Source organism: Actinophytocola sp. (assembly GCF_035762905.1).
GTDB lineage: Bacteria > Actinomycetota > Actinomycetes > Mycobacteriales > Pseudonocardiaceae > DASYTH01.
Genome location: NZ_DASUCC010000008.1, coordinates 1 through 56,977, shown reverse-complemented (window position 1 = coordinate 56,977; position 56,977 = coordinate 1). Strand labels below are relative to the sequence as shown.

General features: G+C 70.9%; 53 protein-coding genes, 1 tRNA gene and 1 pseudogene (1 of these 55 cut by a window edge). 12 read left to right on the top strand and 43 right to left on the bottom strand.

Annotated elements, in window-relative coordinates; all coding sequences use genetic code 11:
- The 4 genes in view from VFV67_RS00775 to VFV67_RS00760 are tightly spaced (at most 8 nt apart) and all read left to right on the top strand, a layout consistent with a single transcriptional unit that may run on beyond the window.
- Positions 1-268: the 3' portion of a YbaB/EbfC family nucleoid-associated protein gene (locus VFV67_RS00775; RefSeq protein WP_326466384.1), read on the top strand. Its footprint begins 164 nt before the window's first position; 268 of the gene's 432 nt are visible here — the last part of the coding sequence; its start codon lies beyond the left edge, outside the window; its stop codon occupies positions 266-268.
- On the top strand, positions 265-1,587 hold the full coding sequence (locus tag VFV67_RS00770) for a hypothetical protein (protein WP_326466382.1): 1,323 nt from the start codon (positions 265-267) through the stop codon (positions 1,585-1,587). The genes VFV67_RS00775 and VFV67_RS00770 overlap by 4 nt, the downstream gene beginning before the upstream one ends.
- Positions 1,584-2,276: a hypothetical protein gene (locus VFV67_RS00765; protein WP_326466380.1), complete on the top strand. Its 693-nt coding sequence runs from the start codon at positions 1,584-1,586 to the stop codon at positions 2,274-2,276. The genes VFV67_RS00770 and VFV67_RS00765 overlap by 4 nt, the downstream gene beginning before the upstream one ends.
- A gap of 8 nt (positions 2,277-2,284) precedes the next feature.
- Positions 2,285-2,836 carry a GNAT family N-acetyltransferase gene (locus VFV67_RS00760; protein WP_326466379.1) on the top strand — a complete coding sequence of 184 codons (552 nt, stop codon included), beginning with the start codon at positions 2,285-2,287 and terminating at the stop codon, positions 2,834-2,836.
- Positions 2,837-2,851: 15 nt separating this feature from the next.
- Here the strand turns inward: VFV67_RS00760 and VFV67_RS00755 are convergent, their stop codons facing one another.
- The 13 genes from VFV67_RS00755 to VFV67_RS00695 all read right to left on the bottom strand — a co-directional run bounded on the left by VFV67_RS00755 (position 2,852) and on the right by VFV67_RS00695 (position 16,429).
- The gene (locus tag VFV67_RS00755; protein WP_326466377.1) at positions 2,852-3,430 is read right to left on the bottom strand and encodes a dihydrofolate reductase family protein; all 579 of its coding nucleotides are present in this window, start codon (positions 3,428-3,430) and stop codon (positions 2,852-2,854) included.
- Between the two features lie 189 nt (positions 3,431-3,619).
- On the bottom strand, positions 3,620-4,612 hold the full coding sequence (selD, locus tag VFV67_RS00750) for a selenide, water dikinase SelD (protein WP_326466376.1): 993 nt from the start codon (positions 4,610-4,612) through the stop codon (positions 3,620-3,622).
- Positions 4,609-6,375, bottom strand: a complete 1,767-nt coding sequence (selB, locus tag VFV67_RS00745; protein ID WP_326466375.1) for a selenocysteine-specific translation elongation factor — start codon at positions 6,373-6,375, stop codon at positions 4,609-4,611. Before selB ends, selD begins: the two co-directional genes overlap by 4 nt.
- Position 6,376: 1 nt before the next feature.
- Positions 6,377-7,693: an L-seryl-tRNA(Sec) selenium transferase gene (selA, locus tag VFV67_RS00740; RefSeq protein WP_326466374.1), complete on the bottom strand. Its 1,317-nt coding sequence runs from the start codon at positions 7,691-7,693 to the stop codon at positions 6,377-6,379.
- A 25-nt stretch (positions 7,694-7,718) separates the two neighbouring features.
- A tRNA-Sec gene (locus tag VFV67_RS00735) sits at positions 7,719-7,813 on the bottom strand.
- Between the two features lie 32 nt (positions 7,814-7,845).
- Entirely contained in the window at positions 7,846-8,976 is a 1,131-nt protein-coding gene (locus VFV67_RS00730; RefSeq protein WP_326466373.1) for an Mrp/NBP35 family ATP-binding protein, read from the bottom strand.
- A gap of 3 nt (positions 8,977-8,979) precedes the next feature.
- On the bottom strand, positions 8,980-9,927 hold the full coding sequence (gene nrfD / locus VFV67_RS00725) for an NrfD/PsrC family molybdoenzyme membrane anchor subunit (RefSeq protein ID WP_326466372.1): 948 nt from the start codon (positions 9,925-9,927) through the stop codon (positions 8,980-8,982).
- A complete protein-coding gene (locus VFV67_RS00720) occupies positions 9,924-10,871 on the bottom strand; it encodes a 4Fe-4S dicluster domain-containing protein (RefSeq protein WP_326466371.1) in 948 nt (315 codons plus the stop codon). The genes nrfD and VFV67_RS00720 overlap by 4 nt, the downstream gene beginning before the upstream one ends.
- Before the next feature lie 2 nt (positions 10,872-10,873).
- Positions 10,874-11,701, bottom strand: coding sequence for a formate dehydrogenase accessory protein FdhE (fdhE, locus tag VFV67_RS00715; protein ID WP_326466370.1), 828 nt, complete (start codon positions 11,699-11,701; stop codon positions 10,874-10,876).
- Positions 11,701-14,127, bottom strand: coding sequence for a formate dehydrogenase-N subunit alpha (gene fdnG, locus VFV67_RS00710; RefSeq protein ID WP_326466369.1), 2,427 nt, complete (start codon positions 14,125-14,127; stop codon positions 11,701-11,703). Before fdnG ends, fdhE begins: the two co-directional genes overlap by 1 nt.
- A gap of 12 nt (positions 14,128-14,139) precedes the next feature.
- Positions 14,140-14,721, bottom strand: coding sequence for a twin-arginine translocation signal domain-containing protein (locus VFV67_RS00705; RefSeq protein ID WP_326466368.1), 582 nt, complete (start codon positions 14,719-14,721; stop codon positions 14,140-14,142).
- A 63-nt stretch (positions 14,722-14,784) separates the two neighbouring features.
- Complete coding sequence (locus VFV67_RS00700) at positions 14,785-15,228, bottom strand: hypothetical protein (protein WP_326466367.1); 444 nt, start codon at positions 15,226-15,228, stop codon at positions 14,785-14,787.
- Positions 15,229-15,289: 61 nt separating this feature from the next.
- Entirely contained in the window at positions 15,290-16,429 is a 1,140-nt protein-coding gene (locus VFV67_RS00695; protein ID WP_326466366.1) for a hypothetical protein, read from the bottom strand.
- Positions 16,430-16,552: 123 nt separating this feature from the next.
- Between VFV67_RS00695 and VFV67_RS00690 the strand changes: the two genes are divergently transcribed.
- Positions 16,553-19,390: a helix-turn-helix transcriptional regulator gene (locus VFV67_RS00690; RefSeq protein ID WP_326466365.1), complete on the top strand. Its 2,838-nt coding sequence runs from the start codon at positions 16,553-16,555 to the stop codon at positions 19,388-19,390.
- 254 nt (positions 19,391-19,644) lie between these two features.
- Positions 19,645-20,922 (top strand): cytochrome P450, encoded by a 1,278-nt coding sequence (locus tag VFV67_RS00685; protein ID WP_326466364.1) that lies wholly within the window; start codon positions 19,645-19,647, stop codon positions 20,920-20,922.
- A gap of 6 nt (positions 20,923-20,928) precedes the next feature.
- Here the strand turns inward: VFV67_RS00685 and VFV67_RS00680 are convergent, their stop codons facing one another.
- From VFV67_RS00680 to VFV67_RS00640, 9 genes are all read right to left on the bottom strand, one after another.
- Positions 20,929-21,375 carry a 3'-5' exonuclease gene (locus VFV67_RS00680; protein WP_326466363.1) on the bottom strand — a complete coding sequence of 149 codons (447 nt, stop codon included), beginning with the start codon at positions 21,373-21,375 and terminating at the stop codon, positions 20,929-20,931.
- An 18-nt stretch (positions 21,376-21,393) separates the two neighbouring features.
- Entirely contained in the window at positions 21,394-21,798 is a 405-nt protein-coding gene (locus VFV67_RS00675; protein WP_326466362.1) for a VOC family protein, read from the bottom strand.
- A 6-nt stretch (positions 21,799-21,804) separates the two neighbouring features.
- Positions 21,805-23,271, bottom strand: coding sequence for an MFS transporter (locus tag VFV67_RS00670; RefSeq protein ID WP_326466361.1), 1,467 nt, complete (start codon positions 23,269-23,271; stop codon positions 21,805-21,807).
- Positions 23,272-23,335: 64 nt separating this feature from the next.
- Entirely contained in the window at positions 23,336-24,352 is a 1,017-nt protein-coding gene (locus tag VFV67_RS00665) for a hypothetical protein (RefSeq protein WP_326466360.1), read from the bottom strand.
- A complete protein-coding gene (locus VFV67_RS00660; RefSeq protein ID WP_326466359.1) occupies positions 24,345-24,926 on the bottom strand; it encodes an RNA polymerase sigma factor in 582 nt (193 codons plus the stop codon). The genes VFV67_RS00665 and VFV67_RS00660 overlap by 8 nt, the downstream gene beginning before the upstream one ends.
- A gap of 47 nt (positions 24,927-24,973) precedes the next feature.
- A complete protein-coding gene (locus VFV67_RS00655) occupies positions 24,974-25,624 on the bottom strand; it encodes a TMEM175 family protein (RefSeq protein WP_326466358.1) in 651 nt (216 codons plus the stop codon).
- A 34-nt stretch (positions 25,625-25,658) separates the two neighbouring features.
- Positions 25,659-26,609, bottom strand: coding sequence for an alpha/beta hydrolase (locus tag VFV67_RS00650; RefSeq protein WP_326466357.1), 951 nt, complete (start codon positions 26,607-26,609; stop codon positions 25,659-25,661).
- A gap of 74 nt (positions 26,610-26,683) precedes the next feature.
- Positions 26,684-27,997 (bottom strand): SGNH/GDSL hydrolase family protein, encoded by a 1,314-nt coding sequence (locus VFV67_RS00645; protein ID WP_326466356.1) that lies wholly within the window; start codon positions 27,995-27,997, stop codon positions 26,684-26,686.
- A gap of 192 nt (positions 27,998-28,189) precedes the next feature.
- Entirely contained in the window at positions 28,190-28,612 is a 423-nt protein-coding gene (locus VFV67_RS00640) for an acyl-CoA thioesterase (protein ID WP_326466355.1), read from the bottom strand.
- 107 nt (positions 28,613-28,719) lie between these two features.
- Between VFV67_RS00640 and VFV67_RS00635 the strand changes: the two genes are divergently transcribed.
- The 4 genes from VFV67_RS00635 to VFV67_RS00620 all read left to right on the top strand — a co-directional run bounded on the left by VFV67_RS00635 (position 28,720) and on the right by VFV67_RS00620 (position 34,417).
- Positions 28,720-30,255 carry an AMP-binding protein gene (locus VFV67_RS00635; RefSeq protein ID WP_326466354.1) on the top strand — a complete coding sequence of 512 codons (1,536 nt, stop codon included), beginning with the start codon at positions 28,720-28,722 and terminating at the stop codon, positions 30,253-30,255.
- Positions 30,252-31,511 (top strand): MFS transporter, encoded by a 1,260-nt coding sequence (locus VFV67_RS00630; RefSeq protein ID WP_326466353.1) that lies wholly within the window; start codon positions 30,252-30,254, stop codon positions 31,509-31,511. Before VFV67_RS00635 ends, VFV67_RS00630 begins: the two co-directional genes overlap by 4 nt.
- A 102-nt stretch (positions 31,512-31,613) precedes the next feature.
- The gene (locus VFV67_RS00625; RefSeq protein ID WP_326466352.1) at positions 31,614-33,191 is read left to right on the top strand and encodes an AMP-binding protein; all 1,578 of its coding nucleotides are present in this window, start codon (positions 31,614-31,616) and stop codon (positions 33,189-33,191) included.
- Complete coding sequence (locus VFV67_RS00620) at positions 33,146-34,417, top strand: MFS transporter (protein WP_326466351.1); 1,272 nt, start codon at positions 33,146-33,148, stop codon at positions 34,415-34,417. The genes VFV67_RS00625 and VFV67_RS00620 overlap by 46 nt, the downstream gene beginning before the upstream one ends.
- Positions 34,418-34,566: 149 nt before the next feature.
- On the opposite strand, the gene VFV67_RS00615 is transcribed toward VFV67_RS00620, so the two are convergent.
- Both VFV67_RS00615 and VFV67_RS00610 read right to left on the bottom strand, forming a co-directional pair.
- Positions 34,567-35,202, bottom strand: a complete 636-nt coding sequence (locus tag VFV67_RS00615; protein ID WP_326466350.1) for a TIGR03086 family metal-binding protein — start codon at positions 35,200-35,202, stop codon at positions 34,567-34,569.
- 4 nt (positions 35,203-35,206) lie between these two features.
- On the bottom strand, positions 35,207-36,553 hold the full coding sequence (locus VFV67_RS00610; RefSeq protein ID WP_326466349.1) for a condensation domain-containing protein: 1,347 nt from the start codon (positions 36,551-36,553) through the stop codon (positions 35,207-35,209).
- A 388-nt stretch (positions 36,554-36,941) separates the two neighbouring features.
- Here VFV67_RS00610 and VFV67_RS00605 point away from each other — a divergent pair, with 388 nt between their 5' ends.
- Positions 36,942-38,186 (top strand): MFS transporter, encoded by a 1,245-nt coding sequence (locus VFV67_RS00605; RefSeq protein WP_326466348.1) that lies wholly within the window; start codon positions 36,942-36,944, stop codon positions 38,184-38,186.
- Between the two features lie 19 nt (positions 38,187-38,205).
- On the opposite strand, the gene VFV67_RS00600 is transcribed toward VFV67_RS00605, so the two are convergent.
- The 18 genes from VFV67_RS00600 to VFV67_RS00515 form a co-directional block, all read right to left on the bottom strand.
- Positions 38,206-39,054: a hypothetical protein gene (locus VFV67_RS00600; RefSeq protein ID WP_326466347.1), complete on the bottom strand. Its 849-nt coding sequence runs from the start codon at positions 39,052-39,054 to the stop codon at positions 38,206-38,208.
- A 4-nt stretch (positions 39,055-39,058) separates the two neighbouring features.
- Positions 39,059-39,319: a phosphopantetheine-binding protein gene (locus tag VFV67_RS00595; protein ID WP_326466346.1), complete on the bottom strand. Its 261-nt coding sequence runs from the start codon at positions 39,317-39,319 to the stop codon at positions 39,059-39,061.
- A 19-nt stretch (positions 39,320-39,338) separates the two neighbouring features.
- Complete coding sequence (locus VFV67_RS00590) at positions 39,339-40,274, bottom strand: 3-oxoacyl-[acyl-carrier-protein] synthase III C-terminal domain-containing protein (protein WP_326466345.1); 936 nt, start codon at positions 40,272-40,274, stop codon at positions 39,339-39,341.
- Complete coding sequence (locus VFV67_RS00585; RefSeq protein ID WP_326466344.1) at positions 40,271-41,500, bottom strand: cytochrome P450; 1,230 nt, start codon at positions 41,498-41,500, stop codon at positions 40,271-40,273. Before VFV67_RS00585 ends, VFV67_RS00590 begins: the two co-directional genes overlap by 4 nt.
- A complete protein-coding gene (locus tag VFV67_RS00580) occupies positions 41,500-42,468 on the bottom strand; it encodes an alpha-ketoacid dehydrogenase subunit beta (protein ID WP_326466343.1) in 969 nt (322 codons plus the stop codon). Before VFV67_RS00580 ends, VFV67_RS00585 begins: the two co-directional genes overlap by 1 nt.
- On the bottom strand, positions 42,468-43,460 hold the full coding sequence (locus VFV67_RS00575) for a thiamine pyrophosphate-dependent dehydrogenase E1 component subunit alpha (RefSeq protein ID WP_326466342.1): 993 nt from the start codon (positions 43,458-43,460) through the stop codon (positions 42,468-42,470). Before VFV67_RS00575 ends, VFV67_RS00580 begins: the two co-directional genes overlap by 1 nt.
- Positions 43,457-44,464 carry a methyltransferase gene (locus VFV67_RS00570; protein WP_326466341.1) on the bottom strand — a complete coding sequence of 336 codons (1,008 nt, stop codon included), beginning with the start codon at positions 44,462-44,464 and terminating at the stop codon, positions 43,457-43,459. The genes VFV67_RS00575 and VFV67_RS00570 overlap by 4 nt, the downstream gene beginning before the upstream one ends.
- Positions 44,461-45,249 (bottom strand): DUF3050 domain-containing protein, encoded by a 789-nt coding sequence (locus VFV67_RS00565; protein ID WP_326466340.1) that lies wholly within the window; start codon positions 45,247-45,249, stop codon positions 44,461-44,463. Before VFV67_RS00565 ends, VFV67_RS00570 begins: the two co-directional genes overlap by 4 nt.
- 35 nt (positions 45,250-45,284) lie before the next feature.
- A complete protein-coding gene (locus tag VFV67_RS00560; protein ID WP_326466339.1) occupies positions 45,285-46,193 on the bottom strand; it encodes a phytanoyl-CoA dioxygenase family protein in 909 nt (302 codons plus the stop codon).
- Between the two features lie 16 nt (positions 46,194-46,209).
- Positions 46,210-47,274: a 4-hydroxyphenylpyruvate dioxygenase gene (hppD, locus tag VFV67_RS00555; RefSeq protein WP_326466338.1), complete on the bottom strand. Its 1,065-nt coding sequence runs from the start codon at positions 47,272-47,274 to the stop codon at positions 46,210-46,212.
- A 15-nt stretch (positions 47,275-47,289) separates the two neighbouring features.
- On the bottom strand, positions 47,290-48,537 hold the full coding sequence (locus VFV67_RS00550; protein ID WP_326466337.1) for a beta-ketoacyl-[acyl-carrier-protein] synthase family protein: 1,248 nt from the start codon (positions 48,535-48,537) through the stop codon (positions 47,290-47,292).
- A complete protein-coding gene (locus VFV67_RS00545; protein WP_326466336.1) occupies positions 48,537-50,150 on the bottom strand; it encodes a class I adenylate-forming enzyme family protein in 1,614 nt (537 codons plus the stop codon). Before VFV67_RS00545 ends, VFV67_RS00550 begins: the two co-directional genes overlap by 1 nt.
- A gap of 3 nt (positions 50,151-50,153) precedes the next feature.
- The gene (locus VFV67_RS00540; RefSeq protein WP_326466335.1) at positions 50,154-50,675 is read right to left on the bottom strand and encodes a beta-ketoacyl synthase chain length factor; all 522 of its coding nucleotides are present in this window, start codon (positions 50,673-50,675) and stop codon (positions 50,154-50,156) included.
- The gene (locus tag VFV67_RS00535; protein WP_326466334.1) at positions 50,672-51,760 is read right to left on the bottom strand and encodes a beta-ketoacyl-[acyl-carrier-protein] synthase family protein; all 1,089 of its coding nucleotides are present in this window, start codon (positions 51,758-51,760) and stop codon (positions 50,672-50,674) included. The genes VFV67_RS00540 and VFV67_RS00535 overlap by 4 nt, the downstream gene beginning before the upstream one ends.
- Before the next feature lie 32 nt (positions 51,761-51,792).
- Positions 51,793-52,026 (bottom strand): hypothetical protein, encoded by a 234-nt coding sequence (locus VFV67_RS00530; RefSeq protein ID WP_326466333.1) that lies wholly within the window; start codon positions 52,024-52,026, stop codon positions 51,793-51,795.
- Entirely contained in the window at positions 52,023-52,298 is a 276-nt protein-coding gene (locus VFV67_RS00525; protein WP_326466332.1) for an acyl carrier protein, read from the bottom strand. The genes VFV67_RS00530 and VFV67_RS00525 overlap by 4 nt, the downstream gene beginning before the upstream one ends.
- Before the next feature lie 29 nt (positions 52,299-52,327).
- The gene (locus VFV67_RS00520) at positions 52,328-53,590 is read right to left on the bottom strand and encodes a class I adenylate-forming enzyme family protein (protein ID WP_326466331.1); all 1,263 of its coding nucleotides are present in this window, start codon (positions 53,588-53,590) and stop codon (positions 52,328-52,330) included.
- Positions 53,591-53,936: 346 nt separating this feature from the next.
- The gene (locus VFV67_RS00515; RefSeq protein ID WP_326466330.1) at positions 53,937-55,232 is read right to left on the bottom strand and encodes a PLP-dependent aminotransferase family protein; all 1,296 of its coding nucleotides are present in this window, start codon (positions 55,230-55,232) and stop codon (positions 53,937-53,939) included.
- A gap of 194 nt (positions 55,233-55,426) precedes the next feature.
- On the opposite strand from VFV67_RS00515, the gene VFV67_RS00510 reads away from it, so the two are divergent.
- Positions 55,427-56,689, top strand: coding sequence for a M14 family metallocarboxypeptidase (locus tag VFV67_RS00510; protein ID WP_326466329.1), 1,263 nt, complete (start codon positions 55,427-55,429; stop codon positions 56,687-56,689).
- Positions 56,690-56,764: 75 nt separating this feature from the next.
- On the opposite strand, the pseudogene VFV67_RS00505 reads toward VFV67_RS00510, so the two are convergent.
- Positions 56,765-56,977 (bottom strand): annotated as a pseudogene (locus VFV67_RS00505) (enediyne biosynthesis protein); the annotation flags it as partial.

Genomic DNA, 56,977 nt, shown 5'->3' with positions numbered 1-56,977 from the left:
GCTCGACCTGGACGAGCGCGCCGTCGCGCAGAGCGCCCGGATGCTGCAGACCGCCATCGTGGACACCATCCACCGGGCCAGCGCGGACGCCGCGGCCCAACTCGAGGCCGCGATCCGGCCGGTCGTCGGCGACCGGCTCGACGAGGCCATGCAGGCCGTCCGGTCCGAAGTGCCGGAGGTGACCGGGCTGCCGCGCGGCCCGGCAGTTCCGGACGACGACGAGGATCTGAGCCAGACCGGCGTGTACCGCAAGGGCGGAAACCGATGACCGGGTTCACCGCCAACTCGCAGGCGCTGCTGGCCAAGGCCGGCTACGACGAGGACCGGGCCGGCGTGCTCGACGGCCTGCGGCAGCAGGTCGGAAGGGCGCGCGCCACCGAGGACTGCTTCGGTCTGATCGGCATGCAGGCCGGGTTCTTCACCGGCTACGACGACATGGTCGGCAAGGTCGACGAGAACGTCGGCAAGGCCGCCGAGTACCTGCGCAGTGCCGCTGACCGGCTGACCGCGAGCGCCGAGGACTACGCGGCCGTCGACCAGGGTTGGGCCCGGATCTACAGCGAGGTGCCGCAGGCCCTGCCGGGCTCGACGTTCGGCTCGGTGAGCCCGGGCCAGGCGGCGGCACCCGAGATCGACGCGGTGGACACCGCGCAGGACGCCGCCGAGGCGGTCGGCGACTTCCAGGACGCCTCCTCGCTGCCGGAGATCTTCGTCGCCGGGGTCGGCGTCAGGCGTGAGGTGGACGACCTGCTCGCACATCCCATGCAGGGGTTCTGGGACAACGGGTTGGGCTTCCTCGTCGAATGGTGCATGTACCCGTTCCGGCCGCTGTTCGAACAGGTGACCGGCGACCCCGACCAGATGCGCGCCACCGGCGACGGCTGGCAGCGGATGGGTGAGTTCGTCAAGCAGCTCGCCGACTCCGACGCCCGGGAGCAGGAGGCGCTGCTCGGCTACTGGGAGGGCGAGGCGGCCCAGGCGCAGGACGCGCAGAAGAAGGAGTTCCAGGAAGGTCTCCGCGCGCTCGGCGACTGCTGCGCGCAGCTCAAGGAGCACCTGTACCAGGTCGCCGACTTCTTCGAGGGTCTGTGGGACATCCTCGTCGACATCGTGCGGGAGTTCGTCGAGGGCCTGATCGTCACCTGGCTCGCGGCCCTCGCGGTGAGCGCGCTGTCCTTCGGTTCCTCGGTCGCCGCCGCCTGGGCGACCTCGGCCGCCCGGCTGAGCGTCACGCTGTCCCGCATCCTGATGCAGATCAGCAGGGCGTTGCAGTGGCTGGTCCGGGCGTTGAACTACCTGCGCAGGCTGCACGAGGCGGTCACCAGGCTGGTCGACGGCCTCGGCCCGCTCACCAAGATGGCGCTGCGGGTCACCGGGGGCACCCGGATGCTGAGCTACCTTCGCCCGGACAAGCTGTTCGTCCGTGCGGCCACCGGATTGACCGGGACCACCCCGGGCATGACCGCCTTCGACAGCGGCACCGAGTTGGCCACCGACGTGGCAGTGCAGGAAGCTGGCGAGGAAGCGGCCGGGGAGAACCGGCGCGAGCAGGCCAACCAGGACGCGATGGACGTGGGATTCCGGTGACACCGAACGAGGGCGCGATGGTGGCCGAGCTGGCCGGCCGGCACTGGTTGCGGGGCGACCAGATCCAGACCATGGCCGCCGCGGCGCATCTCGATGTGGACCGGTACAAGGTGGCCGGGCTGGACGAGAACGGCCACCCGCGTCCGGAGTCGATGGGCGAACGGGCGGCCGACGCCGTCGGTTGGATGATCGTCGAGGACGGCCCGGCGGGGTACGTGGCCGTGCGCGGTGGGCACCCCCGGTGCGCCGCCGTCGGTCTGTACCAGGCGGCCCGGTTCGACCACGCCTGGGTGGTGATCACCTCGCACCGGGTTGCGGTCCTGCGGCTGCGCGACCTGCAGAACACCGAGGAGGGCGCGGTCGAGGAGATCCTCGAGCAGGCAAGGCAGGAACGCTCCCTCGGCGGAGCGCTGCGCGGGCTCGGCAAGATCGTGAAGACGTCGGCGACCGAGTTCGTCAAGAGTGCCCGGCGCCCGCCGCTGACCGAACGGCCGCAGGACGCCGTGCTGGACTGTCCGTTCGACGTGCCCCGCCAGGTCCTGCACTCGATCGTGCGGTGGAAACAACCCATGGTTCCGGAGTTCAACGGCGGACCGCGCTTCGTCCAGGTGCAGTTCACCGACGACTCCTGGGCGCGGCTGAAAACCGATCAGGCCGGCCTGACCGCGCTCACCGGCGCCCAGCAGTGACCGCGACCATGAGTTTGCGGTTCCGGACGGCCGAACCGGATGACGCGGACGCGGTCGCCGGGCTGCATGCCGACAGTTGGCGGCGGCACTACCGCGGCGCGTACACGGATGCCTTCCTCGACGAGGAGGCACCCGGGTATCTGGCTCGGACGTGGGCGCAGCGTCTGGCGGCGCCGTCGCCGCGGACCTACACCGTCCTCGCCGAGCAGGGCGGCCAGCTCGTCGGGCTGGCCCACACGATGCTCGACCAGGACCCCCGCTGGGGCGCCCTGATCGACAACCTCCATGTGCGGTATCTGCTGAAGCGACAGGGAATCGGGACCCGGCTGCTGGCCATGACCGCACGAGCCGTCGAGCACCGGTCGTCGTCCGGCCTGTACTTGTGGGTTCTGGCGCAGAACTCCGCGGCGCAGGCGTTCTACTCGGCGCGGGGCGGGATCCGCGTGGAGCGCGATGCCGTTCCGGCTCCCGGCGGCGACCCGCACCGGCTCAACGGGAAGCCCGAATGCCTGCGGTACGCGTGGCCCGATGCGTCCACCCTGTCCGGCCGCGCCGAGTAGTCGCATGGGCTGGGCTCAGCGATGCAGGGTGGGCCGGTAGATAAGTTCCTGGGTGTGGCCGTCGAGCGTGCGGCTCTCGATCAGTTCGAGGTCGAAGTCGGCCGCACCGTGGAAGATCGGGTCCGCTCCGGTCCGGCCGGTGATCACCGGGAAGATCGTCACCTGAACCCGATCGACCAGACCGGCGGCCATCAGCGCCCGGTTCATCGACAGGCTGCCGTGCGAGCGCAACGGCACCGCGGACTCCTCCTTGAGCCGGGCGACGACGTCGACGGCGTCGCCGCGCACGAGGGTCGCGTCCGGCCAGTCCAGGGGCCCGTCCAGGGTCGTCGACACCACCGTTGCCGGCAGGTTCCGCATCCGGGTGACCCATGGGTCACGGACCTCGGACTCCTCGGTGCTCGAGGCCAGCAGCTGCGCGAACGCCCGATACGTGTTGGCCCCGAAGACCATCCGCTGCTCCTGGCTGTGCAAGGCGAGGCGGTGCCCGAGCAACTCCGGGCCTTGCTTTCCCCAGTAGCCGCCCCAGTCGCCGCTGCTGCCGCCGAAGCCGTCGAGACTGGTAAAGACGTCGAAGGTGTAAGTCGCGGTCATGATGCTCTCCTCGAGTGCGGCTGATCGGTACGCAGCCGGCCGTTGCCGGTCTCCCACCCTGGCTACGAACGGGCCCGACGCAATTCGACACCACCGCGATAATCGGCACGGGGTGGCTGCGATCCCCACAGTCGTCGATCTTCCGGCCGGAGGCCGGCGCCGCAGGCGCCGGCCTCAGGCCGGGAGCGGCTATCGGATCGTGAGCACGTGTTCGCCGGGTGGGACCAGTTCGCCGATGACGGGGTGGCCGGGGAGTTCGCCGGCCACCAGCAGGCCACCGGAGGTCTGGGCGTCGGCGAGGAGGAGGGCTTCGTCCGAGGAGACCGCCGAGAGGTCGGCCTGTGGGGCGACCCAGTCGAGGTTGCGGCGGGTGCCGCCGCTGACGTAGCCGTCGCGCAGGGCGGCGCGGGCGGGTTCGAGGTAGGGGACGGCAGCGGCGTCGATCACCGCGCTGACGCCGCTGGCGCGGGCGAGTTTGTAGAGGTGGCCGAGGAGGCCGAAGCCGGTGACGTCGGTGGCGCACTCGAGACCGGCGGCCAGGGCGGCGGCCGAGGACGAGGCGTTGAGCCGGGTCATGGTGGCGACCGCTTCCGGAAAGACTTCGCCGGTGGCCTTGTGCCGGGTGTTGAGGACGCCGATGCCGAGCGGCTTGGTCAGGGTGAGGGGTTGGCCGGGGCGGCCGGCGTCGTTGCGCAGCAAGCGATCCGGGTCGGCGGTGCCGGTCACCGCGAGGCCGTACTTGGGTTCCGGGTCGTCGATGCTGTGGCCGCCGGCCAGGTGACAGGCCGCCTCCGCAGCCACCGTGAGGCCGCCGCGGAGGACCTCGGCGGCCAGTTCGGGCGGCAGCACGTCGCGGGGCCAGCCGAGGAGGTTGACGGCGACGACCGGGGTACCGCCCATGGCGTAGACGTCGGACAGCGCGTTGGCGGCGGCGATGCGGCCCCAGTCATAGGGATCGTCGACGACCGGGGTGAAGAAGTCGGTGGTCAGCACCAGGGCCAGGCCGCCGGCCACCCGGACCACGGCGGCGTCGTCGCCGTGGTCCAGGCCGACCAGGAGCTCACCGGTACCGACCGGGGTGACGGCCAGACCGCGGACCATGGTCTCCAACTCGCCGGGCGGGATCTTGCAGGCGCAGCCGCCGCCGTGGGCGTACTGGGTCAACCGGACGGTCGCGGTCATCGACGCTCTCCTCGCATTCGTCTGCGGTCGTCGGGAAGGCGCAGGGTCACGCCGTTGCGGTCGAGTAACTCGAGCAGCGGAACGGCGACCCGGCGGGTGGTGTCCAGGGCCACCCGGGCCTCGCTGACGGTGAACGGCTGGGGCAGCCCGGCGAGCACGGTGGCCGCGTCGCGCAGGCTGCCCGGGAGCAGCACCACCCCTTCGGCGATGCGGACCAGGGCACCGGCCCGGACGGCGGCGCCCAGCTCGCGGGAGCCGAGACCGAGCCGGGCGAGGCGTTCGCCGGACGGCGCGGCGAACGGGTTGTCGGCCAGCTCCGCGCGGATCTTCTCCACGGCGCGCACGATCGGCTCGGGGAGCGCGGCCTGCTGATCGGCCCGCACCACCCGACCGGCGCGCTCGGTCAGCGGCGGCGCCACCAGGGCGTGCACCAGGGCGCGGTCGGGCAACCGGAGCGCCTGACGGACCACGTCGACCGGCGGGCCCGGCTCGAGCGGGTGCTCCTCGCGCCACGCGGCCACGAACCGGGGCAGCTCGGCGCGCAGCGAGATCAACAGGGCATCCTCGATCAGCCAGTCGCCGGCAACCGGGCGGACCGTCACCGCGACACCCATCCGTTCCAGGTCGGCCCGGCGCGCGATGCCGCGACGGCGCAGCTCCGAGCGCTCGTCCGGGCGACCGTCCAGCCCGGCGAGCACCCGCGCGCGGGCGACGGCGGCCCGGCGCCGGATCAGCCGGGGCGGCGCGACGTCCAGGACCACGGCGCCGCCGCTGATGTGGTGCGCCCCGGGGTTGCGCAGCAGACCACGGTCGCCGATGCGCAGCGGCAACGGGTGGGCCAGGGTGAGCCGGGCGGTGTCCACGCCGATCGGGCGCACCAGCGCGGACACCGCGGCCGAGCCGATGTGCAGCATCACCTCGCGCGGCAGCGCGGCCACCGGATCGCCGTGCACCCGCACATCGATCACGTCGCTGTGCCGGAACCGGTGCGGGGTCAGCAAAGCATCGCCGCGACGCAGCTCGTGCCGTTCCACCGCACGCAGGTTCACCGCGACCCGGGCCACCCCGGACACCCCGGACACCGCCTCCCCGAGCGACTGCAGCGCGCGGATCCGGGTGGTGCGCCCGAGCGTCGGGATCTCCAGCTCGTCGCCGACCCGCAGCCGCCCGGCGGCCAGCGTGCCGGTCACCACCGTGCCGCTCCCCCGGATCGTGAACGACCGGTCGATCCACAACCGGACCGGCGCGGTCGGATCCGGCGGGCGCAGCCGGCCGAGCATCCGGTCGATCGCCGCGCGCAGCTCGTCCATGCCCGCCCCGGTGACCGCGCTGACCGCCACGGACTCCACGGTGCCCACCGAGGTTCGCCCGATCTCGGCCAGCGCCTGACTGCGCGCCGGCTCCGGGTCGGCCAGGTCGCTGCGCGCGATCACGCACAGCCCGTGCCGGACGTCCAGGGCGTGCAGCGCGGCCAGATGCTCGGCGGACTGCGGCATCCAGCCCTCGTCGGCGGCCACCACGAACATCGCCGCCGGCACCGGACCGATCCCGGCGAGCATGTTCGGCACGAACCGCTCGTGCCCCGGCACGTCCACGAACGCCACCGTGACCCCGGGCCGCAGCTCGGTCCAGGCGAAGCCGAGGTCGATGGTCAGCCCGCGGCGGCGCTCCTCCGCCCACCGGTCCGGCTCCATCCCGGTGAGCGCCCGAACCAGCGTCGACTTGCCGTGGTCGACATGACCGGCGGTGGCGACGACGTACACGTCACTCCCCCTGCCCGGCCGCCGCGGCCACCGCGTCCCGCAGCGCCTCGTCCCGATCACGCGGCACGCAGCGCAGGTCGAGCAGCAGCCGCCCGCGCTCGACCCGGCCGACCACCGGGGGTTCCCCGGTGCGCAGCGGGCCGGCCAGCGCCGGATCCACGGCCACCGCCCAGGACGGCAGCTCCACCCCGGGCGCTCCCCCGCCGCCGACCACCGACGCCGACTCGACCAGCTCGGCGTCGATGCCCCGTTCGCGCAATCGGGCGGCCAGCGCCCGGGCCCGCCCGCGCAGCTCCGCCGGTTCGCCGTGTAATGCCTGCCAGGTAGGGGTTTCCGGCCCGCGCAGGGTGGCCTCGAGGGCGGCAAGGGTGAGCTTGTCCACCCGCAGGGCACGGGCGATCGGATGCCGGCGCAGCCGCTCGACCAGGTCCGCGCGGCCGAGCAGCAGACCGGCCTGCGGGCCGCCGAGCAGCTTGTCCCCGCTGGCCGTGACCAGCGCGGCGCCGTCGCCGAGCGCCGTGGCCGCATCCGGCTCGTCCGGCAGAAGTGGTTGCGGCGCGAGCAGGCCGGAGCCGATGTCGACCACGACCGGCGGCCCGAGCCCGGTCAGCTCGGCGGTCCCGGCAGCCGAGGTGAAGCCGCGCACCACGAAGTTGGACGGGTGGATCTTGAGCAGGAACGCGGTGTCCGGGCCGATCGCCGCGGCGTAGTCGGCGGCCGCCGTGCGGTTGGTGGTGCCGACCTCGCGCAGCCGCGCCCCGGTGGCGGCCAGCAGCTCGGGCAGCCGGAACCCGTCGCCGATCTCGATCAGCTCACCGCGGCTGACCACGATCTCCCGGCCGGCGGCCAGCGCCGTGGCGACCAGCAACAGCGCGGCCGCGCCATTGTTGACCACGTGCACCGCCTCGGCCGCGGGCACGGCGGCGGCCAGCGCGGCGAGCGTGCCCCGGCCGCGCCGGGCCCGGTTTCCGGTGTCCAGGTCGAACTCGACGTCGGTGTGCCCGGCCACGGCCGCCACCGCGGCGACCGCGGCGTCGGACAGCGCGGCCCGGCCGAGGTTGGTGTGCAGCACGACGCCGGTGGCGTTGAGTACCGGACGCAGCGAGGTCGCCCGCCTCGGCAGCGCGCCGGCCGCCGCGTCGGCGACCTGCTCGGGCGCGATCTCCCCGCGCCGGGCCCGATCCTGCGCCGCCGCGACCACGGCCTTCACCGTGGCCCGGCCGAGCGTGGGCACGGCGGCGGCCAGCCGGGGATCGGCGAGCACCGCGTCGGTGCGCGGAACGTCCCGCCGCCGGTCCTTCGGCTGTTCGGTCGGCACGCCGCGCTCTCCATCGACTCGCAGGTGGCGGAGGCGGACGGGAATCGAACCCGCCTGGTCCGGGTACCGGACCACACCGGTTTTGAAGACCGGGAGGAGCACCAGCTCCTGAACGCCTCCAGGGTCTAACCCTGTCGATTGGAAACGATCTGTCAACTGCCAACCGGTGTGAGTCCCAACTGGCGGCCGGCCAGACCCCGGCCGCGCCCGGCCAACTGGTCGGCGACGGCCACCAGCACCTTGGCCGCGGGCGCGTCCGGCTCGGCGCTGACCAGCGGCTCTCCCGCGTCACCCTGCTCGCACAGCCTGGTGTCCAGCGGCACCTGACCGAGCAGCGGCACCGGCGCGCCCACCTTGCGGGACAACGCCTCGGCCACCAGCGCGCCGCCGCCCGAGCCGAACAGGTCGATCCGGTGGCCGCAATGCGGACAGGGCAGCCAGGACATGTTCTCCACCACGCCGGCGATCCGCTGGTGGGTCTGCAACGCGATGCCGCCGGCCCGCTCGGCCACCTCGGCCGCGGCCTGCTGCGGTGTGGTCACCACCACCAGCTCTGCGGTCGGCAGCAGCTGCGCCACCGAGATCGCGATGTCCCCGGTGCCCGGCGGCAGATCCATGAGCAGCACGTCGAGATCGCCCCAGTACACATCGGCCAGGAACTGGCGCAGCGCGCGGTGCAGCATCGGGCCGCGCCAGACGATGGGCTGGTTGCCGGCGGTGAACATCCCGACCGAGATGACCCGGATGCCCCCGACGGTCGGCGGCATGATCATCTGCTGGACCTGGGTCGGCCGGGCGGTCACGCCGAGCATCCGGGGCACCGAATGCCCGTACATGTCGGCGTCCACGACGCCGACGGTGCGGCCGGCCGCCGCGAACGCCGCGGCCAGGTTCACCGTCACCGAGGACTTGCCCACCCCGCCCTTGCCACTGGCCACCGCATAGACCCGGGTCAGCGAACCGGGCCGGCCGAACGGGATCTCCCGTTCGGCCCGGTCGCCCATCAGCCGGCGTTGCAGTTCCTGGCGCTGCTCGTCGGTCATCACGCCGAACTCGACCAGCACCTCGGCCACACCGGGAACCTTGGCCACCGCGGCGGTCACGTCCCGCCGGATCGTGTCGTGCAGCGGGCAGCCCGCCACGGTCAGCAGCACCGTGACCCGGACCGCCCCGCCCGGCCCGATGTCGATGCCGCCCACCATGTCCAGTTCGGTGATCGGCCGGTGGATCTCCGGGTCCCGCACCGTGGCCAGTGCCGCGGTCACCTCATCGACGGTCGGCATCGGCTACTGGATGCTGAAGATCACGGCGGCGCGCAACGCCAGCACGCCGACCAGAACCAGCCCGGCCACCGTGGCCGAGCGGGCTGCCGACACCGAATGCACCTGCACCGCAACACCTTCCGGGGTGACCGCCAGCCCACTGGAGACCAGGCCACCGATCCCGGGCAGCAGGCCGGCCAGCGCCACCAGCCAGAGCAGTGTCCACGGAAGACCGAACGCCTCGTCGAAGGTTCCGGCCGGGATCAGGGTGAGGGCGAACACCAGCAGCGCCACCAGTTCCAGGGCGGCATAGAGGCGCTCGGACAGGGTCAGCGGGCCGGCGCTGACCTCCGCGCCGGACCGGTAGCGCAGCAGGAACAACAGCAGCGCGGCCGATCCGGACAGACCCGAGGCGAGGAACAGCGCGCCGAGTGCCCAGGTGTCGCTCCACACGGCCTGGTTCGACACGGACAGCAGCACCCCGGTGTAGCCGGCGACGAACAGGCCGAGGATCAGGCCGAGCACCAGGAAAACCTTGCCCAGCCCGCTGTCCAGCACCCGCACCACCAGCCCGAAGCGGATCTTCCCGTCCCGGACCAGAGCGTCCACGACGGACACCGTGGCGAACGCGCCGTAGACCAGCAGGGCCCACACACCGACCGACATCGGCGACCAGGGATAGAAGTTCAACCCCTCGTCACCGGGCGTGGTGTTCCACATCATGTGCCAGAACCGAAGCGGCGAGCCGAGATCGAGGATCAGCATCACCGGGCAGGGCAGCAGGGCGAGGAACGCGGTGTAGAAGCCGATCCGGGCGGCCGGCTCGTCGGCGGGCTCGCCGCGCAGCCGGAACAGCGAGGCGATCACGTAGGACCCGCCGGACAGTCCGGCGAAGAAGAAGTAGAACAGGATGTACCAGGTCCAGTCGGGCGAGCCGGCGAAGTGCTGGGCCGGCTGGGCCAGCGCCGTCATTGCTCACCGTCCTTCTTCTCCGGCGGTCCCGGCTCCGGCTCGGCCGGCTTTTCCGGTGGCGGGGCGGAATCCGCGGCCGGCGCGGCAGGTGCCACCGGCGCGGCGGGTGCCGTGGGCTCCGCGGCCGGCGCGGCCCCGGCCGGCACGGCGACCGGCTCCCGGCGCCGGCGCAGCGCGAACAGCCCGCCGAGCACGCCGAGCACCGCGGCGCCGAGCACGCCGAGATACCCGCCGAGGTTGTTCCGGCTGGGCAGCACGGCGTTCTGCGCGTTGGGCAGCCGGTAGGCCTCCGGCTCGTCCATGAGCAGGAAGAACGCGTTGAGGCCGCCGTAGACCTTGTCGTCCTCGCCGTACAGCCGGGCCTCGGTGACCCCTTGGTCGTGCAGGTCGGACAGCCGCTGCTGGGCCGCCGCGCGCAGCTCGTCCACCGGCCCGAACTGGATCGAGTCGGTCGGGCACGACTTGGCGCAGGCCGGTTCCATGCCGCCCTGCAGCCGGTCGTAGCACAGCGTGCACTTCTGCGCGACGCCCTTGTGCTCGTCCTGCGCGATCACGTCGTACGGGCAGGCGGCGATGCAGTTGCGGCAGCCGTTGCACACGTCCGGCTGGATGTAGACGCTGTCGAACTCGGTCCGGATGAGCGCCCCGGTCGGGCAGACCTCCATGCAGCTGGCCTGCTTGCAGTGCTTGCAGACGTCGGACATCATCAGCCAGGCCTTGCCCGCCCCGGTGCCCATGGTCTGGTCCGCAACGTTGTCGATGAACTCGACGTGCCGCCAGTTCTGCGCGTCAAGCGTTCCGGTGTTGTCGTAGCCGTCGCCGAACACCGGATCGTTGCCGGACAGCTCGTTCCACTCCTTGCAGGCCACCTCACAGGCCTTGCACCCGATGCACACGCTCGTGTCGGTGAAGAACCCGTATGCCCGGCCGGGGGTGATTTCCATCGCTAGAACCCCATCAGGTTGGGTGTGATCTTCGTGTAGCCGTGCTCGGCCGCGTACAGATCGAGTGGCAGCGCCGCCAGCTCGTCGACCTCCGGTACCGCGCGGGGATCCCGGCCGAGGTCGACGTCGATCAGGTACCGCTGGCACAGCCCGCAGGCCTCGATGCGCAGGTGGGGGAACGTCGCGCCGTCCGCCTCCCGCCGGCCGACCTTCGGCCCGCCGCCCTGCTCGGCGAAGACGGTGCGTTGGGCGCCGGCCGTCTCCCCGCAGAAGGCACAGGCACTGCTGGAAAAGCTCCAGCTCTCCGCGCAGCGCGCGCACTGCAGCCGGCGGCTGCCGGTGGCCAGCGTGTCGCCGCTGTCGGTGCGGTAGCTCAGCTGGGGCGGACCGGCGCAGCGCGGGCAGCGCCGTTCACCGCGCGGGGCCGGGTCCGCGGCGCACGCCGTCGCGGCGTCCACCGCGGCCAGCGGCCCGCGCAGCGCGGCCCGGGCCAGGTAGCGTTCCACCGGCTCCAGCTCATCGCCTGCCAGCCATGCGGCCAGCAGTTCCGTTGTCCCGTCGAGGTTTCCGGCCGGCAACAGCTCGGCAAGCGGCGCCGGTCCGTGCCGCCGGGTCGCGGCCACCACCTCGGGCAGCACCGCCCCGGCCGCCCACCCGGCCAGTGCGTCCGGTGGGACGTCCCGCGCCGCCGCGTCGGCATCCGCCCAGACCTCAAGCAGGGCAAGGTAGAGCGTGAGCATCTCGGCGGCGAACGGGTGCCGGTCGCGCAGCGCGGCGGCCCGGCGGCCGGGTGCCGCCCAAGGACTCGCCTCGACCCGCGGCACGGTCATCACATCTTCTCGAGGTTGACCAGGAACGACTTGAACTCGGGGGTCCGGGAGCTGGCGTCGCCCACGAACGGGGTGAGCGCGTTGGCCAGCCAGTGCTGGCCGGTGTTGATGCCGACGAAGCCCCAATGGATGGGAATGCCGATCTGGTACACCTTCTTGCCGTCGATCTGCAGCGCGCCAAGCCGGTTGGTCACCACCGCGCGCACCTCGAGCTTGCCCCGCTTGGACGAGACCCGGACGTGGTCGCCGTTGGCGATTCCCTTCTCCCTGGCCAGTTCCGCGGGCACCTCGACGAACGCCTCTGGCTGGAGCTGGACCAGGTGGTCGACGTGCTGGGTGACGTAGTGCTCGTGCTCGGTGAGCCGGTAGGAGGTCGCCACGTACGGGAACTCCTCCACCGTGCCGAACCTGTTCTCCCGCCCCGCCTTCTGGTCGTACATGAACGCCGCGGGGGTCCCAGACACCTCCGGGTGCAAGGGGTTGCGGATCGGGGCCTCGACCGGCTCGTAGTGCTCGGGGAACGGCCCGTCGGCCACCCCGTTGCTGAAGATCCGGCCGGTGCCCTCGGCGGTCATGATGAACGGCAGCGGGGCGTCCGGACCGGGCGCGGCGGTGCCCGGGTAGTCCGGAACGTCGCCCACCCACCGGCCGGCGGCGGCGTCCCAGGCGATCCCGACCCGCTCCGGGTCCCACGGCCGGCCCTGCGGATCGGCGGACGCGCGGTTGTACAGCACCCGGCGGTTGAGCGGCCAGGACCACGCCCAGTTCGGGTAGTAACCCATGCCGGTCGGGTCGTTCTTGGCCGGGTCCTGGATGCCGTCGCGGCGCTTGGCCAGGTTGCCGCTCTCCGGGTAATGGCCGGTGTAGATCCAGTCCCCGGCGGTGGTGGTGCCGTCGTCGAGCAGCGCCGCGAACGTGTCCAGCCGCTTGCCGGTGGTGAGGCTGCGCCCGTTGATCTCCCGCGCGATCTCGTCCAGCTCGGGGCGCTTGGCATCCCGGTACGGCATGGACATGTTGAGCACCGGGTCGGGGAACTTGCCGCCCTGCTGGCGGTAGAGGTCCTGCACCCGGCTGAACAGCTCGGCGAGGATCCAGTGGTCGTGCCGGGCCTCGCCCTCGACCGGCAGCACCTGTTCCTTCCACTGCGCCCAGCGGCCGCTGTTGGTGAACGAGCCGTCCTTCTCGATCCAGTGCGTGGCCGGGAGCATGAACACCTCGGTCTGCACCTGGGCCGGGTCCATTCCGGGCGCTTTCCAGAAGTCGGAACTGGTGGTGTTGAACGGATCCATGACGCACAGCCACTTCAGGTTGCCCAGCGCCTTGAGCACCTGGTTGGAGTCCGGCCCGATGCTGGTGGCCGTCATCCCGGACAGCAGCAGGCCCTCCATGCGGTTGCGGAGCGCCTGGTCGTAGATGGAGATCCAGGACGAGTTCGCCGCGGGTTTGGGCAGGTAGTCGAAGGCGAACTCGTTGGCCGGCGTGGCGAAGTCGCCGTACCAGGCCTTGAGCAGGCTCACCATGAACTTGCGGTAGTTCTCGCCGAAGAAGTTCACCGAGTTCGGCCGCAGCTTCTTGGTCGCGCTGACGGCCAGGTAGTCGGCCAGGTTCTTCTGCCCGGGAGCCGGGATCCGCAGGTAACCGGGCAGGATCTCCCAGGAGATGGCGTGGTCGGTGTTGCCCTGGATGTTGGCGTGGCCGCGCTCGGCGTTCATGCCGCCGCCCGGGCGGCCCATGTTTCCCAGCAGCAGCTGGAGAATCGCGGCCGAGCGGATCAGCTGCACGCCGGTGGTGTGGTGGGTGAGGCCGACCGCGTAGACGATCGTCATCACCTTGTCCGGCCGGCCCATCTCGCCGACCATCTTGGCCACCTCGAGGAACTGGTCGCGCGGAATGCCGGTGATCCGCTCCACCATCTCCGGGGTGTAGCGCTTGTAGTGCTCGCGCAACAGGTTCAGCACCGAGCGCGGATGCGCGACGTCCACCTTGGCGACGCCGCCCTCGAGCTCGTAGGCCCAGGCCGCGGGGTTGTAGGCGCCGGTCTCGGCGTTGAAACCGTTGAACATCCCGTCGGTGAACGAGTAGTCCGCGCTCACCACCAACCCGGCGTTGGTGGCCCACTCCACGTATTCCTTGTGGTAAAGCTCGTTCTCCAGCACGTAGTTGATCAGCCCACCGAAGTAGGCCACGTCGGTGCCGGTACGGATTCGCAGGTGGGTGTCGGAGACCGCGGAGGTCCGGGTGAACCGCGGGTCGGCGTGGATCATCTTCGCGCCGCGGTCCAGCTTCGCCCGCATCAGCCAGCGGAAGCCCACCGGATGGGCCTCGGCCGGGTTGGCGCCATTGATCAGGATCAGGTCGGCATGCCGGATGTCACGCCAGTGGTTGGTCATGGCCCCTCGGCCAAACGTGGCGGCCAAACTGACCACCGTAGGACCGTGTCAAACACGGGCCTGTTGCTCGATGTGCACCACCCCCAGGCCGCGCATGAGCTTGGCGGCCAGATAACCCTCCTCGGAGGAGAACGCCGCACCGCCGGCGAACGCGATGCCTTCGCACCGGTTCACCACGTTCCCGTTGGCGTCCTGGGTGATGAACGTGCGGTCCCGCGATGCCTTGATGTTCTGGGCCAGCTTGTCCAGCGTGAAGTCCCAGGACACCGTCTGCCAGTCGGTGGCACCCGGAGGGCGGTACATCGGGCTGGGCACCCGGCGCTTCGAGATGGCCAGCTGCAGCGACGTGGCGCCCTTGGGGCACAACGTGCCCTCGTTCACCGGGCTGTCCGGGTCGCCCTCGATCTGCAGCAGCTCGGTGTGGCCGTTCTCGGTCTTGGTGTAGGCCAGCAGCGAGCACCCCACCGCGCAGTACGGGCAGACCGAGCGTTTGACCTGCGCGCCTTCGATCCTCAGGCGCTGCTTGACCTGGGTCGCCTCGGCGGTGCTGAACCCGAGCGCGGAGACCCCGACAGCCCCAGTCCCGGCGGCTGTAAGCCCGAGGAACCTCCGCCTGGTGACTGGCTCCATCGCCGGCCTCCTTCCGCGGTCACTCTCGCCATTCTCGATCTCACGCTGCGCAAGCGCAATGCCTCAGCCCTGGGCAAGCTGAAGATCGTGCCGCTCGCCAGGGTCATCCGGATTGCGCAGAATGTCCAGCAACCGCGCGTCAGCAGGAACGATCACTCCGCGCACACCCCGCTCGTGCGCCTCCGTGCACATCTGCCGCCACTCCTCGCGGCCCTGCGGCACCCCCACCCGCTCCCACTCCGCCGGGTCCGCCGTGTCCCCCAGCCGGCCGTGGCTCAGCCGGCGCACGGTGTCGACGCTCCGCTCCGGGGCCTGCGCGGTCGCCACCACCAGGCGGGCCCGGAAGGTCACCACCGACAGCGCGGCCGCCAGCGTCACCGTGTCGAGGTCCCCCACGTCCTCCACCCACAGCGCGTCGGCCCCCGCCGCATCGAAGGCCGAGGCGTCCGCCAGCCAGTCCCCCAGTCGCTCCGGCACCGGACCCAGCAAGATCCCAACCTGCACCATTCCCCCACCCTAGACCTCGGCCGGACCGAACCGTCCACAGTGGAGACAACGGCCGCCGCGGCTAACCAGCGACAGCACGATGCTTGGTGGTCAGGTCGCGTAGCTGCCGGGTGGCTTCGAGGCCGGCGGTGACGGCGGCGCTCCAGGCGTTCCACCGGCCGGCGAGCGCGAAGATCGGCTCGATGACAGTGGCCAGGTCGGCCACCACGCGCCAATCGCGATGTTCGACGGCATGACTGATGATCGACAGTGCGGCGTCGGCGGCGTCCAGCGCCTGCGCACCGCCCGGCTCCTGCCGGCCGATCCAGGACACGATCGAGCTGACCGCGTCCGCCAGCGTCAGCTCGTCCATCAGCAGGGCGAGGTAGTCGTCGGCATGGCGAACCGCAAGGCCGAACCGGTCCCCGGTGCGTTCGCCGAGACCGCGTTCGTGCAGCGATTCCAGGATCGGCCGGATGTCGCCGCGACCGATGACGTAACCGACCAGGCCGGCCGGAAGCAGGGCTCCCGCCGCGAACGCCAGCAGGGCAAGGGTGCGCTGCTGCGGCCGGGACAGGGCGTCGATGCCGAGCCGATCCAGCGCGTCGGGATCGCGCTCGACGGCGCGGGTCAGATGACCGAACTGGTGCCGGCCGTCCCGAACCAGTGCGGCGGCCTGGCGCAGACGCAGCGGCTGGCCGCCGACCAGCCGGCACAACCGGTCGGCGTCCACCCGTTCGGCTGCCGTCAGATCCCGGCCGAGGTACCGGCACAGCGCCTGGCGGGCAAGGTCGGTGGGCAGCCCGGTCAACAGGATGGACCGGCCCCGGCGGCCGAGCAGCGGCCGGTTGCAGCCGATGATCACGGTGCAGCGCGGCAGGTCGTCCAGGACCTCCCGCAGCTCGTCCGGGCCGAGGCTGACGTCGTCGAGCAGCAGCGTCGCCCGAACCCCGGACAGGGGAACATCCGACGTGCACAGCAGGCCGGTCAGGCGCTGCCGAAGATCGTTCGGGCCGTACCCGCCGACCTGCAGGTACAGCGCCGGGACGCCGGACCGCTCGGACAACCGCGCGGCGACTTGGCCCAGTAGCACCGACTTGCCGAAGCCACACGGAGCGTGGAACTCGACCGGCCGACCCGGTGCGGCGGTCAGCGCCGCGGCCACCTCCCGGTCCCGGCCGAGCATCGCCTCCGCTCCGGCAACGGTGCCGACATCGTCCATGGCCGTCCTCTCCCACCGGGCGCGGCTGCCCACCCCTCGCGCCGGCAAGCCTCGCCGAGTGACGCCGGCCGGCACATCCCTGAGCTCCGGGAGATTCTGCGCGGGAAGTTATAGTCACCGACCGTGGCGACGACCGGTGGCGGTGTTGAGTCACCGGACCACCCCATCGTCGGTCGCGAAAGCGAATTGGATCAACTGCGCACGCTGCTTGCCGCGTCCAGCGCCGGGCCGCTCCGCGGCGTCATTGTCGAGGGCGAGGCCGGCGTCGGCAAAAGCGTGCTGTTACGTCAGATTCAGGCGCACGCCCGGGCGTCGGGCTTCCGGGTACTCGTCGGCACGGCCGCGGAGTTGGAGCGGAACCTGGCGTTCGGGGTCATCTTCGAAATGGCCCGCGGCCAACTCCGGGAGGAATCGCATTCCGCGGTCTTCGAAGAACTTCTGAAACTCGGTTCGGCCGGCGGACCGCAGGCCGCGGACGGCGGCTTCGCCGTCACCGAGGAACTGGTGGCGGCGCTGGAGGCCTGCGCCGCCGAGGCTCCGGTACTGCTGTGCCTTGACGATCTGCACTGGGCGGACAGCTCGACCGTCGCCGCCGTCGGCGCGATCGTCAGACGGCTCGCCGGTCTGCCGTTGCTCGTCATCGTCACGCTGCGCCCGACGCCGCGCTCCCGGAAGGTCGGCCAGCTCATCGACCAACTCGGCTCGGCAGGTGCGGTGGCGCTGCGGCTGGCACCGTTGCCGGAGGATGCGGCCGTGGGGCTGGCCAAGGAGATCCTCGGTGTGCCACCCGGTCCGCTGCTGCGCGAACAGATCTCCGCCACCGCCGGCAACCCGCTGTTCGTCGTCGAGTTGCTGCGGACGCTGCGCCAGCAGGACCTCATCTCGCTGACCCCGGACGGCGCCGAGATCGCGCGGCGGGTGGTGCCGGCCAGTCTCCGGGAGATCCTGTTGCGGCGATACGGTTTCCTCGCCGAGCCGACCCTCCGGTTGTTGCGGATGGCGAGCATTCTCGGGCGATCCTTCGCGGTCAACGAGTTGGCCGTGGTGTGCCAGTCGCGGCCCACCCAGTTGATGGCGCAGCTCGACGAGGCCATCGCCGCCGGTCTGATCGCGGAAAGCGGCGACAGCATGACCTTCCACCACGATCTGTTCCGCCAGGTGCTCTACGAGAGCATGCCCAACGCGCTGCGGATCGCGCTGCACCGGGAGGCGGGTGCCGCGCTGGCCGAGGCCGGCGCACCCGTCGTGCGCGTCGCGGAGCAGTTCTACAGCGGCGATCCGCGCGGTGCGCAGACCACGGAATGGCTGTGGCGGGCCGCCCGAGAGTCGGCCCGCCGGTCCACCTCGCTGGCGGTGCGGTGGTACCAGCGCGCGCTGAACGCCGTGGACGCCACCGACCCGCAGCGCGTGACCCTGATCTCCGAGTTGGTGCCGCAACTCGTCCTGCGGGGCCGCATCGAGGAAGCGCAGCTGGCCGCGGCGCAGGCCATCGAACACGCCGAGGAGCCGGCGATCGCCGTCCGGCTGCGGGTGGTGCTCGCCCACGCCCTGACCCGGCAGGGCCTGTGGCGCTCCGCCCGGGAGCAGCTCGAGCTCGGCGCCGCGCAGTACCACGACCCGACCACGGTCGCCGTCGTCTCCGCGCCGGAGAGCTTTCTGCGGCTCATCACCGGCGAGGCCGGCGCGGCGGTCGCGCTGGCCGAGCGGTCCGAGGCGGCCGCCAAGGCCACCCGCAACGACCTTGCGGCCGCCACCTGTCTGATGACCCGCACGCTCGGCGCGGCCGCGACCGGCGCGGTCGACGAGGCGATCACCCTTGGCCGGCAGTGCCTTGCCCTGACCGACCGGTTGCGTTCCTCGTTCCGCGAGTTCCTGCTTCCGGAGCTGTGCCTCGGCGTGGCGCTGACCGACGCGGACCGGCCGGCGGAGGCGGAACGCTACTACCGGGAGGGTCTCGACCGCGCGACGCGGGTCGGGGCGGCCGGAGTTCTTCCTTATCTGCAGGCGAATCTGGCCATCCTCCGGATGCACACCGGCGCCTGGACGGACGCCGGGTCGGAGGCCGAGGCATGCCTGGAGCTCGTCGCCAGCACCGGCACCCGGTGGACCGCGCACGTGCGCGCGATCCAGGCCCGCCTAGCGATCTCCCGCCACGATTTCCCGGCGGCGCACCGCATCCTGGCCGACGCCGAGGCCGAACTGGCCGCCTCCGGACACATCATGGGTGCCAATTGGGTGCTGTGGGCGAAGGCACTGCTGCTGGAGGCGGAGGACCGGCCGGCCGAGGCCGCCGACGTCGCCCGCAAGGCGTGGGACGTGCTACCGGAACTCCGGTTCCTGCACAGCAATTGGATGTTCCCGGCCGACGTGCTCCGGCTGGTCCTCGGCGCCGGGGACCGGGCGACGGCGGACGCCATCGTCGCGGACACGGCGGCGGCCGCCGAACGCGTCGGCACCGCCAGCGCGACCGGTGCCGCGCTGCGCTGCCGGGCGCTGTTCAGCGGTGACCCGCAGATCGCACTCGAGGCGGTCGCCGCCTACCAGGCCTCGCACCGGAAGGTGGAACTGGCGCTGGCCCAGGCCGAAGCCGCGGACGCGCTGGCCGACACGGGTCATCCGGACCGCGCCCGGGAACACTTCCGCGCCGCCGCCGACACCTTCGCCGCGCTCGGCCTCACCCGGGAGGAGAACCGCATCGACGCCACGATGCGGAGCCACGCGATCCATCGTGGCCGCCGCCGCTCCCGCCGACCCAGCGTCGGATGGAACTCGCTCACCCCGACCGAACTGTCCGTCGCGCGACTCGTCGGCCAGGGCCTGTCCAACCCTCAGATCGCCGCCAGCCTGTTCATCTCGCGCTACACCGTGGAGACCCATCTCAAGCACGTCTTCAGCAAGCTGGGCATCACCTCGCGCGTCGTGCTGGCCAACGAGTTGATCAGGCGGTCACTCGGCGTGTAGTTCGTTAGCAATTGTCCGATTCGGTCAACCTTTGCCCGAATTGCACTCGTTTGCCTCTGGCTGGCTTGTTCGCTATAAACGTTGCGGTATCAGGGCTTATGCCGATCCGGTCTGCTTGGAACGATTACCGGTCCAATGGGCATTACATCCTGTTGGCCAGCCTTGTACCACAATGTCTGAGTTATTCACTAACTGTCGGTTAATCCAGCCAATAGTTGCTACCCGAGTGCCGTCGGCCTTGATATGACCTGGTGATGAGCGTTGCCGACCATTCCGGCGCTCGCTTCGGCGTTCATCCCGGGTCAGTCACCGTGCACACCGTCTCGCTCGCCGCGTTGCTGTCCGCCGACGGCCGCCGCGATCCGTACCCGTACTACGCCGAGCTGCACCGGCACGGCCAGCTCTGCCGGTGTGAGGATCCCGAGAACCGGTTCGACTTCGTAGTGCACGGGTTCGACGCCGCCAACAAGGTCATGCGGGACCCGACGTTCCGCGTGATGGACGCGGACTACCCGGACCGGCGCAGCTCCCCATGGCGCGATCATCCCGCGCTGCGCACCCTGCTCGGTTCGATCTTCTTCACCGACGGACCGGACCACCAGCGGGTGCGCCGGCTGCTGCGCCAGGAGTTCACCCCGCGCCGGATCGCCGCGCTGGAGCCCGCGATCGTGCGGCTGGTGGACCAGCGGCTGGACCGGATGGCCGAGCTGGGCGCCGGCGGCCGGCCGGTCGACTTCATGGCCGAGTTCGCCCTTCCGCTCCCCAGCGACGTGATCGGCGAGCTGCTCGGCGTGCCGGAGCAGGACCGCGCCGCCTTCCCGCGGCGGGTGCGCGCGTTCGGCGCGATCCTGGACCTCGGCACGGCGATGTGGCGCTACCTGCCCCGGTCCAACGCCGCCGCGGTCGAGCTGACCGAGTACTTCACCCGGTTGATCGCGGCACGCCGCGCCGAGCCGCGCGACGACCTGGTGACCGCGCTGGTGCGGCGGCAGGACGACGAGGAACTGCGCGACGAGGAACTGATCGCCAACCTGCTGACCATGTTCAACGCCGGCTACGTCACGACCACCCACCTCATCGGCAACGCCCTGACCCTGCTGCTGGACCGTCCCCGTCTGGCCACCGCGCTGGTCGCCGCGCCCGAACGCCTCGCCCCCGCGATCGTCGAGGAAACCCTGCGCTACGAACCCCCGACCCACTTCAGCATCCGTTGGGCCACCACCGACGCCGACGTCGACGGCATCCCCATCCCCGCCGGCAGCCGGATCCTCGTCCTCTTCGGCGCCGCCAACCGCGACCCGACCCGGTTCGCCGACCCCGACGTGTTCGACCCCACCCGCCCCGACAACCACAGCCTGTCCTTCGGCGGCGGCCTGCACTACTGCCTCGGCGCCGCCCTCTCCCGCCTCGAAGCCCAAACCGCCCTCCCCCAACTCCTCCGCCGCTTCCCCACCCTCACCCTCTACGACACCCCCGGCGACCGCACCCACCTCATGCTCCGCGGCTACGACAAACTCCTGGTCACGCTGTAGCCGCGGTCAGAAAAGGGTCTGCACTTCCTCCTCACTCCGGCCGCCACGGAGCACTTCAACGCTGCCCGCCTCGGCGGCGGCCAGCCGCACGAACAACCGGGCCGCGACCAGCGCGTCGTAAGTCGCCCGGTGCGGCACCAGCCCACCAGACAGACCGCCGGCCAACCCGAGCGCAGCGGCGAGATCACCGAGCCGGTACCGCTCAAGATCCGGCATCAGGCGTCGGGCAAGCGCAAGCGTGTCGAAGACCTCGGGCACGACCCAGCCGGCCAGCTTGCGCCGCAGAACAGCCAGGTCGACCTGCGCGTGGTGGGCAACAACCGCATCCGCGTCCAGCGCAGCCATCACCTGCGCCGAGACGTCCTCGAACACCGGGCAAGCCGTCACGTCGTCATTGCTCAGCCCATGAACGCGGGTGGCGAAGCGTGAGATCGGATTCTCAGGTCGGACCAACCAACTCGCCGGCTTCGGTTAGGCGCTGTGGACGAAGATGCAGAACGGGTGGCCGGCGGGATCGGCGTACACGCGGAGGGGTTCTTCGAGGTCGTCGGATCGGTCCACGAGAAGGCGGGCGCCGAGGGCGAGGGCGCGGGTGTGTTGGTGGTTGAGGTCCGCGACCGAAGGGACGGTGAGGTCCAGGTGGAGTTGTTGGGGGATGGGGCCTGCCGGCCAGGTGGGTTCGGGGAGGGTGGGGACCTGTTGGAAGGCCAGGCGGGGCTGACCAGTGGAGTCGCGGAGGACAAGCCAGTCGTGATCGCCGGGAGGTTCATCGCCGGGGCGGTAGGTGAAGCCGAGTAGTTGGCGGTAGAACTCGGCGAGGGCGCGGGGATCGGTGCAGTCCAGGACTGTTTGGCGCAGTGCGGGGACGCGGTCCATGGCGCCTTATGTTGGCATGGTGTGGACGACGACCGCGGCGGCTGCGGCGCGGTCCACCGGGCGGGTGGGGCCGGGGCGGTGCCGGCCGGCGAGGACGGCCAGGAGGATGCCGAGGGCGGACGTGATGGCCATCAGCAGGGCGGCGGCGCTGACGCCGTCGACCACCGCTTCGGAGCGGGCGACGTCGGTGGCGGTGGAGTTGGTGCCGTAGATGGTGGCGGCGGCGGCGGTGAACAGGGCGGCGCCGACGTAGCGGGCCATGTTGGACACGCCGGACGCGGCGCCGACCTCCTCCCTCGGCACGGACGCCGTGGCCGCGGAGGACGAGCAGCCGTTGGAGAAGCCCATGCCGACCGCGATGGCGATCAGCGGCAGGACGAACAGGGCGTAGGTCCACGACACGGACAGGAACACCAGCACGCCGAAGCCCGCGGTGGTGATCGCGAACCCGAGACCGATCGCCTGCCGGGTGCCGATCTTGAACGCGAGGCCGGCGACCAGCGGGGCGGTGGCCACCAGGCCGATCGTGGCGGGCAGGGTGGCCAGGCCGGCCTCCATCGGGCTCATGTCGAAGCCGTCCGGATCCTGGAAGAACAGGCTGAGCACGTACATCAGCCCGTTGATGGTGCCGGCGCCGATCAGGATCGCGATGGTGGCCCCGACCAGGACCCGGTTGCGGAGCAGTTGGAGGTCGATCAGCGGGGCCCGGACCCGGCGTTCCACGGCGACGAAACCGAAGATCGAGGCGACCGAGACGGCCAGGCAGCCCAGCGTCGCCGGGGAGGTCCAGCCCCAGTTCGATCCCTCGCTGAGGCCGAGCACCAGCGGGGCGAGGATCAGAGCGACCAGCACGGTTCCGCCGATGTCCAACGAGCGCGGGCGGGTGGGGTCGTTGGACTCGGCCACGGTGCGCAGGGTGAGCGGGATGCACAGGGCGGCGATCACGGCGTCGATCCAGAACAGGCCCTGCCAGCCGGTGGTGTCCACCAGCGCGCCGCCGATCAGCGGGCCGGCGGCGGCGCCGATGGCCGACGCGGCACCCCAGATCGACACCGCGCGCAGTTGTTCCTGGCCGGTCGCGGCCACCGAGAGCAGGCTCAGGCCACAGGCCAGCAGCGTGGCGCCGGCCGCACCCTGCAACATCCGGCCGACGATCACCCCGGTGGCGTTGTCGGACAGCGCGATCAGCACACAACAGACGATGAACAGGACCAGTGCGCCGACGAACGTGCGGCGCCGGCCGATGATGTCGCCGAGCACGCCGGAGGTGACGATCACCGCGGCGCCGACCAGTGAGTAGCCGGTGACGGCCCACTGCAGGGTGGCGGTGGACGCGCCGACGTCCTCACTGATCGCCGGCAGCAGGATGCTCACCGCCGAGGTGTTCGCGTTGACGATCAGCGTGGCGATGCAGGTGGCCGCGAGCACGCCGCTACCGGCGCGCACCGCCGCTTCGGCCTGGTCAGATGCCATGTGCGGGAGTGTTGCGCGCCGGTCAGCGAGCCGGCCTCACCCGGGTGGGGTGAGGCCGGCATGGTCATCTGGCCGGCCGCTGCCCGATCGTGTCGACGACCGCGTAGGTGATCGCTTCCTCGTAGCGCACCTGTCCGGCCCGGGAGCCGTCGCCCTCCTGCAGGTGCCGATACCGGTTCCCGATGATCCGCCCGTTGTCCGGGTCGACCAGGATCTCGCTCTTGATCACACCGGGGTCGACCTCGATGGCGAGGGCCACCGCCGGCCGGCCATCCCGCGTCGTGGTCGTGGACACCTCGAGCCACGGGAAATAGCCCATGGCAAGGATGATCGCGGCCCGCGGCTCGGCCGGCGGTAACCGGTTCATCCAGTTCAGCATGAGTTCGAAGGCCGCGCCCGGGTCGAAGCCCGGCGTCGTGAGCAGTTGATACAGGGCACGCGGGTCACGCGGGAGTTCGGTCAGCTCCTCCTCGGACAGGTTCTTCAGGGAGCGGTCGCGCAGTAGCCAGTCGAAGTCACCGCCGTCGGCCCGCCTGACGTTCGCTCCGGGGAAGGGCACGATCGCCGGACCGGACACGTCGGCGGCGTGGTTCTGCTGCCACTGGCCGGCCCGGTCCCGGGGGATCCACAGCTCGCGGAACATCTCGAGTCTGGAGCCCAATCGGTCCTGGATCCACTGGTGGGTCAGCACGTACAGGTACTGGCCGGGGGCCTGCGGCAGGTCGGTGGCGCCCTCGGCGAGCCAGTCCAGCGAGTGGTACGGCCGGTCGGTGACCGGGGGCAGCGGCGGGTACGTGCTGTTGGTCGGCGAGGGCCGCGGGGGTGGAACCATCGTCGTCTGCGGGGACGACGTCGACGACAGGTTCCGCGTGGCGTTGACCGTCAGCACCGCGCCGGTCGCCACCACGACGACCGCGGCGGTGACCGCCAGCCACGGCTCGACCCGGCGGCGCGCGTCCGGGGGGGCGCCAGCCGCCAGCCGCGCCCGGCCGGCGGCGAACGCGGCTTCCGCCATCTCCGGTGTGTCGGCGCGGAGCCGGCGTACCGCCCGGTCCACCTCGTCTTCCCAGTACTCAGTCATGGTTTCCCTCCTCGGAAGTCAGGCAGCCGCGCAGGGCGGTGCGGGCGCGGTGCAGGCGGGTCCGGACGGTGCCGACGCGTACGCCGAGGGCCTCGGCACCTCGGTCGGGGCCAGCCCGGCCCAGGCGACCAGCAGCAGTACGTCGCGTTCCGCCGCCCGCAGCCGGGCCAGCGCGGCGGACAGCCTGCGGGCCTGCGCTCCGGCGTCGACCCGGGCCGCGGCCACGGTGTCCGGCGGGTCGGCGCTGTGCCCGGCCGTTGTCCCGGGCAATGGCGCGCAGCCCGCGTAACTCGGCTCGGGCGTGGTGGCGCAGCAGGTTGGTCGCGATGCCGTAGAGCCAGGCCCGGGCGCTGGCCCGGTCCGGCCGGTAGCGCCTGCGCCGCTCCCAGGCCACCAGGAAGGTCTGGGCGACCAGGTCGTCGGCGGTGGACGGGTCCAGCCGCCGGGCCAGATACCGGTACAGGTCCCGGGCATGCGCGTCGTAGAGCCTGGCCAGGGCGTCCGCACCGTCGGGGCCGGAGAGATCCGGATGGTCGGGGCTGCCGGTGCCGTCGCCCGCGTTCACGCTCGCCATCGTCACACCGGTACTTGCCCGGTGACGGTGGAATCGTTCCGGCCGAGCTACTCCGCGCGGGTCCGGTGCTGGCGCAGCTCCCGGAACGGCACGATGATGAAGATCGCGATCACCAGGTAGCCGAACACGGCGACCACCGGAAGGAATATCCCGAGCACGATCATCACCAGGTAGCCGGCCAGGCCGGGGGTGAGTCGCTTGCTGAGCGTGCGGATGTCCTCGTCCGCGGCGTCCGGCCGGACCAGCCCCTCGTGCAGCGCGTACCGCCACATCACCCCGACCAGCACCGCGGCGAGCAACAGGTTGGCGCCGTAGATCACCGCGGCCACCCGCTCCGGCCCGGTGTGGCCGATGTAGGTGGCCAGCAGCCGGGTCGGGTACGGCAGAAACGCCACCACCATCAGCAACAGCAGGTTCAGCCGGATCAGCGTCGAGTTGGCCCGGTCGAGGTACTCGGTGATCACCGTGTGCGCGAACCAGACGGCCCCGATGGTGGCAAAGCTCACCACATGTGCCAGGTATGCCGGCCAGTTCCCGACCAGGAGCTCGAAGACCGCCTGCTCGTCGTCCGGGCTCGGCACCTCCAGTTCCAGCACCAGCAGGGTGATCGCGATGGCGAACACGCCGTCGCTGAACGCCTCCATCCGGACGGTGCGGAACTTCCCCGCCCGCCTGGACCCACCCTGCCCACCGGCCACGCCGAGATGCTGACCGGCCCGCGGTCCGCTGCCCTCACCCGCGCGGCGTGGTTTCCAGCCGCATACGGAGGAACGCGGCCACCTGTTCGTGGGCGTCCCGGGCGGCGGCGAGGGTGGCGGACATGGTGAAGAACCCGTGCGGCATGCCGGTGTAGCGGGTGGACTCGACCGCGACGCCGGCCGAGGAGAGCCGGTCGGCGTACTGCTCGCCCTCGTCTCGCAGCGGGTCGTACTCGGCGGTGAGCACCAGGGCCGGGGGCAGCCCGCTCAGGCTCTCGGCGCGCAGCGGGGACACCAGCGGGTCGAGCCCGTCGTCCGGATTGGACAGATAGTGCTTCCAGTACCAGGCCACGGATCTGCGGTTGAACAGGGCTGGATCGTCGTTGTCCCGCATGGACCCGGTGTCGCCGCGGTAGTCGGTGTTGGGATACACGAGCACCTGGGCGGCGAGCGCGGGTTCGCCGTGCTGGCGGGCCAGCAGGGTGACGGCGGCGGCGAGGTTGCCGCCGGCGCTGTCGCCGGCGACCGCCAGCCGGGCCGGGTCGGCGCCGACTTCTTCGGCGTGACCGGCGATCCAGCAGGCGGCCGCGTAGCAGTCGGACACCGCGGCCGGGAACCGGTGCTCCGGCGCCAGCCGGTAGCCGATCGTGATCACCTGGCAGGGCACCGCGTTGGCCAGGCTCCGGCAGACGCCGTCGGAGGTCTCGATGCTGCCGAGGGTCCAGCCGCCGCCGAAGAAGTAGAGCACCGTCGGCAGCGGGTCGGCGGTGGAGCGCGGACGGTAGATCCGGATCGGCAGGTCGCCGTCCGGACCGGGAAGGTGCCGGTCGGTCACCTCGTGCACCGGCTCTCCGGCGCCGCCGCCCGCCTTGATCGCGGCCAGGTCCGCGGCCCGCGCCTCTTCGATCGACAGCGTGTACAGCGGCGGGGTGCCGTCCTCGATCGTGCGGTCGCGCATCGCCTGCACCTGCGGGTCGAGCGGCATCGCACCTCTCCCCTTGTCAGCGAACGATCCCGGCGGGTGCCCGCCTGCGCACCCGCCGGGATCGCCCCCTCTCGTTACCCCAGCAGCCGCAACGGCACCGCGTCGGCCATCGCCTGGTTACCGGCGTCGTTCGGGTGGATGTGGTCACCGAAGTCGAACTCCGCGCGCAACTTGCTCGGCTGGGCAGGATCCCGCAGCACCGCGTCGAAGTCGATCAGCCCGTCGAACTCGCGGGTGCTGCGCAGGAAGGAGTTCACCGCGTTGCGGGTGGCCTCCTTCTCCGGGGTCCACTCGCCGGCCGGTGCGCCCGGGGTGACCGCGAAGCCTTCGAACGGGCCGAGCGTGGCCGGCACGAACCGCACCCCGCGCTGCTTCACCTGGGCGCCGACCTTCCGGATCGCGTCGATGATCGCGTCGGCGGAGTCGCCGGTCATCCAGATGTCGTTGATGCCGAGGTCGAACAGGACGGTCCGGACCCCGGTCTGCGGGAACACGTCCTCGTTGAGCCGGGCGCCGGCGTTGGTGCCGAGCTGAACGAAGCCGGGGAAGCCGCCCGCGCCGGGCTCGGGACCTTCGTGGTTGAGCCGGTTGCCGGACAGGCTCGCGTTGAGCACGCCGGGCGCGTCGCCGGCGCGGCGCTGCTGCACCAGCCGCTTGGCCAACAGGTCCGGCCACCGGTTGTTGGTGTTGAGCGTGCTGCCGTTGGCGTCGCCGAGCGAGTCACCGAGCACCACGACGGAGCCGGATGTCCTGTGCCGCAACACATCCACGCCGGACAGGACGTACCAGCAGCAGGTGCGGGTGGTGGTGAAGCCGGTACCGACCGCGGCCGTGCTGAGGTCGCCGGCACCGGCGAAGCTGCTCTGCTGGGAGGTCGCGTGCCAGCTGACCGGACCGCTCGGCACCGGGAAGTAGATGGTGATCACCAGGTCCGACAGGTCGCCGACGCGGAGGTCGACCGGATCGCTGAGCAGTTCCTGACCCTTGAGCATGGTGGTGGACAGCCGACCGTTGAAGGTCAGGTCGCGCAGTGTGGCCGAGTCGATGTCGTTCAGCTCTGGGGTGCTCGTGTTGGGCTTGGCCACGGTCGCGTGGCCGATGGTCACGGTGGCTTCGCCGAAGATGTTGGTCAGCCGGACCCGGACCTTGTCCCCGCCGACCGAGACGTGCACGATCATGCGCAGGCTCTGGTTGTTGAAGCCGTTGCGGGCGGATCCGGTCGCTTCCGGGCCGGTGACGGCGGCCGCCCAGCTGCCGACCCACTCTCGGGACCGGTTGAAGTCCGACCCGTCGGGGGCCGCCGCACTCCCGGTCGATACCACCGCGGGCAGCGTCACGGCGAGCAGCACGGCCGCGCCGACGGAACGCCATTTTCTCGGCGCCTTCATAGAAAAGGGACCTCCCATTAAAAAGGACCGGGGGTGAGCCGCCCCCGGTCTCAAGCTTGTGGGCGAACGCTAGTACGACCCCAACAGGCCGTCAATCATTCTCGGAAACTGACTCCAATCGGCGGAACCGGATACTCCGCAGCCGGCAACGCACCGCATTCCCCCGGTCGCGCAGGGCTATTCCATTTCCGATCAGAGGCCGAGCAACTCCGGCGCGGTCGCCACCATCCGATACCGTTCGGCGGGCCGGTCGACGAGCTTGCGCGTTTGCAAATCGAGCAGACCGCCGACGCTGTCCACCTCCGCCACCAGTTCGCCGTCGGTCCGCACCAGCCGCTGCGCAACGCGGAACGTCTTGCCGGTACCCCAGACGATTTCACAGGACACGTCAACGGTGTCGCCGTAGAACAGCTCGGTGTGGTACCGGATCACGGTCTCCAGGAAGACCGGGCCGACCCCGAGCTCGCCCAGCCTGGCCAGATCGGCTCCGGCCGCCCGCATCAGCTCCCACCGTGAATGCTCGGCGTATTGCAGGTATACGACACCGTTCACATGCCCGTTGCTGTCCAGCTCGTACGCCCGTACCGAAACCCTTTGTGAAAACCGCTCGACCATTACCGTCCGCCTCCAACTGGTCGCAAGCAGTGACCGGTAGTCACTGCACACATTACCGGTTAGAGTGGGGCGTGGATTCCGACTTACCCGGCGGCGCGAATTATGTTTTGCGCGCCTTGGAGCTGTTCGACCAATACGGCGATCGGGAAGCACTCGGCAGCGGCGACCACGTTTTCACGTTTACCGAACTGCGGGCCGCGGTGCTGGACCTCGCCGGCGCGCTGCGCGAGCACGGCGTGCGCGCGGGAATGCCGGTGGCGGTCGCGGCCATGCTGCCCGCCGAGGGCATCGCCCTGCAACTCGCCTTGCACCTGCTGGGTTGCCGGGTGGTCTGGGTGCTGCTCGGCGCCGGATCGAAGGAGCAGCAGGACTATCTGGACGTGACGGCGCCGGAGCTGTTCATCTACGACCCGCGTGACGAGGCGGAGCTCGGCCGCGAGCTGGCCGCCCACCTGGGACCCGTCCCGGTGCTGTGCCTGGGACCGGGGGGTCTCGGGCCGGACCTGCTCGCCGAGCGTCCACAGTGGACGAGTCGGCCGGATCCGACCGGGCTGGCCGGCCCGAATCCCGAGTCGGTGCACCAGACCAGCGGCACCACCGGGCGACCGAAGGCGTTGCTGCTCACCGACGACTGCTTCCAGCAGATGCTCGTGCTGGCCGAGAGCTGGACACCGGCGGGCAATCCGCGGCTGCGCCATCTCACGGTCACCCCGCTGTGGTGGTCGGCCGGAACCGTCATGGCGATGATCACTCTGGGCAGTGGCGGAACGCTGTTCCTCATGCACGACTGGGAGCCGGCCGAGTTCCTGCGGCTGGTCGAGCGGCACCGGATCAACTACATGTTCATGTCCCCGCCGATGTTCTACGAGCTGCTCGACCATCCCATGGCGGGCACGACCGACTTCAGCAGCATGACCATGCTCAACGTCGGAGCCGCGCCGGTCGCGCCGGAGCGGCTGCGGCAGTCGGCGAAGCTCTTCGGCCCGGTGGCACGGATCGCTTACGGGCTCAGTGAATGCCCGTACGTCGCCGCCTATCCGGCGGTCACCGACGACCCGGCACACCCGCACCGGCTCAGCTCGTGCGGCACCGCGTGGGGCGACGTGCGCATCGAGATCCGCGCCGAGGACGGCGCCGTGCTCGGTCCCGGCGAGGACGGCGAGGTGTGGGTGGCCAGCCGGCTGAACTTCGCCGGCTACGTCGGGCAGCCCGAGCTGACCGCGGAAACGTTGGTGGACGGCTGGTTGCGCACCAGGGACATCGGCCACCTTGACCAGGACGGATATCTGTACCTGGTCGGCCGGACGCAGGACTCGATCGTCACCGGGCGGGGTTCCCGGCTGGTCTTCGCCCGGCCGATCGAGGACATCCTCAGCACCCACCCGGGTGTGCGGGCCGCTGCGGTGATCGGCGTGCCCGATCCGGTGCTGGTCGAGGTGGTGCATGCCTACGTGGTGCCCGACGGGGACCGGACGCCCACGCTCGCGGAGCTGCGCCGGCTGGTGACCGACCAGTTGCCGGAGATCTGGGCGCCCCGCTCGGTCGACTTCGTGCCCAACCTGCCGCTGGTGGGGATCGGCAAGGTGGACAAGCGGTCGCTGCGCGAACGGTACGCGACCGAACACGCCGGTACGCCGGGATGAACCGGCGCGCCGGCCTCGTCGCATTGCTGGCGGCGGAGGTCATCTCGGCGCTGGGCAACTGGATCTCGGTCATCGTGCTGCCCTGGCTGGTGCTGGTGCGCACCGGCAGCCCGGTCCTGATGGGCCTGGTCGCGGTCGGGGTGCTGGTGCCGTACCTGGCGTCCGGCGTGCTGGCCGCGCCGCTCGCCGACCGGTTCGGCCTACGTCGCACGTCGATCGCGACGGACCTGGGCAGCGCGCTCGCGACGGCGGCCATCGCCGCGGTGCCGGAGATCGGCTACCTGCCGCTGCTGGTGCTGGCCGGGATGAGCGGTGCCCTGCGCGGGGTCGGGGACCGGGCCAAGCACGTGCTGCTGGCGCCGATGGCCCGGCAGGCCGGCATGCCGGTGATCCGGATGACGTCGTTGTACGAGACGCTGACCCGCGGCACGCAGATGGTCGGCGCGCCGGTGGGTGGGTTGCTGATCTACTGGCTGGGCACCAACCCGGCGATCTGGGTGGACGCGGCGACGTTCGTGGTGTGCGCGGCGCTGGTCGCGGTCTGGGTCCGGCCGGTGGAGCCGGCGACCGGGCCAACCCATGCGCCGGCCGCGCGGGAGCCGTACCTGACCGCGCTGCGCGGCGGGGTGAGCGCGCTGTGGCGGGACCGGGTGCTGTTCGCCATGATCGTGGCGATCTTCGTCGTCAACGTCGTCACCCAGGCCGGCACCACCGTGTTCGTGCCGCTGTGGGTGGCGGAGGTGCTGCGCTCCCCCGCCGCACTCGGGATCGTGCTGTCCGCGTTCGCCGCGGGTGCGGTGCTCGGCGGCGTGGTCTTCACCGTGCTGGCGCCGAAGATGCCGCCGTACCTGATGTTCGGCGTCGCGGTCATGGTCAGCGGCGGCCCACGGCTGCTGGTGTTGGGCGGGGACAACGTCGCACTGGTGCTCGCCGTCACGTTCGGTTCCGGGGTCGCGGTCGCCGCGGTGAACCCGATTCTCGGCGCGCTGCTCTACGAACGGGTCCCGCCGCGGTTGCAGACCCGGGTGTTCGGGTTGGTCGCCGCCGGCACCTACGGCGGCCTTCCGGCCGGCGCCGCGCTGGCCGGGATCGCGGTGGCCGCCTTCGGTTTCCACACCGCGACACTGCTCGGCGGCGTGCTCGCCATCGCGGTCTCGGCGCTCACCCTGCGCATGCTCCAGCAGGCCGTGCGAACCGATCGAAACCGGCCGTATGACGACATTCCTGCCGTGGTACGGCAGCGGGACCGGTCGTAACGTCGGATCCTTGCCAGGAGGTACGGATACCAGATCCAGTTCTGACGGAGTTAGGCCGAACGGTGCTTGGCGGCAGCCGCCCGGAAAGAAACTATTGCGCCCATGGAGCAGGGCGAGCGACCGTACTATGTGTTACGCACACTTGACCGGTTTACCGAATATGGTGACCGGGAGGCGATCGTCGGGGTCGGCTGGGATTGCCGCCTGACCTATGCGCAGTGCCGGTCCATGGTGCTGGATATGGCCGCGACAATACGGGACGCGGGGATACGTCCGGGCACGACGGTGGCCGTCATGCTGGCCCATCCGCCGGAGGGACCGTTGCTTCAGCTTGCCTTGCACCTCATGGGATGTCGCACCGCATGGGTGGCGGCCGGCACGCCATACCGGGAGGTCGAGGAGTATCTCGCCCAGGTCGAGCCGGAATGGTTTCTCTACGATACCCGAACGCACGGAAAGAAGGGCCGTGAGTTCGCCGAACGGCTCGGCCTTCCGGTGTTGTGCCTTGGGCCGGACGGATTAGGGCCGGACCTCCTTTCGGCACCGGCCGCCGGCGTCACTCCATTCGACCTCGACGCGGCGACCGGCGCGCCGGAAACCATTTTCCAAACCAGCGGTACGACGGGAATGCCCAAACCGGTCCACCACCGGGCGAGCCTCAACGAGCAGATGGCCACACTGGCCGACGAGTGGCTGGCCGCCGGTGGCCCCCCGCTGCGACACCTCACGCTCAGTCCGTTGTGGTTCGTCGCCGGGCAGACCTCGTCGCTGATGAACCTGGTCATGGGCGGCGTGCTGTACATCATGTACCGGTTCGAACCGGGCGAGTTCCTTGCCACGATTGAGAAGTACCGGGCCAACTCGACGTTCATCTCCCCGCTGATGTTCTACGAGCTGCTCGACCACCCGGACGTGGCGACGACCGACTGCGGCAGCCTCGAGCTGCTCAGCGTCGGCGGCGCGGCGGCGAGTCCGGCCCGGCTGCGCGAAGGAGTCGAGCGGTTCGGCCCGGTCATCCGGATCACCTACGGGCAGAGCGAGACCCCGTTCATCTCCGCATTCCCGAACATCGCCGAGGATCCCGCGCGGCCGAACCGGATCCGCTCGTGCGGCCAGCCCTACGGCGACGTGCGGGTGGAGCTCCGCGACGACGACGGCAACCCGGTGCCCACCGGCGCGGTCGGTGAGATCTGGGTGGCCAGCAAGCTGAACTTCGAAGGCTACTGGGGAAGACCGGACCTGACCGCGGAGATCCTGGTGGACGGATGGGTACGGACCAAGGATCTCGCATACGCGGACGAGGAGGGTTACCTGCACATCGTCGGCCGCACCCAGGACATGATCATTACCGGGATCGGTTGCGACCACATCTTCCCGCGGCCGATCGAGGAGGCCCTGGCCACCCATCCGGAGGTGCGCGCCGCGGCCGTGATCGGGGTGCCGGATCCGGAACTGGGCGAGGCCGCGCACGCCTACGTGGTCCGCACCGATGACGCCACCGTGACCGCGGACGAACTGTCCGAACTGGTCCGGTCGAGGCTGACCAGACTGTGGGCGCCGCGCACCATCGAGTTCGTCGAAGACCTGCCGCGGACCGGCAGCGGCAAGGCGAACACCAAGGAGCTCAAGGCGAAGTGGGCGGCCGAGCACGTGGCCGTCCCGGCGGGCGCGGCGGGTTGACCGGACTGACCGGCCGTGCCGGGCTCGTTGCCCTGATCACGGCGAGCGCCACCTCGGCACTGGGCAGCCGGGTCTCCATGGTCGCGATTCCCTGGCTGGTGCTGACCACCACCGGCGACCCGACCCAGATGGGCCTGGTGATCGCCGCGCAGATGATCCCCTACCTGCTCTCCGGTGTGTTCGGCACGCCGGTCGCCGAACGGCTCGGCATCCGGCTCAGCGCGATCACCGCCGACGTGGTCAGCTGCGTCACCACCGCGGTGATCGCGGCCGCGGCGGATGCCGGGCTGCCGGTGATCCTTGCCATGGTGGCGATCTCCGGCGCGGTCCGGGGCGCGGGCGACCGCACCAAGAACGTCATGCTGCGGCCGATGGCGGAGGCCGCCGGCATGAAGATGTCCCGGATGACCGCGGTACACGACGGGTTGGGCAACGGGGCCACGCTGGTCGGTGCTCCGCTCGGCGGCCTGCTGGTGTTCTGGCTCGGTGCGCAGGGCGCGATCTGGGTGGACGCGGCGAGCTATGCGGTGTGCGTGCTCATCATGCTGACCCTGGTCCGCCCGCCGGCACATCTGATGCCGGCCAGAAAACCCCGGCCGGAGCCGTACCTCACGGCGCTGCGCGCCGGCGCCGTGCACCTGTCCCGGGACCGGCTGCTGTTCGGCATGTTGGCGATGACCTTCTTCGCCAACGCGGTCAACCAGGCGCACACCGCGCTGTTCGTTCCGCTGTGGGTTTCCGAGGTACTGCACTCCCCCGCCGCGCTCGGCACCGTGCTCGGGGCGTTCGCCGCCGGCGCGGTCACCGGCAACCTGGTGTTCATCGGCCTGGCCCCGAAACTGCCGGCATTCCTCACCTTCACCATCTGCCTGGCGATCAGCGGCGCGCCGCGGCTGATCGTGCTGGGGGTGAGCGACAGTCTCGGTCTGGTGCTGTCCGTGACGTTCCTGTGCGGGTTCGCCGTGGCCGCGGTGAACCCGATCCTCGGTGTGCTGCTGTACGAGCGGGTGCCGGTGGACATGCAGACCCGGGTCTTCGGTCTGGTCGCGACCGTCTCGTTCTCCGGTTATCCCGTCGGCGGATTGCTCGGCGGGTGGGCGGTCACCGGCTTCGGCCTCACCGCCGCGCTGCTGCTCGGTGCCGGCGTGTACCTGGTCGCGACGCTGGTTCCGTTGCTGCGCCACCGAACCGCGAAGCCGGCACCGGTCGGGCCGGCGGAACCGTAGTCCCGCCGGCCCGCCGTCTGCGGAGAACCGTCAGTTCTCCAGCTCTTCCGAGCCGCTGCCAACGCCACGCTCGAGCGAGCCCGCGCCTACTCCACGCATGTCATTCCTCCAATATGGTTGAGTTCTGCCCTGCCTTGGTTCGGGATTGGCTATTCCCGCTCCGAACCGTCGCCCACGCCGCGCATCCAGTCACCTCCCTCCTGATCCGACGGAGATGCCGAGCGGCCGAGAAAGCCCAGCATCCGCTCGGCGACCGGGGCGTCATTCCGCACCGGAACCGGGTGGCCGAACGGCGCACCCGGACCCCAGATCGCGGGCGAGCCCTTCGGCCAGCCCGCGCCGATCTTCAGTACCGCGTCGCACAGCTCCGGCTCGAGGTCCGGCTCGACGCCGATCGCCCTGGCCACGTCCCAGCCGTGTACGAGGTAGTCGATGAAATGCATGCCGATCGCCGTATTGGCCGGGAAGGTGCCGAACCCGTACACCGCAAGGGACCGGTCCAACACACCGTCCGCGGCGAACGCTGCCTCGACCCGCTGCGCCGACTCCTGGTAAGCGGCGACCGGGTCACCGTCCAGCCCGTCGCCCCGCCACACGGCCTCCTCGGCCGGGTGACCCGCCGCCGCGCGGGCGAAACCGTTGTTGTTTCCGGCCATGTGCACCAGCAGGGCGCGCAGGTCCCACTCGGCGCAGGGCGTCGGCGCGGCCAGCCGTACGGCGTCCACCTGCGCCACGATCCGGCCGGTACCGGCCAACGCCCGGCGATCGAGGGCCCGGATGTCCACGGCCTCAGACCGTGGCCCGGTCGCGCACCCCGGTCGGCACGGCCCCGTCCAGCGCCGTCTCGACGGCGACCGCCTCGACCCCGCGAACCAGAGTCTCCATGTCCGCAAGGGAGAAGTACCGGGAGTCGGCCGACACCAGGAACTCGATCACACCGGGCAGTTCGTCGACGTTGAAGTAGAGCTTGCGACGCGGCGGATGGATCTCGCCCGTGAAGCTCACCGTGGACCGGGACAGCGCCGCCGTGATCTCCGCGACCGTGGGTGGTTCGCCGGCACCGCCGCGGTCCTGCTGGCGCCGGTCGTTGTAGAAGCAGGACAGGTCGATCTCCTCGCCCCGCCGCCGTTCCACCCGCTCGATCACCTCGTCCTGCTGGTACGGGTTGTAGTAGGCGTTCTTGTAGGCATTCAGCGCGCTTTGCGTCGCCCGGTTCACCGCCTCGTCCAGACTGATGTCCGCGACGTCGATCAGGTATGGGGTGAGCAGGATCTGCGGGCTGACCGCCGCGGCCAGCCCGGGGCGGAACCTGTTGCTCACCAACAGCATCGCCAGCACCGGGTTGACCCCGGTGAACCGAGCCAGCCCGACGGCGAAGCTGGCCAGCAGCACCGGCGAGGTGTTGATCCCGGTCCGCGCCGCGACCGAGCGGATCGCGAGCAGCGCCGCGGGCGAGTGGAAGGTGATCTGGTTGATGGTCCGGTCCCCGGGGTAGCGCGGATCGCCGAACCGGCTGGCGGACACGGTGTTCAACACCCGTTCCAGATAGGCCAGCGATGCGGTGTTGTGCCGCTGGCCGGCCGGTGATGCCTGCTTTCTGGCCTGCTCCAACGGTTGCGTCGCCCGGACCGGACCGGCGGCGGCGCCGGTGTCCGGGTCCCTTGCGGCCAGGTCGGCCCACAGCGCGCTCAGCCCGTAGGCGTCGATCGCGGTGTGCAGGATGACAAGCACCTGGTGGGTGAGCACGCCACCGGATCGGATCACGGCCATCCGCACCGGCCATTCGGTCTCGAACGCGAAGTCCACCTTCTGGTACCGCTCGGAGACCTGCTCGGCCACCTCGGCGGGGTCCGCGTCGCCGGCGTCGACGACCTCCAGCGGGATCTCGCCCGAGGTCGCGCAACGCTGCCGGGGCACCGGACCCGCGTCGAACACCAGCCGGGTGCGCAACGACTGGTGCCGGCCAACCATGAAGCGCAACTCGGCGGCAACGCGGTCCACCGAGGTGCCGGGCGGCAGTTCGGTGACGTACGGCACGGTCTTGGACTGGCCGGACTGCTCGATCGACTGCCAGAGGGTCATCTGGCTCCAGGTCAACTCCTCGACACCGGACCCGTCGCCCTCGAAAGGAACCATTATTCGATCAACAACAGCGTCAATGTCGCCCATTCCGGGGCCTGACCTTCCTCATGAAACGGAAGTTCGGGGGCGGGCAAAAGCCCGCCCCCGAACTTGGACACGGACGGTTAGCACAGTGACCGTCCGCAATGGTCGCCAAATCAGTCCTTGACCGCCATGAACCGTACACCTCCTCCCGGGATCGGCCGCCTGGCAGAGAGATCTCCGTGCCATGCGTGCGACTAGTAAACCTGGAGAGCCACCTTTTTGGAATATCGTTGACGCGCCGTGCCGGCGTGGCTACGGTTCCACTCGCGAGGATTTCCCGGAATACGCCAAACGGCTCAGCACGTCCGCCCTTTCGGGCAGACAATTCACAATTCGGACTCGGCTCGGTGGTTGATCGATGGACATAGGCAGGTTCGGAGTTCCCAAGCAGAGCCGGCTGCTCATCCTGATCTCGCTCATCGACTCGACCGGGACCGGACTGTTCCTGGCCGGGTCCGCGGTCTTCTTCACCCGCAGCATCGGACTGAGCCCGGAAGAGGTCGGCATCGGACTGACCGCCGGCGGGCTGGTCGCCCTGCTCAGCCTGACGCCACTCGGCATGCTCGCCGACCGGATCGGCCCGCTGCCCGCCTCGGTGCTGCTGCACCTGTGGCGCGCGGTGGGCTTCGTCGGATACGCGTTCGTGTACGACTTCCCGTCGTTCCTGATCGTCTGCTGCTTCGTCACGCCGCCCGCGCGCGCGATCGAGCCGATCGGCCAGATGTTCGTGGACCGGCACGTCGGCTCCGAACTCCGGATGCGGGTCCTGTCGGCGATCCGGGTCACCTACAACCTGGGGTTCACCCTCGGCGCGCTGCTGGCCACCGTGGTGCTGGTGCTGGACACCCGGCCGGCGTTCCTGGCCATCGTGCTCGGCGACGCGCTCACCTTCCTGCTCGCCGGCGTGCTGTTGCTGCGGGTTCCCCTGCTGGCCGGGGGATCGGTCGCGCGGCGGGCGGTATCCGGCTGGCCGCGGTCGCTTCGCCAGGGCAGGTTCCTGTTCTTCGCCGGACTCAACGGTTTCCTGATGCTGCACATCCCACTGGTCAGCGTCGGCATTCCACTGTGGACCACGCTGCACACCGAGGCGCCCCGGATCCTCGTCGGACCGCTGATCGCGGTGAACACCGTGCTGGTGCTGCTGCTGCAGATGCGGCTCAGCCGCGGGACGGACACCGTGGCCGACGGGATCCGGGTGCTGCGCCGGGCCGCGGTGTGCCTGGCCGGCTGTTGCGTGGTGGTCGCGTTCGCCGGACAGTTCGGCGCGTTCTGGGCCTCGGCGCTGCTGGTCGCCGGCATGGTCCTGCTGACCTTCGGAGAGATCCTCCAGGTGACCGGGGGCTGGAGCCTGTCCTACGAGCTCGCGCCGCGGGAGCGGCAGGGCGAGTACCTGTCCGTGTTCAACCTCGGCGTCGCGGCCATGTACCTGATCGGACCGACGCTGATCACGGTGGGAATCATCCAGCGCGGCATCGGCGGCTGGCTGGCCCTCGCCGCGTTCTTCGCCGGAATCGGCCTGCTGGTGCGGCCGGCGGTGGTCGCGGCCAAACGCCAGATCGACTCCCTGCCGAAGGACCAAACCGCCGACCTCACTCACCCCTGACTCCCACACCGCCCGCCGGTCAGTTCTCATGGCCGCTCACCGCCCCCGTGCACAGGTAGCCCAGCCCGGGGTCGTAGTCGGCGAGCAGCACCCGCCGGCCCCGGCCCTGCCAGCCGGCAAGCTCCCACCACACCCCGGTGCAGGGCTGACCGGCGGGCGGGGTCACCACACCGTCCATGGTGGACATCGGCGGTAGCCCGGCACCGGCGATCAGCGGCGGCTCCGGCGATTCACCGGACAACTCGGCCACGTCGGCGGCGAGCAGCTCCGCGACCCGGTCCGGCGGCACCTCGGTGTGTTGCCGGACGGTCACCGCGCCCGCGTCCGGCGACTCCTCCAGCAGCAACGCGACCGCCGCGTGCCGCTCCGGAACCGGGGCCGGTGCGGCCAGTTCGTAGTGCAGCCCGGCCTGCTCCACGACGATGAGCAGCGCCCGCCGGCAGGCACCGGTCGCGGCGTAGGACTCGATCAGCCGCAGCGCGGTGAACGGCCCGGCCACACCCTGGTCGCACACGGCGAACGCCAGCGGATCGCCGGGACAGCGGCTGCCGAGGTAGGTCGCGGTGTTGCGGCCGAACCGCACGTCGTGCATGGCGTGCACCAGCACCAGCAGATCGACCGGGGAGTCCGGCCCGGTGAGCGCCTCGATCAGCGGCTCGGCCATGTCGCCGTAGGAGTGACCGGCGCCGGCGGCGATGACGTCCTCGCGCAACGCCAGACCGTACGGCGCGACCATGTCCGCCAGGTAGCCGGGCAACCCGGGATCGGTAGCCAGCTCGGAGTTCCCGTCGAACCACCGGCACTCGGCCCGGCCGACCCGCAGCCGGACCGGCGCCGTCCGGTCATCCGGTGGTCCGGTCAGGAACATCAGCTCACTCCCCAACCAGTGCGTGCCCGGCGATGAAGTCGGCCAGGCTGCCGATCGACTCCAGGTGCTTGCGCTCGATCTCCTCGACGTCCACCTGGATGTCGAGCTCCTCCTCGAGCGCGAGCAACAACTCCAGCGTCTTCGACGAGCTCATGCCCAGCTCGTCGAACAGCCGGGTGTCCTCCGCAAGGACTTCCGGCGTCCGGTCGAGAATGTTGGGCAATACCTTGCCAATGCTGTCCACCACCCGCTGTCGCAGCTCCATCACATCCGGCCCTCCCTTGTCAGTGCTCGAAAACCATCGCCGAGAACGTGGCCCCGTACCCGGCGGCCGCCACGAGGTAGTGGTCGCCGGGACGGAGTAGTCCCTTGTCCATGGCGGTGCGGTAGTTGATGAACGCGTCGGCGGCGAAGGTGTGCCCCACCCGCGGCACGTTGTGCGACATCACCCGGCCGAACGGGTAGCCGAGCATCCGGCTCACCCGCTGCCAGGACATGACGTTCACGTTGTGCGGCAGGATCAGCGCGATGTCGTCGAGCCGCAGCCCGGCCCGGTCCACCGCCGCCCGGATCACCTCGGCGAGCAGCTCGCGGTACTCGGCGGCGAACCGCTCGGCGAAGCCGGTGTTGCCCGGCAGCCACTGATCCAGGTAGCCGCGCTGGTCGCTGGCATACGACCGCACCCGGTTCCGCCCGCCGCCGGCCGACACCAGGCAGGCCCCGGAACCCTCGCCGAACACCCGGGCCTCCGGCGGCAGCCGCAGGTCCTGGGTGAACACCGTCTCCCCGGCCACGATCAGCGCGAGCGCGTCGGGATCGCCACCGGTGCACAGCAACCGGCCGGCCAGGTCGATCGCGAGCAGGTTCGTGGCGCAGGCGTGGTGGGTCACGGTGAACGCCGTGGCGTGCCGCAGACCCAGCCGCCGGCACAGGTCGTGCAACGGGTTGAGCGGATACGGCGTGGTGACCGGGACCCCGCGCGCGTAGAGGACGTAGCGGACCAGCTGCTCCCGGCCGCGCAGCTCCGCCAGCGCGGCCACCGCGGCGGCCAGCAGATCGAACGGCGTGGTACCGGGACCGCCGCGACACACCTCGGACAAACCGTGGAACCGGTGCAGCACCTGGACCTGGGACGGGGTCAGGTTCAGCTGACCGGCCAGGTCCTCGATCGGGATCCGGTGGTCGGGCAGGTAGGCCGCGACGGCGTCGAGTGCGGTCATGTCACCCGCACCGGAAGGCTGTCGTAACCGCGCAGCATCAGCTTGTCCCGCGCACCGGGCGGTCCGGCGAGCACGAGCCCGGGGAACCGGCGCAGCAGCATCGGCAACGCGAGCTGGCCCTCGTGCCGGCTCAGCGCGGCGCCGAGACAGTAGTGCAGGCCGCTGCCGAACGAGGCGTGCTGATTGTCCACTCTGGACGGATCGAAGCGGTCCGGGTCGGCGAACCGCGCCGGGTCGCGGTTGGCCGCGCCGTAGAGCACCAGGACGCGGGTGCCGGCGGCGACCGGAACCCCGGCCAGCTCGGTGTCCCGGCCGGCCCACCGGATGCTGAACTGCACCGGCGCCTCGTACCGCAGGATCTCCTCGACACAGGCGGGAACCCGGTCCGGCTCGGCCAGCAACCCGCGGCGCACGGCCGGCCGCTCCAGCAGCAGGGTGAGCCCGTTGCCGATCATGTGGGTGGTGGTCACGAAACCGGCGTTGAACATCGTGATCAGGTTGGCCAGCAGTTCGGCGTCGGGCAGCTCGGCGCCCTCGGCCTGGGCCTGGACCAGCGCGCTGACCAGATCGTCCCGCGGCCGGGCCCGGCGACTGGCCACCAGATCGGCGAAGTAGCCGGTCAGCTCCTCGGCCGCGATGTCGGCCGCGCGCAGCCCGTGCCATGCCCCGGTGCCCAGATCCAGGATCGCGCCGAAGGCACGCACCCGGGGCGGAAACCAGGCCCGGTCCTCCTCCGGCACCCCGAGCAGTTCGCCGATCACGTTGCTGGGCAACGGAAGCGCGAACTCGGCCAGGAAGTCCACCGGCGCGCCACCGGCGCCGAGGTCGGCCAGCCGGTCAAGCAGCGCCTCGATGGTCCGCACGATCACCGGCTCAAGCGCGGCGATCCGGCGCGGCGTGAACACCTGCCCGAACAGCCGGCGCACCCGCTGATGGTCCGGTCCGTCGGTGAAGAACACCGACCGGGTCAGCGTGCGCAGCGCCGGGTGTTCCGACCAGGGCACTCCCCTGCGGTCCGGGTATTCGGTGTCCATCACCCGGAACGCGCTGTCCCGCATGACCTTGTGCACCGCGTCGTAGCCGTGCACGACGAGGTCGAACCGCTCGTGCGCGGGCAGCCGGCAGACCGGCCCGGCGCGGTGCAGTGCCGCGTAGAACGGATACGGGTCCCGCCGGCCCTGCTTGGAAAGCAGGTCTTTCAGCGAGGTAGCGACCAGGGTGTCCATCAGTCCTTGAGCACCCCCTGGATCGCGGTCAGCAGCTGGGCCCGGCCGGGCTGCACCGCCCGGTCCAGCTCGAGCGCGAACGGCAGCACGGCACCGTCCGGCCGGGTCACCCGGGCCGGCGGCGCGGCCAGCCCGAACCGTTCGGCGGCCGTGGCAAGGACCTCCGCGGCGACTCCGCACGACCGGTTCCCGTCGTCGATCACCACCAGCCGGCCGGTCTTGGCCACCGACGCGGCCAGCCCGTCCCAGTCGAACGGGTACACCGTGCGCGGGTCGAACACCTCGACCGACGCCTCGGCCGCCAGTTCCTCGGCGATGGCGAGCGCGTCGTGCACCAGGTGTCCGATCGCGACCACGGTGACGTCGGCACCGGCCCGGTGCACCCGACCGATGCCGAGCGGAACCGGTGCCAGGGTGGCGAAGTCCACGTCCTCGCGGACGCCGAGCGCACCGGCCGGAGCGAACACCGCGACCGGATCGTCGTCCCGGATCGCCGAGACCAGCAGGCCGTATGCGTCGGTCGGGGTGGCCGGCACCACGGTCTTCACGCCGACATGGGCGAACAGCCCGTACGGATGGTCGGAGTGCTGGCCGGCCCACCCGGTGCGGGAACCCGATCCGGGCACCAGATAGGTCACCGGCACCCGGCACTGCCCACCGGTCATCAGCGAGAACTTGTGCGCCTGGTTGGCGATCTGCTCGAACACCAGGAACATCAGCGACGGAATCTGGAACTCGATCACCGGTCGCAGACCGGCGAGCGCGGCGCCGGTGGCGAAGCTGGTGAACGCCTGCTCGGACAGCGGCGTGTCCAGCACCCGGTCCGGCCCGAACCGGTGCAGCAGACCGGCGGTCACGTTGGACACGGCGACCCGCACATCCTCGCCGAGCACGAACACCGCCGGGTCACTGGCCAACTCGTCACCGAGCGCCCGGTTCAGCGCCTTCTGGTAGGACAGCCACGGCATCACCAACCACCACCCGAACGCGCGCGCATCCCGGTGGCGTACAGGTGATCCAGCGCGCCGGCCGGATCGGGGTGCGGGCTGGCCAGTGCGAAGGCGACCGCGTCGTCGAGCAGCGCCTCGATCTCCGTGTCGATCCGGTCCCGCTCGCCCGGATCGAGCCGGGCGGCGGCCAGCTCGACCGGGTCCCGGGACCGGCCGAGCGTGACCTCCTCCTCATCCCGGTAGCGCACCCTGGCCGTGTGCTCCCACGTGTGGTGCGCGTCGAACCGGTAGGTCAGGCATTCGATCAGGGTGGGACCGGACCCGGACCGGGCCCGGTCCACCGCGGTGCGGGCGGCGTCGAGCACCGCGTGCGCGTCCATCCCGTCCACGGTCACGGCCGGCATCCCGAACGCCGCGCCCCGCCCGGTGATCGTGCCGGCCATCCCGTCGGACAGCCGCAGGGTGGTCGCGTAACCGTTGTTCTCGCACACGAACAGCACCGGAACCCGCCACAGCGCGGCCAGGTTCATCGACTCCAGCAGCACCCCCTGGCTGACCGCGCCGTCGCCGAAGAAGCTGACCGCCACCGTGTCCCGGCCGGACCGCCGGGCCGCCCACGCCGCGCCGACCGTGATCGGTCCGTTCGCCCCGACGATCGCGTTCGCCCCGTAGATCCCCAGCCCGAAGTCCGCCGCGTGCATCGACCCGCCCCGGCCGCGGTTGAGCCCGGTGGACCGGCCGGCCAACTCGGCGAGCATCCTGGCCGGGTCGGCGCCCTTGGCCAGCACGTGCCCGTGCCCGCGGTGCGTGCTGGTGATCACGTCGTCGGGCGCGAGCGCGGCGCACACCCCGGCCGCGACGGCTTCCTGACCGGTGTAGGGATGGATGCCCCCGACGATCTCACCGGCGGCGACCAGCTCAACCGCACGCTGCTCGAACCGGCGGATCAGCCGGACGGTCCGGTACAGACCGGCTTCGACACCGGGCGGCTCGTCGGGTAGCACGGTCATGCCGGCACCGCCTCGATCACGCTCTCCGCCGAGTCCGTTGTGGACGGTCGAACGATCACCACGTCGAACCCGGCGCCGGTCAGCAGCTCCCGGTACTCGGCCTGGGTGCGGTCGTGGCCCTCGAGCATGCCGAGCATGAGCAGGTCGACCATGGCCGAGGCCGCCGATCCGCCGTTGTCCGACAGGAACTTCTCGAACACCAGCAACCGGGCACCCGGATCCATCGCGGCCCGCACCCGGCGCAGGATCACCGTGGCGTGTTCGTCGGCCCAGTTGTGCAGCACCCGGGACAGCACGTAGGCATCGCCGCCGTGGGGGACCTGGTCGAAGAAACTGCCTTCGACCAGGTCCACCCGGTCCGCGACGCCCGACTCGCAGAGTCGGGCCCGCGCCGCGCGGACCGCGTCGGCGAGCTCGAGCAGCACCCCGCGCATCCCCGGATGCGACCGGAGCGCCTCGGCCAGCAGGCCACCCGAGCCGCCGCCCACGTCGACCAGCGTCGTCACGCCGGTCAGGTCGCACCCGGCCAGCGTGGCCGGCACCCGCTCGCTGCCCATGGCGCCGGCGAACACCCCGGCGGCGTCGGGATGCTCGGCCAGGTAGGCGTAGAAGGGCCGGCCGTGCACCTGGTCGAAGGCCGGCTCACCGGTGCGGACCGTGTGCATGATCTCGCCGAACGAGCGGTGCACCTCCTCGCCGTGCATGACCGCGGTCTGCCGCAGCGATCCGGCGACCGCCGTGCACAGCGGCTCGCCTACCGGGGTCAGCTCGTAGGTGTCCGACTCCATCCGCCGGAACAGGCCGAGCGAAGCCATTCCGCGCAGCAGCCGGCGCAGCACCCTCGGGTTCGCACCGCAGTCGGTCGCCAGTTCGGCCACGGTGCGTGGCCCGTCGGCGAGCAGGTCCGCGACACCGAGCTTGGCCAGCGCGTAACAGCACTGGGCCGGTACCCCACCGGACAGGATGCCCAGCAGCTTGCGGCGCGCGAACCCGTCGACGGTCACGATGTCTTGATCGCCTCGAGGATGGCGTCCCACAGCCGCGTTCGCGCTGCCAATGCGGTGTTCACGGTGTCCGCGCAGGACTGCCACTTCTCCTCGTCCTCCCCGCACAGGTCGGCGAGCATCTGCATGGCCATGGGGGTGTGCTGCTCGCCGTCCACCTCGATGTGCCGTTCCAGGTAGTCGACGAAGGTGCCGAGCCGCCTGCTGCGCTCGTTGACGGCGACCACCTGGGTGAACATGTCCGGAATCAGGTCCTCGCGGCCGAAGGCGAACGCGGCGGCCTGGCAGTGCACCGGAAGCGTCTCGATGATGTGCCAGGTGGTGCCCGCGAACTCGACGGACGGCTTGGGTACCCCGGCCCGGTCCAGCGCGTCCCGGACACCGAGACCGCCGCGCAGCAGGTCGACCAGCTTGTCCACCGCCGCCGTGTTCGCGCCGGCCTCCCGCATCCCGTCGACGTACAGCTCGAAGTGGCTGATGAAACCGTTGCCGAGCTCGTCGCTCTCCTCGACCATGACGATGTCGTTGATCAGCCGGCGGCTGCCGGTCGGCCCGGTCGGGATCCACGGCACCGTGACGCAGGTCAGGTTGCGCTGCAACGACTTGAGCAGCGACATGAAGTCCCACACGGCGAACACGTGGTGCTCCATGAACGTCACGATCGCGTCGTGGTTGTCCAGGTTGGCGTAGAGCGGGTGGGTGACGACGCGCTCGCGCGCCGGGGTGACGGCTCGCTCGAGCCGTTCGATACCTGGATGCGTCTTCCCCCAGTCGTAGCGGGACATCGGCGTTGGTTCTCCTTGTCGTCGTCGGTGGTGGGTCAGAAACGCCAGAGGGTCGGGCAGAACGCCGGGTCGGCGTAGTCGGGGTGCCCGTCCGCCGTGCGGCGGACCAGCGAGTCGTGGTTGTAGATCGCCAGGTTGCCGTCGGAGAGCGGGAACTCCCGGTAGGCGTTGGCGCCGTCCTGCAGGTGCAACGAGATCGCCCGGCGGGGCCGGTCGGCCAGGTTGGCGCCGCTGCCGTGGTAGATCCGACAGTGGTGGAAGCTCATGTGTCCCTTCGGGATGATCATGGGGATCTTGCTGATCCCGGCGCCGTTGTGCGCCGCGTTCGCCACGAGCATCTCCTCCAGCTGCCAGGGATCCCGCGCGGCGAAGTGCTGGTTGGTGCTGTCCTCGAAGCCGACCTCGTCCCACCGGTGGCTGCCGTCCACCATCGTGATCGTGCCCAGCTCCTCGTGGCAGTCGTGGAACGGGATGAACGCGGTCAGCATCCGTTCCGATGTGGACGATGCCCAGTAGTGCTTGTCGAAGTGCCACGGCACGATGTTCGACGGCTCGCGGGCGATCGGCGGCTTGTAGATCAGCGTGGTCTGGAACACCCGGATCTCGGCCACCCCGGCCAGCCGCGCGGCCACCGCGCCGATCAGCGGCTTGAGCAGGGCGGCCGCGATCGCGTCGCTCTCGTAGTGCACGTAGTCGTTGTGCCGCTGGATGTTGCCGTGTTCCGGCTCCCAGTACGCCAGCCGGGGCGGCCGGACCGGCAGCCGGCGGTCCCGTTCCCCGGCGTAGTACCGCTCGGTCGCCGATAACAGGCCGTCGATCTCGTCGTCGGAGAACAGTTTCTTCGACAGGTACCAGCCGTGTTCCTGGTAGAACGCGACTTCCTCGTCGGACGGCAGCAGCGCGAGCTCCTGCTCGGTCAGCGTGAACTCCTGGGTTGCGGTCACGGTCGCTCCTTCTCACTCACTCGCCGGAAAGCTCGCGCTGCTTGGCCGCGTACAGCGCCTTGATGTTGCCGCTGCCGAAGGTGAGCGCCCCGCGCCGCTCGATGATCTCCAGGAACAGCGTGCGACGGACGTGCATGGACTCGGTGAAGATCTGCAACAGCTGACCCCAGTGGTCCCGGTCGACCAGCACACCGAGCCGGCGCAGTTCGTCGAGCGGCGCGTCCAGGTGCCCGACCCGGTCCTCCAGCGTGTCGTAGTAGGTCGACGGCGTGCCGAGGAAACGCACCCCGTGGTCGGCCAGCGTGCTCACCGCGGTGACGATGTCGTCGGTGCCGAAGGCGACGTGCTGCACACCGGCACCGGCGTGCCAGGTCAGGAAGTCGTCGATCTGGCCCGGCCGGCGCCCCGGGTCCGGCTCGATCAGCGTGAACGTGACGTGCTGCGACGGACTCTGCACCACCTTCGAGTCCATGCCCTGACCGCCGACCTCGATGTACTCCTCGAAGATCTGCCGGAAGCCGAACACGTCCTCGTAGTACTTCGCGGTCGGCGCCAGCCCGCCGGCCGGCACACAGATCGCGCAGTGGTCGATCGTGCGCAGCAGCTTGGTGTCGCTGTGCGGGTCGTCCTCGGTCACCTCGATCGCGCCGGGCAGGAACTCCCGGGCCGGGCCGTGCCGCTCCACCAGGCGGTGCGCCACGTCGGAGAAACCGGACACCGCCGCGACGGTGACCTCGGCGTCGTCCCGGACGTGCCGGGACGGCGCGGAGATCGCCGACGCCCCGTTGCCGACCAACTCGCGGTAGGCGGCCTGCGCGTCGTCCACCCCGAGTGCGACGATCGCCACGCCGTCGCCGTGCCGGCGCACGTACTCGGTGGCCGGGTGGTCGGCGACCAGCCCGGAGGTCAGCACGATCTGGATCTCACCCTGGCGCAGCAGCAGCGAGCGCTGCCCGGCCAGCCCGGTCTCCGGTCCGCCCTGCCCGCAGACCTTGAAGCCGAACGCGGTACAGAGGTAGAACGCGGTCTGCCGGGCGTCCCCCACGTACAACTCGATGTGGTCGATTCCTGAGATGTTCATCGCGGGTCTTCTCTCCTAGCGCGAAAGCCGTGTCGTTGCGGTGCTCGCCCGGCCGAGCAGCAGGCTCACGTTCTGCCCGCCGAAGCCGAACGAGTTCGACAGCGCCCGCCCGATGGGTTCGGTCAGCGGCGCCTTCCTGATGTGCTCGATGGCACAGGCCGGATCCGGGTCGTCCAGGTTCCAGGTCGGCGGGGCGGTTCCGTGGGCCACCGCGAGCGCGGCGGTCACCGCCTCCACGACCCCCGAGGTGCCCAGCATGTGCCCGGTCAGCGACTTGGTCGAACTGACCGGAGTGGCGGCCCCGAACACCGTCCGGATCGCCGTCGCCTCGGCGACGTCGCCCAGCTTGGTGCCGGTGCCGTGCGCGTTGATGTAGTCCACATCGGACGGTTCGATGCCGGCGTCGCCGAGTGCCCTGCGCATGCACTCGGCGGCACCCGAGCCGTCCGGCCGTGGCGTGGTGGGATGGTGCGCGTCGGTCGTCGCACCCCAGCCGGTCAGGTCGGCGTACCCGGCCGCGCCCCGGGCGTCGGCATGCGCGGTGCGCTCGAGCACCACGAGCCCGGCGCCCTCGGCGAGCACGAAACCGTTGCGCCGCCGGTCGAACGGCCGGCTGGCCGCGGCTGGCTCGTCCCAGCCGCGAGCCAGTGCCCTTGCGTTGCCGAAGGTGTCGGCGAAGGTCGGGAACAGCGGTGCCTCACTGGCCCCGCACAGCACCACGTCCGCCACGTTCTCCCGGATCAGCCGCAGACCGTCGGCGATCGCCTGGGCACCGGAGGCACACGCGGTGCCGACCGACGAGCTGTACCCGCGGATCCCGTACCGGATGGCGATCCGGGCCGCCGGCATGTTCGGCAGGATTCCGGTCAACAGGTAGGGACTCACCGCCGGGCGGCCGCGCCGGCCGCGGGCGAGCACCTGGGCCTCCATCGTGGCCATCCCGCCAACCCCGCCGACGATCACCGCGATGCGCACCGGGTCCACGTCCCTGCCGACCTCGATGCCGGCGTCGGCCAGCGCGTCCCCGGCGGTCAGCAGGGCCAGCACGACGATCCGGTCCAGCGTGTTGGCGTCCGGCCCGGAAACCACCGTGCGCGGGTCGATGTCGGCCATGAAGCCGCCGACCTCGAGCGACTCCGCGACCGGATGGCCCTCCGGCGGGCGGGACAGTCCGGAGCGACCCGCGCACAGCGCGTCGAACACCTCGACCGCGCCCCGCCCGACCGGGGTGCGCAGCCCCACCCCGGTGATCGTGGCGGTCATCACGACACCCCGGTCAGATGCCGTTGCCGCAACAGGAACTTGCGAACCTTTCCGGTGACCGTGAGCGGGATCTCCTCCGTGGACACGACGGTGACCCGGTTCAGGGTCGATCCGGCCGGCTCGCCGATGGCCGCCCGGACCCGTTCGGTCCGGTCCACCGTCGGGTCCGCGTCGGGGTGCAGTTCGAGCAGCACGTCGGTGATCACCGTGTCGTCGTGGGACACGACCACCGCGGTGCAGTCGACCACCTCCGGCAACGCGGCCAGCACTCGTTCCTCGGACAGGGCGGTGAAGATCCACCGGCCGTCACCGAGCTCGGCGGCGTCGGTGACCCGGTCCATGTGGTAGAACCAGCCGTCGGCGTCCCGGTAGACCAGGTCGCCGTACATGCTCCAGCCGTTGCGCCGGAACCGGTGCGTGGTGACCGAGTCGTTCCAGTAGCCCGGCGACAGGCTCGGCGAACGCAGGCCGAGCAGACCCACCTGCCCGTCCGGCACCGCCATACCGTCCCGGTCCAGCACGACCGCCTCGACGAACTCGTACGGCTTGCCGATGCACCGGCCGTACCGTTCGGTCTCCGGGCTGTGGTGGATGTGGAACATCGAGTGCCCCATCTCGCTGGAGCCGAGGCCGTCGATGAACACCGAGCCGGGCACCGTGACCACCCCCTCGCGGGTGACCCGCTCGCGCGCGCCTGCGGCGACCAGCCGCCGGATGTGCGCCTCGTGCGCGCTGTCACCGGTGTTGAACCAGAGCCGGACCGAGCCGAGGTCGTGCTCGGTCAGGTCGAACCTGGCCAGGCCGGACCAGGTCACCGCGAAGCCGAACACCGCGGCCGGCCGCCACCGCTCGATCGCGTCCAGTACGTACGGTCCGTCCTGTTTGGACAGCGAGAGGAACTCGGCCCGGTTGCCGAGCGCCTGGTTGGCCATGATCACGGTCGCGGTGTGCGGGATCGGCAGCGCGTTGAGGATCCGGTTGGTGCCCTGCGCCTGCGGCATGGAAAGCAGGTGCCGGGTGGCCGCGTAGATCGTGGCGTGCGTGTGCATGACCGCCTTCGGCACGCCGGTGGTGCCGGAGCTGTGCGTGATCACCACCGGGTCGTCCGGGTGGTGCCGGTAGTGCGGCGGCGCGCCGGCCGGGTCGCCGGTGCCGAGCTCGGCCGGTGCGCCGAGCACCGGGACGCCGATGTCCTGGCCGGCAAGCAGCTCGGCATGTGGGGCGTCGGCCAGCACGCCGACCGTGCGCAGCCTCCGGATGTACTCGGCGGCGATGTCCGGGGGTATCTTTCCGTTCATCAGCGCGGGGATCGCGCCGATCCGGGTCAGCGCCAGGAAGCTGAGGACGACGTCGGCCGCGTCGGTGGTCCACACGGCGACCGGGTCGCGGTGCCGGATCCCGTGCCGGTGCAACCAGTCCGTGCGGGCGTTGATCCGCTCGTCCAGCCGGCCGAGGGTGATCATCCGCTCGGCCGCGATGCCGTCCACGTCGGTGTCGAACGACAGCCCCGGCCCGTCCGGGTCGGCGCCGCCCGCGAGCAGACTGGCCACCACGTTCCCGCCGCCGACGTTCTCGTCGGCCAGCAACGCCGCCCGCATGCTTCTCGGTCTCACCGCTCAAGAACCTCCACTCACCAGGACGGCGGCCGCCGTGGCCCGCACACCGTCCACACCGGACTGTTCGACCAGCACCACCAACGCGGCCGCGGCGTCGCCGTCCGCGATCAGCAGTTCCGCCTCGGCCAGCCCGTCCGCACGGGGATCGCCGGTCGGGCACAGGCACACCACCGGGCCGCCGAGCCGCCAGCGGGCGGCGAGGTACCCGGCGATGCTGTTCGGCACGGACTGGAAGAAGAACAGCGGACCGACCCGGCCGCCGTCATCCACCGTGCGGGCGACGTGGTTCGCCGATGCGATGTCGCCGCTCGCGCTGACCAGGACCAGCGCGGTGCCGGACCCGTCGTCCCGCGGGGCGGGCGGTTCGCCGTACCGCCGGCGCAGGCAGCGGTCGGCCACCGCGGCGATCACCGGGTTGAACGAGGACAGCACGAAGCCGGGAACCTGGGGCACCGCGTCGTCCCCCGGCTCCGGCCAACGCGCCTCGGCGAGCACGGTCAGCGCGATCGTCGTCCTGATCATGTGACCCGCACCACCAACGCCGTGCACGCGCCACCGAACGCGGCGTTGACCGACAGGGCCCACTCCGAGTTGACCGACCGCGGCCCGGCGTGCACCACGTTGAGCGGGCACGCCTCGTCGGCGGCAAGGAACCCGGCATTGACCGGAAGCTTGCCGGCCCGCATGGCCAGCACCGTGATCCCCAGCTCGATCAGTCCGGACGCCTCGAGCGTGTGCCCGTGCGTGGCCTTGGTGGAGCTGAGCGGAACGTGTGCGGCCGCCGGGCCGAGTGCCTGCCGCAACCCGGCCGCCTCGGCGGCGTCGCTGAACGGTGTGCCGGTGCCGTGCGCGTTGATGTAGCCGAGCGCCCCCGGCCCGATCCGGGCCCGGCGCAGCGCCGCCCCGATCGCCTTGGCCAGGCCCTGACCCTGCGGATGTGGCTGCACGGCGTGGAAAGCGTCGCCGGCCCGGCCCCAGCCGGTGAGCCGGGCGAGCGGTGACCCGGTCCGGCGCCGGCCTCCGGTGGCCGACTCGAGGACCACCGCCGCCACCGCGTCGCCGAGCAGCAGTCCGGTCCGGCCGGTGCTGAACGGCCGCACCGCGCCGTCGGTGGCCAGCGCCCGGCCGGCGTCGAACAGGGCGAACTGGTCCGGCTCCACCAGGTACCCGCCGGCCACCACGATCCGGTCGGCCCGGCCGGAGCTGATCAGCGCGGCGGCGTCGGCCAGCGCGGTGCTGGCCGACACGCACGCGCTGGTGTACACCCGGGCCACCGGGCCCAGCCCGACCCGGATCGCCAGCAGCTCGGCAAGCTCGGTCGCGGTCCGCCACCGGTCAGCGGAAACCCTTGGTGCGTTGGGAAAAGCGTGCACAGCGAGGACCAGCGGGCAGGCCGCACGGTGCGCGCCGGACAGCCCCGCGCTCCCGCAGGCCTCGTCGATCGCCGTGGCCAGCTCGTCGGTGAGCGACCCGGCGTCCGGCAGCGTCGCGGCCACCCGGACCCGGTGCCCGGCGACATCGAACCGCGTCACCGGGGCGAACGCCGCGACGCCCGCCAGTGTCCCGGCCAGCTGCGCCTCGGTGCCCCGGCCCAGCGCGCTGGCCATAGCTAAGCCGGATAACCGGACCCCACCCATGATCAGACCGTCGCGATAACTTCGCGAAGCACGTCGACGGCCCCCGACACCGTCCCCATCCGGCCGAGCTGGCCGTCGTCCAGCTCGACCCGCAGCCCGAACCGTTGCTCCACCTGGTGCACCAGCCAAGCCAGTTCCATGGAGTCGATCCGCTCCGGGACCTCATCCACCGGGCGGGTGTGAAAGCTCGCCAGGATGGCCACGACGTCCTCCCGTTTGAGGGTCGCTTCGGTCACTGGCTGGCCTGCCCGGCGGCGCTGCGCTGGGCGACCCGGTCGGCGACGGTCGCGGTGAATTCACCAACGGTCATCAGGGCGAGCTGTTCGGACTCCTCGTCGCCGAACTTCACCCCGAACTCGTCCTCGACCCGGACGGCGAGGTCGGCGAGGGCGAGCGATTCCAGGTCCACACCGGACGGTCCCAGCGTGGTGTCGTCCTCGATGCCCTCGACGTCGTAGTTCATATCCCGCAGAGACGCGATGACAAATTCCCGGATCTCCACCCGCATGTGGCCAACTTCCTTTCCTGACAACCGATTCATGACACAGCAGCCCGGAGCACCGCGCGGTCGCGGACCAGCTTTCCGGTCGTGGTGCGGGGCATCGCGTCCAGCACGTGCACCCGGCGCGGCCGCTTGAACGAGGCCAGCCGCTCGGTGATGGCCGCGTCGACGGTGTGCTCGGAGGCCGGCGGGGCGATCTGCAGGTAGGCGGTGATCACCTCGTCGAACAGCACGACCGCGGCCAGCACTCCGGGCAGTGCCCCGAGGGTCGCCTCGACCTCGGTCAGGTCGACCTTCAGCCCACCGACCGAGACCTGCGAGTCGAGCCGGCCCCGCACGGTCACCAGACCCGTTTCCGGATCGACCGTGCCGGCGTCCTTGGTATGCAGCCAGCCATCCGACCACCGGGTCGGATCGGACAGCCCGACGTAGGGCGACTCCGGCCGGCTCACCAGCAGCTGGCCGTCCCGCTCGATCACCTCGAGGCCGGGCGCCGGACGAAGCGCCGGCCGGTGCGTTCCGAACAGGTCGGTGGCGATCACCCCCACCTCGGTCATCCCCCACATGTTTCCCAGTGGCACGCGGTACTTCTCCGTAAACGCCGCGGCGGTGCCGGCCGAAACCAGCTCGCCGCCGGTGGTCATCCGCTTGAGCTGGGGCACGGCCGGCGGGTTCACGGTGGAGGCGAGCAGCCCGATGTGGAACGGCACGCCGAGCACCGTGGCCGGGGTCGGGTGCGCGGCGACCGCGTCGAGGATGCTGTCGCCGGTGATCCGTTCCGGCGGCTGCACCACCGCACCGGCGTGCAGCCCGTAGAGCAGCGCACCGACCAGGCCGAGCACGTGCACCATCGAGGCCAGCACCACGATCCGCTCGCCGCGCAGCGGAACGCCGTCGATGCGGGTGTACCGGTCGATCTCGGCCACCAGGTCGGTCGCCGTACGACCGATCACCTTGGACGGTCCGGTGGATCCGGAGCTGAGCTGGATCACCGCGTGCGGGGTCTCGGCCGGCCGGCCCGGGTAGGGCGTTACCGATTCGGCCACGTCGACGAACGCGCGCAACGCGCCGCCCCGCACCGTTTCCGGCGCGACCACCACCTGCGGAAGCAGCCGCTTCAGCGCGGCGTCGACCTCGAACGGGGTGAGCCGGTGGTCGAGCAGAATCACCTGTGCGCCAAGGCGCCAGCCGGCGAGGAGGTTCGCGACGTAGGCCATCGACGGTGGCAGCCGCAGGGCCAGCCGGCCCCCGGCGCGCAGACCGGTGGCCGCCAACCGCGATTGTCGATCGGCGACCATTCGGCGCAATGTTGCCCGGTCGACAGGATCATCCGACCAGATACAAACGTCACTATTTGCACCGTCAAGCAGTAACTCGTCGACCCATTCCGCACTCGTCACGAGGGCAGCATGGGTCGCCGACAGACCTTTTGTCATCAGCGCTCCGCTAGGTGGCGCGCGCACACCAAAGTAGGCACGCCAGGGGTTTCTTACTTTGTCTAGGTCGGCTGTCGCCGCTTACAGCCGGGCGATCGGAGCGTACGTCAGCGGGTCGCAAAGCACCATATGTGGATCGGTTACCGGTCGATTACCCCGCGCGATTGGAAGCATCCGGCTTTCCCGCTGAACCGATGATTCCCCGATCTTAGTCCAACTGGTCGTTTATGAGTTCGGCCAGCCGATCGAGTGCGGTGTCGATCCGTTCGGGTGAGACGGCACTGCAGGACAGCCGAAGCGCGCGAACCGGACCGGGGTCGTCATAAAAATGATGCATGGGTGTCCACAACACTCCGTAGTCGCGCGCGGATCGTTCCAGCAGCTCATCATTCACGACAAACGGGACGGTGACCACGACAAAGAAACCGCCGGCTGGACCGGTCCAGGTCACTTTCGGTGATCCGCCATTTGCCGGATTCGGGAACCGGCCGGCCAGCCCGTCCAGGAGGCGGCGCATGTTCCGTGCGTACACTTCGCGTTCGCGCACATTCGCTTTCGCAAGGCTGCCGTGGTGTTCGAGCAGCTTGCCGCCGACCACGGCCTGGGCCAGCGCCGACGTGTTCACCGTGAGCATGCTCTTGATCTTGGACAGCTGGTCGGCGAACAGCCCGTCGGTACCCGCCACCCGCTGGTCGGCGACCACGAACCCGATCCGCGCGCCGGGCAGCGCGGTCTTGGCGAACGAGCCTAAATACACCACCCGGCGCCATTCGTCCATGGCCTTGAGGGTGCACATTCGGTCCGAGTCCCCATGGAACAGTCCGTACGGATTGTCCTCGAGCAGCAGGATGTTCTCGGCCCTGGCGACCTCGAGCAGCCGGCGCCGGGTGGGGACGTCCATGCTCAGCCCGGACGGGTTGGCGAAGTCCGGCATCACGTAGCAGGCCCGGGGCCGCCGCCCGGCCGCCCGCTCCCGGCGGATGGTGCCGACCAGATCATCCAGATCGATTCCGCCGGTGCCGGTCGCGACCGGACGAACCGGGAGATCCGCCAGCCGCGCGGCGCCGGTCAGCCCGACGTAGGTCGGCGACACGGCCAGCAGCACGTCCCGCTCGTCCGCCCGCAGCGCGCGCAGCACGAGGAACATCGCCTCCTGGCAGCCCACGGTGACCACAACGGACTCCGGATCCACCGCGATCCCTTCGTCCATCTGAAGATTCGTGGCGATCAGGTGGTGGATGATCCCCTTGGTGCGGCCGTACTGAAACACGGTCCGGCGCACCAACTCGTCGCTGTACCCCAACTCCTCGGACAGGTACCGGCAGAACGTCCGCAGATACCGGTGCAGGTCCTCGAGATCGAAGAAGTCCTCGCACGGCCGTCCGGCGGCCAGCGAGATGGCGTCCGGATAGTGGTTGGCCACCTCGTTGAGAAAATTCATCGACTTCAGCGCCGGATCTTCAAGCGCCCCGTGCAGTTCGGCGATATTCAGTTCCGCATACACGGCACGGAAGGGTACGTCCCGATTCCGGCCCCGCACAGCCGGCAAATGGCGGCCCGTGGACCATCGCCGCCCGGTGCCACCGGGGGTGTCCTGTGCTTTTGCCCGACTCATGGCGCATTGACAGGGTTGGCCAGGTCTGGTGTGTTCGGTTGGGGAGTCGCGTTCAGGGTTTGGTGGTGAGGAAGGAGCCAACCATGAGACGACTCTGCAGGCTGTTGCTGCTGGCGGCGCTGATCGGGGCGCCGGCGCCGGCGGTGGCCGCGGCCGACACCGAGGCGCCGCCGCGGACCGGGTTCGAGGAGTCCAACGGGGCGCGCTGGACCACGATGGAGGAGGAGCACGCGTTCCTGGCGGCGGTGGACCGGGCCAGCCGCCGGGTGACGGTCGAGCAGGTGGGCAGCACGGTGCAGGGGCGGCCGCTGCACCTGGCCCGACTCGGCTCCGGTCACACGGTGGTGCTGTTCATCTGCAGCCAGCACGGCAACGAGCCGGCCGGCCGGGAAGCCTGCCTGACCACCATCCGGGACTTCGCGTTCACCAACGACGCGGCGGTGCAGCGGTTGCTGCGAACCACCACGTTGCTGTTCGTGCCCACCGCCAACCCGGACGGGCGAGCCGCGAACACCCGGGGCAACGCGGACGGCGTGGACGTCAACCGGGACCACGTGGCGCTGGCCACCCCGGAGGGCCGCGTGGTCGCCAGGTTGTTCCGGGACCTCCGCCCGGACGTCGTGCACGACCTGCACGAGTTCGGCCCGACCCCGCCGTTCTACGACAAGGACGTGCTGTGGTTGTGGCCGCGCAACCTCAACGTGACCCAGCGGGTGCACGACGAGGCCGAGACCCTGTCCCGCGACTTCGTGCGCACCGCGGTGGAGGCCGAGGGGCTCACCAGCGGCGTCTACGGCATCTGGGTCGACCCGGAGACCGGTGAACCGATCCGGCAGGTCGCCGGGGACGAGCAGGAGCGGATCCTGCGCAACACCACCGGTCTCAAGCACGCGCTGGGCCTGCTGGTGGAGACCAACGTCGACCCCAACCCCGGGGAGGACGAGCCGGCCGCGGCCCGCAGGCGGGTGCACTCGCACCTGCTCGCGCTGGACGGCACGCTGCGGATGGTCACCGAGCGGCGGGTCCAGGTGGAGTTGGCCACCACGCTGAGCCGGCTGACCGCCCCGCTGAACCGCGGGCCGATCTACTTCCTCGGCGCGGACAACATGCCGCCGGACCCGTCCCGGGTGGAACCCAACCCGCCATGCGGATACCGGCTGACCGGCGAACAGTTCACCCAGGTTCAGGAAACCCTTGCGCTGCACGGGGTGCACAGCTTCCGGACCCGAGACGGCGGTCGGCTGGTACCGCTGGCCCAGACCGCAAGGCCGATGATCCCGCTGCTGCTCGACCCGCGGGCGGAGTTCGAGATCACCCAGGGCGTCGCGTCGCCGCGCTGCCAGTAGTACTCGGGAAACGACCGGGCGCCGCCCGGCAGGGGTGTCGGGCGGCGCGCGGCCGGCGGCAGGACGTCCGGGTCCCTACGCCGCCAGCTTGAGTTCGGATGGACCGGGGTCGGTCTGCTCCGCTTTCGGTTGCGCCGCTTCGGCGTTGGTGCGGGTTTTGTTGGTGATGTGGAGGGTCCAGTGGTAGCCGCCGCGGATGAGGCAGATGGTGGCGGTGGCGAAGAAGAGGCCGTAGGCGATGCCGGCGCCGGTGAGGAGGCCGTAGGTGGTGGCGATGCCGGCGCCGAA

Bases quoted from the DNA above. Each gene is read 5' to 3' on its own strand.
- VFV67_RS00685 (WP_326466364.1), top strand. From the start codon at position 19,645: ATGAGCGTTGCCGACCATTCCGGCGCTCGCTTCGGCGTTCATCCCGGG.
- VFV67_RS00670 (WP_326466361.1), bottom strand. From the start codon at position 23,271: ATGGCATCTGACCAGGCCGAAGCGGCGGTGCGCGCCGGTAGCGGCGTG.
- VFV67_RS00565 (WP_326466340.1), bottom strand. From the start codon at position 45,249: ATGTCCCGCTACGACTGGGGGAAGACGCATCCAGGTATCGAACGGCTC.
- selD (WP_326466376.1), bottom strand. From the start codon at position 4,612: ATGACCGCGACCGTCCGGTTGACCCAGTACGCCCACGGCGGCGGCTGC.
- VFV67_RS00605 (WP_326466348.1), top strand. From the start codon at position 36,942: ATGGACATAGGCAGGTTCGGAGTTCCCAAGCAGAGCCGGCTGCTCATC.
- VFV67_RS00640 (WP_326466355.1), bottom strand. From the start codon at position 28,612: ATGGTCGAGCGGTTTTCACAAAGGGTTTCGGTACGGGCGTACGAGCTG.
- VFV67_RS00665 (WP_326466360.1), bottom strand. From the start codon at position 24,352: ATGACTGAGTACTGGGAAGACGAGGTGGACCGGGCGGTACGCCGGCTC.
- VFV67_RS00525 (WP_326466332.1), bottom strand. From the start codon at position 52,298: ATGCGGGTGGAGATCCGGGAATTTGTCATCGCGTCTCTGCGGGATATG.
- VFV67_RS00580 (WP_326466343.1), bottom strand. From the start codon at position 42,468: ATGCCGTGGCTGTCCTACCAGAAGGCGCTGAACCGGGCGCTCGGTGAC.
- VFV67_RS00645 (WP_326466356.1), bottom strand. From the start codon at position 27,997: ATGAAGGCGCCGAGAAAATGGCGTTCCGTCGGCGCGGCCGTGCTGCTC.
- VFV67_RS00730 (WP_326466373.1), bottom strand. From the start codon at position 8,976: ATGCCGACCGTCGATGAGGTGACCGCGGCACTGGCCACGGTGCGGGAC.
- VFV67_RS00675 (WP_326466362.1), bottom strand. From the start codon at position 21,798: ATGGACCGCGTCCCCGCACTGCGCCAAACAGTCCTGGACTGCACCGAT.
- VFV67_RS00600 (WP_326466347.1), bottom strand. From the start codon at position 39,054: ATGTTCCTGACCGGACCACCGGATGACCGGACGGCGCCGGTCCGGCTG.
- VFV67_RS00575 (WP_326466342.1), bottom strand. From the start codon at position 43,460: ATGACCGTGCTACCCGACGAGCCGCCCGGTGTCGAAGCCGGTCTGTAC.
- VFV67_RS00595 (WP_326466346.1), bottom strand. From the start codon at position 39,319: ATGGAGCTGCGACAGCGGGTGGTGGACAGCATTGGCAAGGTATTGCCC.
- VFV67_RS00700 (WP_326466367.1), bottom strand. From the start codon at position 15,228: ATGGTGCAGGTTGGGATCTTGCTGGGTCCGGTGCCGGAGCGACTGGGG.
- VFV67_RS00590 (WP_326466345.1), bottom strand. From the start codon at position 40,274: ATGACCGCACTCGACGCCGTCGCGGCCTACCTGCCCGACCACCGGATC.
- VFV67_RS00510 (WP_326466329.1), top strand. From the start codon at position 55,427: ATGAGACGACTCTGCAGGCTGTTGCTGCTGGCGGCGCTGATCGGGGCG.
- VFV67_RS00585 (WP_326466344.1), bottom strand. From the start codon at position 41,500: ATGGACACCCTGGTCGCTACCTCGCTGAAAGACCTGCTTTCCAAGCAG.
- VFV67_RS00550 (WP_326466337.1), bottom strand. From the start codon at position 48,537: ATGACCGCCACGATCACCGGGGTGGGGCTGCGCACCCCGGTCGGGCGG.
- VFV67_RS00540 (WP_326466335.1), bottom strand. From the start codon at position 50,675: ATGATCAGGACGACGATCGCGCTGACCGTGCTCGCCGAGGCGCGTTGG.
- VFV67_RS00625 (WP_326466352.1), top strand. From the start codon at position 31,614: ATGGAGCAGGGCGAGCGACCGTACTATGTGTTACGCACACTTGACCGG.
- VFV67_RS00610 (WP_326466349.1), bottom strand. From the start codon at position 36,553: ATGGTTCCTTTCGAGGGCGACGGGTCCGGTGTCGAGGAGTTGACCTGG.
- VFV67_RS00535 (WP_326466334.1), bottom strand. From the start codon at position 51,760: ATGGCCAGCGCGCTGGGCCGGGGCACCGAGGCGCAGCTGGCCGGGACA.
- VFV67_RS00760 (WP_326466379.1), top strand. From the start codon at position 2,285: ATGAGTTTGCGGTTCCGGACGGCCGAACCGGATGACGCGGACGCGGTC.
- VFV67_RS00520 (WP_326466331.1), bottom strand. From the start codon at position 53,590: ATGGTCGCCGATCGACAATCGCGGTTGGCGGCCACCGGTCTGCGCGCC.
- hppD (WP_326466338.1), bottom strand. From the start codon at position 47,274: ATGAACATCTCAGGAATCGACCACATCGAGTTGTACGTGGGGGACGCC.
- VFV67_RS00630 (WP_326466353.1), top strand. From the start codon at position 30,252: ATGAACCGGCGCGCCGGCCTCGTCGCATTGCTGGCGGCGGAGGTCATC.
- fdhE (WP_326466370.1), bottom strand. From the start codon at position 11,701: ATGACCGTGCCGCGGGTCGAGGCGAGTCCTTGGGCGGCACCCGGCCGC.
- VFV67_RS00660 (WP_326466359.1), bottom strand. From the start codon at position 24,926: ATGGCGAGCGTGAACGCGGGCGACGGCACCGGCAGCCCCGACCATCCG.
- nrfD (WP_326466372.1), bottom strand. From the start codon at position 9,927: ATGACGGCGCTGGCCCAGCCGGCCCAGCACTTCGCCGGCTCGCCCGAC.
- VFV67_RS00650 (WP_326466357.1), bottom strand. From the start codon at position 26,609: ATGCCGCTCGACCCGCAGGTGCAGGCGATGCGCGACCGCACGATCGAG.
- VFV67_RS00720 (WP_326466371.1), bottom strand. From the start codon at position 10,871: ATGGAAATCACCCCCGGCCGGGCATACGGGTTCTTCACCGACACGAGC.
- VFV67_RS00705 (WP_326466368.1), bottom strand. From the start codon at position 14,721: ATGGAGCCAGTCACCAGGCGGAGGTTCCTCGGGCTTACAGCCGCCGGG.
- VFV67_RS00695 (WP_326466366.1), bottom strand. From the start codon at position 16,429: ATGGACGATGTCGGCACCGTTGCCGGAGCGGAGGCGATGCTCGGCCGG.
- VFV67_RS00755 (WP_326466377.1), bottom strand. From the start codon at position 3,430: ATGACCGCGACTTACACCTTCGACGTCTTTACCAGTCTCGACGGCTTC.
- VFV67_RS00770 (WP_326466382.1), top strand. From the start codon at position 265: ATGACCGGGTTCACCGCCAACTCGCAGGCGCTGCTGGCCAAGGCCGGC.